We start from the raw sequence: 56049 nt of genomic DNA, 5'->3' as shown, positions 1-56049 counted from the left end.
CGGCGGGGTTGGCGTTGTCGTCTTTTTATTACCACACGGCCGCGCTCCGGGGGGGGGGGGCGCCCCCCCGCCCGCCCCCCCCCCCCGCCGCATTCGGGCACCGGTCATGCCCGATCCCACGTCCCGCACAGCAGCGCCCCAGGTCCCAGACGGGCACGCCCCGGCACGACCGGGCACATGCGGGCAGCATCGGGTTGGCAACAGGCCTGGTCAGCGACGTGCGCCGGAGGTACAACTTCCCCCATGGCCCGAACGGGCAGTTCCACAGGGAGGTGGGTGCCGGCATGAGCACCAGGACGGCGGAAGAGCGCCAGCGCGAGATCGTGCGGGCCGCCCGGACCACCGGTTCCGTGGACGTCACCGCGCTCGCCGCCGAACTGGGCGTGGCCAGGGAGACCATCCGGCGCGACCTGCGCGCCCTGGAGGACCACGGGCTGGTGCGGCGCACCCACGGCGGCGCCTACCCGGTGGAGAGCGCCGGTTTCGAGACCACGCTCGCGTTCCGGTCGACCAGCCACGTCCCGGAGAAGCGCCGGATCGCCTCCGCCGCCGCCGAACTGCTGGGCGACGCGGAGACCGTCTTCGTCGACGAGGGCTTCACCCCCCAGCTCATCGCCGAGGCGCTGCCCACGGACCGGCCGCTGACCGTGGTCACCGCGTCCCTGCCGGTGGCGGGCGCGCTCGCGGAGTCCGAGAACGCCTCCGTCCTGCTGCTCGGCGGCCGGGTCCGCTCCGGCACCCTCGCCACCGTCGACCACTGGACGACGAAGATGCTCGCCGGCTTCGTCATCGACCTGGCCTACATCGGCGCCAACGGCATCTCCCGCGACCACGGCCTGACCACGCCCGACCCGGCGGTCAGCGAGGTGAAGGCGCAGGCGATCCGGGCCGCGCGCCGCACCGTGTTCGCCGGCGTGCACACCAAGTTCGGAGCGGTCAGCTTCTGCCGGTTCGCGGAGATCGGCGAGCTGGAGACCATCGTCACCAGCACCCTGCTGCCCGCCTCCGAGGCCCACCGCTACTCGCTCCAGGGCCCGCAGGTCCTCCGCGTCTGACACCGGGCCGACCGAACCGTCCGTCCGACCGCAGCCCCCAACGGCACCCCGCCCGCCCAGGCGCGCCCCTTATGTACCCATAAGTTCTTCAGATCTCCCCATCAGTTCTCCAGGAGTACCCCATGCGAACCCAGAGCCGACGAACGCCCCGCGCCCTGTTTGCGGTGGCCGCCGCAGGAACGCTGACCACCTCGCTGCTCGCCGGCTGCTCGGGCGCCGGCGCCGGCGGCGGTTCCTCCGCCCACTCCATCAACGTCCTGATGGTGAACAACCCGCAGATGGTGGAGCTGCAGAAGCTCACCGAGGCCGGCTTCACCAAGGACACCGGGATCAAGGTGAACTTCACCGTGCTGCCCGAGAACGACGTCCGCGACAAGATCAGCCAGGACTTCGCCAACCAGGCCGGCCAGTACGACGTCGCGACCCTCTCCAACTACGAGATCCCGATCTACGCCAAGAACGGCTGGCTGGAGCCGATCGACTCGTACGTCGAGAAGGACACCGCCTTCGACCAGCAGGACATCCTCAAGCCGATGCAGCAGGCCCTCACCGCGGCGGACGGCAAGCTCTACGGCGAACCCTTCTACGGCGAGTCGTCCTTCCTGATGTACCGCAAGGACGTCTTCCAGAAGAAGGGGCTGACCATGCCGGCCCATCCCACCTGGCAGCAGGTCGCCGACCTGGCCGCCAAGGCGGACGGCGCGGAACCGGGGATGAAGGGCATCTGTCTGCGCGGGCTGCCCGGCTGGGGCGAGATGCTGGCGCCGCTGACCACGGTCGTCAACACCATGGGCGGCACCTGGTTCGACAAGGACTGGAAGGCCCGGCTGGACGCCCCGGAGTTCAAGAAGGCCACGCAGTTCTACGTCGACCTGGTCCGGCAGCACGGTGAGGCCGGCGCCGCGCAGTCCGGCTTCGCCGAGTGCCTGAACGACACGACCCAGGGCAAGACCGCGATGTGGTACGACGCCACCTCCGGCGCGGGTTCGCTGGAGGCCGCCGGCTCCCCGGTGAAGGGCAAGATGGGCTACGTCCCGGCGCCGGTCGACAAGACCGACAGCTCCGGCTGGCTCTACACCTGGGCGTGGGGCATCCAGAAGGCCTCCAAGAACCCCGACGACGCCTGGAAGTTCATCTCGTGGGCGTCGAGCAAGGACTACGAGAAGCTCGTCGGCGAGAAGGCGGGCTGGGCCAACGTGCCGGCCGGCAAGCGCACCTCGACGTACGACATCCCGCAGTACCGCAAGGAGGCGGCCGCCTTCGCGGACGTCACCCGGGACGCCATCGCCGGTGCCAAGCCCAACGACCCGGGTGTGCAGCCGCGGCCCGCGCCCGGCATCCAGTTCGTCGACATCCCCGAGTTCACCGACCTGGGCACCAAGGTCTCCCAGGAGATCAGCTCCGCCGTCGCCGGCCAGCAGTCCGTGGACGACGCGCTGAAGAAGGCCCAGAAGCTCGCCGAGGCCGTCGGCAAGAAGTACGAGGGATCATGACCGCCACCGCCTCCCCCCGGGTCGCCGCCGCCTCCGCGCGGCCGGCGCCCCGGCCCCCGTCCGACCGTCTGCGGGCCTGGGCCACCCGGGCACCGCTGCTGCCCGCGCTGGTCTTCATGATCGTGGTGACCCAGCTGCCGTTCGTGGCGACCGTGGTGATCTCGTTCTTCGACTGGAACGCGCTCTACCCGAAGGACCGCCACTTCACCGGTGTCGACAACTACCGCCAGGTCCTGACCGACCCGGACCTGCGCCATTCGGTGTGGACGACGGTCCTGCTGACGGTCACCGTGGTGCTGGTCAGCCTGGTCCTGGGCCTGGTGGTGGCGCTGCTGCTGAACCGCAGGTTCCGGGGCCGCGGCGTGGTCCGCACCCTGATGATCGCGCCGTTCCTGATCGTCCCGGTCGCGGCCGCGCTGCTGTGGAAGCACGTCCTCTACAACCCCGAGTACGGCCTGCTCAACGGCCTGCTGCACTACGTCGGCGGCCCCCAGCCGGACTGGATCTCGGACAACCCGCTGCTCGCGGTCGAAGCCGCACTGGTGTGGCAGTGGACGCCGTTCATGATGCTGATCCTGCTGGCCGGACTGCAGAGCCGCGACCAGCAGCAGCTGGAGGCGGCCCGGGTGGACGGCGCGAGCGACTGGCAGATCTTCCGCTACCTGACCCTCCCGCATCTGCGCCGGTACCTCGAACTCGGCGGCCTGCTGGGCTCGATCTACATCGTGCAGAACTTCGACGCGGTCTTCACGATCACCTCCGGCGGCCTGGGCACCGCCAACCTCCCCTACACCGTCTACCAGAGCTTCTACCAGGCCCACGAGAACGGCCTCGCCTCGGCCGCCGGCGTCGTGGTGGTCATCGGCTCGATCATCATCGCGACCTTCGCCCTGCGTGTGGTGTCGTCGCTGTTCCGCGAGGAGGTGGCGCGCGCATGAACACCGCCCTGAACGTCGTACGACGAGGCGGACTCGGGCTGCTCGCGTGGCTGACCGGGATCGTGTTCTTCCTGCCCATCGCCTGGATGGCGCTGACGTCCTTCCACTCCGAGTCGGACGCGGCGACCAACCCGCCGTCCTTCACCGCCGCCCTCACCCTGGACAGCTACCGCGAGTTCTTCGGCGTCGGCGGTGGCGCGAGCCCGTGGCCCGCACTGATCAACTCGGCGATGGCGTCGGTGGTCTCGACGCTCTTCGTCCTGCTGCTGGCCTTTCCGGCGGCGTACGCGCTGTCGATCCGGCGGGTCAGGAAGTGGACGGACGTCCTGTTCTTCTTCCTCTCCACGAAGATGCTGCCGGCCGTGGCGGGCCTGCTGCCGATCTACCTCTTCGCGAAGAACGCCGGGATGCTCGACAACATCTGGCTCCTGGTCATCCTCTACACCTCCATGAACCTCCCGATCGCGGTGTGGATGATGCAGTCCTTCCTCGCCGAGGTCCCGGTCGAGGTCATCGAGGCCTCGCGGGTGGACGGGGCCCGGCTGCCGACGATCCTCGCGCGCGTGGTCGCCCCCATCTCCCTCCCGGGCGTCGCCGCCACCGCGCTGATCTGCTTCATCTTCAGCTGGAACGAACTGCTCTTCGCACGCGTGCTGACGGGCGTGGTCGCCGAGACCGCCCCCGTCTTCCTGACCGGCTTCATCACCAGCCAGGGCCTGTTCCTGGCGAAGGTGTGCGCCGCGTCGCTCGTCGTCTCCCTGCCGGTGCTCGCCGCGGGGTTCACCGCCCAGGACAAACTGGTCCAGGGCCTGTCGTTGGGAGCCGTGAAATGAAGGCCGCCGTCATCGAGTCCGTGGGCCGTGCCGTCGTCACCGAGGTCCCGGACCCGACCCCCGGCCCCCGCGAGGTCGTGGTGGAAGTGGCCGCGTGCGGGCTGTGCGGCACCGACCTGCACATCCTCCAGGGCGAGTTCGCCCCCAAGCTGCCGATCGTGCCCGGCCACGAGTTCGCCGGCGAGGTGGTCGGCGTCGGCACCCAGGTGACCGAGGTGGCGGTCGGCGACCGGGTCGCGGTCGACCCGTCCCTGTACTGCCACGAGTGCCGGTACTGCCGGGACGGCCACAACAACCTCTGCGAACGCTGGGCCGCGATCGGCGTGACCGTGCCGGGGGGCGCCGCGCAGTACGCGCTCGCCCCGGTCGCCAACTGCGTGAAGCTCCCCGAGCACGTCCGCACCCAGGACGCGGCCCTGGTCGAGCCGCTGTCCTGCGCGGTACGCGGCTACGACGTGCTCAACTCCCGCCTGGGCGCGCACGTCCTGATCTACGGCTCCGGGACCATGGGCCTGATGATGCTGGAACTCGCCAAGCGGACCGGCGCGGCGAGCATCGACGTGGTCGACCTGAACCCGGCCCGGCTGGAGACCGCCCGCGCGCTGGGCGTCTCGGCGTCCGCCGCGAACGCCGACGAACTGGACCGGCCGCGGGGCTGGGACGTGGTGATCGACGCGACCGGCAACGCGGCGGCGATCCAGGACGGCCTGGAGCGGGTCGCGAAGGCCGGCACCTTCCTCCAGTTCGGCGTCGCCGACTACGCGACCCGGGTGACGATCGACCCGTACCGCATCTACAACCAGGAGATCACCATCACCGGCTCCATGGCCGTCCTGCACAGCTTCGAGCGCGCGGCGGAGCTGTTCGCGAACGGAGTCCTGGACCCGGAGGTCTTCATCAGCGACCGCCTGCCGCTGGACAGCTATCCGCAGGCGCTGGAGCAGTTCGCGGCGGGGGTGGGCCGGAAGATCGTCGTCGTCCCCTGAGCCCGATCGCGGGCTTGCCTGGGCCGATCGGGGGACACCGGGAGGACCGCCCGACGGTAAGGGAACGGTAAAGCGGTGTTGTTCGTTCACGCGGCATGACAGCTATGACCCCTGGCTCGAACATCCCTCTTCCCGTCTCCCGGGTGGCGGTGGACGTCGCCGCCCCGGTGCGGCTCGACGTGTCGGGCCTGCTGCTCACCGGCGACGGCAAGGTGCGCTCCGACGACGACTTCATCTTCTACAACCAGCCCGCCGGCCCGGGTGTGACGTACCGCTCCGGCGGCGGTACGTCCCCGGACGCGATCACCGTCGACACGTCGGCCGTGCCTCCCGGCATCGAGAAGATCGTCGTCACCGCGAGCCCCGACGCCGCAGGTCAGACCTTCCAGGGCATCGAGCCGACGGCGACCATCCGCAACGCGGCCGACGGCTCGGTGCTGGGCACGTTCACGCCTCCGCGGCTGGGCACCGAGACGGCCCTGGTGGTCGTCGAGATCTACCTGCGCAACGGCGCGTGGAAGGCCCGCGCGGTCGGCCAGGGGTACGCCAACGGCCTGGCCGGCATCGCGACGGACTTCGGCGTGACGGTGGAGGAACCGGCGGCGGCCCCGGCCCCGCAGCCCACCGCTCCCCCGGTCGTGGCCCCGCCCGTCCCCGCAGCACCGCCCGCACCGCCCGCGCCGGGCGCCGGGAAGATCAACCTCGACAAGGGCAGGGTCAGCCTCCAGAAGAACCAGACCGTGTCCCTGGTCAAGGGCGGCAGCCCGCTGCTCTCCCTGGTCCACATGGGCCTGGGCTGGGAGCCGGCGTACCGCGGCAAGGACATCGACCTGGACGCCTCGGTCATCGCCTACGGTCCGCAGCGCGACCACGTCGACAGCTGCTACTTCGGCAAGCTGTCCATCCTCAGCGGCGCCATCAAGCACTCCGGCGACAACCTCACCGGTGAGGGCGGCGGCGACGACGAGGTGATCGTGGTCGACCTCGGCCGGATCCCCCCGCAGGTCACCGGCCTCGTCTTCACCGTCAACTCCTTCTCCGGCCAGAAGTTCACGGAGGTCGCCAAGGCCTACTGCCGGCTCCTGGACGCCGCGACCGGCGAGGAACTGGTCCGCTTCGACCTCACCAACGCGGAGGCGCAGACCGGCGTGATGATGGCCAAGCTGGTCCGCCAGTTCTCCGGCGAGTGGGACATGACGGCACTGGGCGAGTTCGTGAAGGCCCGGACGGTACGGAACATGGTGAAGCCCGGCGCGCAGGCGCTGTAGCGGGCAGGGGTGTGGCCCGCATCCCCCGTGCGGGTACGGGCCACGCTCATGGGCCGACGACGGTCAGGCGGCCGTCGCCCACGGCCAGTCGGCGTCCCGGGCGGACTCCAGCAGCGGCACCATCCGGAAGGACGCGTCCGAAAGACCCCCGAAGGTGTGCCGGCCGGCGCTGCCCGACGGGCCGTGGCCGACCCGGTAGCCGGCCAGGTTCCAGGTGTAGACCGGGATGTGCGCCGGGACCTGCCGGGTGGGGTCGCCGTCCCGGTGGTGCGCGTACTGCTCGTCGGTGACGATCAGCACCCGGTCCTGCCCCCGGTAGTGGGAGCGGATCGCCGAGGTGGTGTCGGTACCGCCCAGCGAGCCGAACCGGCCGAGGACCCTCAGCACCGACTCGCCCCTGCCGAACGCCAGCCGCCTGCTCGTGGTACCGAACTCGACGAGGTCCGCGTCCGCCGCCCGCAGCGCGAGCGCCGTACCGAAGATCGCCGCCGCGTCGGCCCGGTTGAGCCGCGAGCGGTCGGACAGCGGGCCCCACATCGAGCCGGACCGGTCGACCAGCACCAGTGTCCGCCCCGGCAGCGCGGGCACGTTGGCCAGCGAGTGGCCGAGCGCCCGCTCCAGCGGACAGGACCAGCGCAGCGACGGGGCGTGCCGGTAGGCGGCGAGGTACCGGAACGGGAACTGCCGCGAGCGCGCCACCTCTGCCGGGTCACTGATCCGGGCCGCGACCTGGGCGGCCACCTCGTCGCAGACTCCCGCCGCGTCGAAGTTCCGCAGGTTGCGCACGAGCGCCATGGCCCCCATGGACGGGATGACCGCCTCCCAGGCCGCCCGGTCCATCGGTCCCTGGAGCCAGCCGGCCAGCGCCTCCCAGGTGATCCCGGCCGCCGCGAGCCGCTCGGCGCCACCGGGCTCGGTGACGACCGCGCGCCGCCGTGCGACGGGCAGCGCCATCAGTTCGCGGTGCGCGGCGAGCACCGGGCTCGACGCGGGCGGTACGGCCGTGTCCGGGTGGTGCCGCCGGTCCAGCGCGTACCGGAACAGCTCGCCCTGCCACGGCTTGTCCGGGTCCGGCGCCGCGTGCACCAGGTTCAGGATGTCGCCGAAGCGGTACCCCTTGGCCGCGGTGTCGTACTTGAGCAGCGACTGGCCGTGGTAGAGCCGCCGTACGGCGTCGGCGATCCCCCGCTTGACGGGCTTGGGGACGGCTCGGCCGTAGACCGCCGTCCAGTAGGCGAGGAACTCGCCGGGCTCGTCGGGCCGCCGCAGCACGCAGGCGACGACCTGCCGGTTCGCGGGGCCCTCGGTGGCGCCCGTGGTCAGGCGTGCGTGCACGTACTCGGCGGCGCCCACGAGGGAGGCGGTCCGCATGCCGCCCTCGCCGCGCAGCCAGCCGAGCAGGCCCGCGGTCCAGGCCGGATCGGTGACGGCGAGCTCACGGACGAGCTTCGCGTACCGGTCGTCGCGGTCGGCACCGTTCTCGTAGAAGGTCTGCTGCGAGACGAGGTTGGCGAGGGCGAGCAGGAAGAGCTCGGAACGCGCGTCCCGCTCCCGGCCGCGGCCGCCCTGGTAGGTACGGAGTACGTTTCCGGTCGAGGTGACCCGCGAAACGGGCTGTGCCCGGGCCGCCTTCGTGTTGAATCGCGCCATGGTGAATCCCCCGGATTCATGGGAGCCCGGGAAAAGGCGCGGCAAGTGGAGGGTGCCCGAGATCAGGATTCGGCGACGGGACGTCGACCTGGCGCGTCTTCCTTTCCGCCACATCGGCCCTGAGCCGACGACGGGATTCGAACCCGCACCCTCTTTCGAGGACCAGGGCCCTGAAGTATCCGCTGCCTGCGCACCGGGCACCCACCACTGGCTGCGCCTCCCGAGTCCAGTGACACACGCACCGGGAGGTGCATGAAGTTCTTGGTGTCCAGAGTTCAAGGCCGGCGGAACCGACGTAGGTGCTCTGGCCCCTGAGCTACACCGGCGCGTTGTACCGGTGGCGGGACTCGAACCCGCGGCCGCCCCATTATGAGTGGAAGTAGGTCCTGCCTTCGCACCTGGACGTTCATCACCTTAGGAGGCGTGCCGCGGGTCGGGCGAGCGAATTAGTCATCCGCGCTTCTGCCGCTTCCAGGGCCCCGTGATCGCGAGCATGATGCCCGGGGTCTGGATGTTCGCGTAGAGGGTCCTGCCGTCGGGCGAGAAGGTGACGCCGGTGAACTCGCTGTATTCCGGTTCCTCTTCGGTGCCGGCGTTCAGTTCGTTGCGGGCGATGGGGTAGGTGCGGCCGCTTTCGGTGGCGCCGAACAGGTGCTGGATGCCCTCGCCGTCCTCGGCGATGACCAGGCCGCCGTACGGGGAGACGGTGATGTTGTCCGGGCCGTCGAAGTCGCCGTCCGCGGACGGGTCGGGGTTGACGCCGATGAGGACCTTCAGGGTGAGGGTGCGGCGCTTGGGGTCGTAGAACCAGACGGCGCCGTCGTGCTGGACGGGGCTCTCCGCGCGGGCGTAGGAGGAGACGATGTACACGCCCCCGTCACCCCACCACATGCCCTCCAGCTTGCGGGCGCGGGTGACCTGGCCGGCGGTGAACTGCTTGCGGACCGAGGTGGTCTTCGCGTCGCGGTCCGGGACCTCGGTCCAGTCGACGCCGTACACGGTGCCGATCTTCGTGGCCCGGGAGAGGTCGTCGACGAACACCCCGCCGGAGTCGAAGCACTTGAAGGCCTGGAGCGTGCCCGCGTCGTCGGCGAGGGTGCGCAGCCGGCCGCGGCCGTGGTGGAAGTGCTCGGGCGGGGTCCAGCGGTAGAGCAGGCCGTTCGGGTTGGACGCGTCCTCCGTCAGGTAGAGGTGGCCGCGCTTGGGGTCGACGACGACGGCTTCGTGGGCGTACCGGCCCAGCGCCCTGATCGGCTTGGGGTCGCGGTTGGCCCGGCGGTCCTGGGGGTCGACCTCGAAGACGTAGCCGTGGTCCTTGGTCATGCCGTTGACGCCGGCCCTGTCCTCGGTCTCCTCGCAGGTGAGCCAGGTGCCCCAGGGAGTGTTGCCGCCCGCGCAGTTGGTGGCGGTGCCGGCGATGCCGACCCACTCGGCGACCTTGTCGTGGCGCACCTCCACCACGGTGCAGCCACCGGCGGCCGCCGGGTCGTAGACGAGCCCCTCGGTGAGCGGCACCGGGTGGGTCCAGTTGGCGCGGGGGCCGGCCAGTTCGTGGTTGTTGACGAGGAGGGTGGCGCCGCGCGGGCCGTCGAAGGTGGAGGTGCCGTCGTGGTTGGAGGGGGTGAACTCGCCCGTCTCCAGCCGGGTCCTGCCGCTGTACGTGATGACGCGGTACTTGAAGCCGGCGGGGAGGGCGAGGATGCCGTCGGGGTCGGGGAGCAGCGGTCCGTAGCCGACGCCGCCGTGTCCGTGGCCGTGCCCCGCCTCGGCCGCGCCGGGCGCCTCGGTCTCGGTGGAGGCGAGGGCGTTCGGGGCGGTGGCGAGGGCGCCGACGTTGCCGGCCAGCGCCACTCCGGCACCGGTGATCGCGGTTTTCCTGGCGAAGTCCCTGCGGGTGAGCGACATGGTGTCTCCTGTGACGGTCGTGGGGCCGTGGCGGGTGGCGGACCTCAAGTCGGCGCACACGCTCCCGTCCACACCTGAACTCCGCCTGAACGGAGGGCGACATCGGCTTCGCGTCTTCCACGAATCCGTATGCGCCGTCCTACGGAACCCAAAAGTCACACCCGGCAGCCCGCCGGGAACCCGCCGCGGACCGTGCCGGCCGTCGGCGACCGCACTCCCTCCTGGCCGCCCGGGGCCGCTACCCCCCTTGCTGCGACCGGGCCTTGAACGCCGCCTTACGGGCCTCCTTGGCGACCTTCTTGTCCGGGTGCAGGCGTCCCATGGCCTCCAGGACGTCAGCCGTGTCCGGGTGCTCGACCCGCCAGGCCTCGGCGAAGAACCCGGCGTGCTGCTGGGCCAATCCCTCGACCAGGGCCTGCAGTTCCTCGGAGTTGCCCTCGGCCGCCAGCTGCGCCGCGACCGTGTCGATGGTCAGCCAGAAGATCATGTCCGGCGAGGGCGCCGGCACGTCGGCGGCGCCGCGTTCGGCCAGCCAGACCCTGGCCAGCCCGCCCAGCTCGGGGTCGCCGAGGACCTCGCGGAGCGCCGGTTCGGCCTCGGCGCCGACCAGCGACAACGCCTGCTGGCAGCGGAGTCTGCGCAGCGGCGCGCCCGCGTCCTCGCCGCGCGCGGCGGCCAGCAGCTCCCGGGCGGCGGCGAGGGATTCACGCCGGTCCAGCCACTGCTCGATCTCGGCCTGCGCGGCCCCCTGCGGATACGCGGCCATCCCGTCGAGCAGGGCGTCCGCGCCCTTGTCGGCGAGCTCCCCGACCGCCGGCGCCTCGAACCCGGCTTCCAGCAGTCGCGTCCGCAGCCCGTACGCGCCGAGCGGGGTGAGCCGCACCATGCCGTACCGGGTGACGTCGCTCTCGTCGACCGGTCCGGCGGCCGGCTCCTCCTCGGCGTCGGCCATGAGCGCCTCGTCGACCGGCTGGTACGCGACGAGTCCGACCGGCTCCAGCATCCGGAACTGGTCGTCGAGCCGCATCATCGCGTCGGAGACCTGTTCGAGCACGTCGTTGGTCGGCTCCCCCATGTCGCTGGGCACGATCATCGACGCGGCGAGCGCGGGCAGCGGCACGGGCGCCTCGCCGGGACCGTCCTCGCTCACCGTCAGCAGGTACAGGTTGCCGAGGACGCCGTCGAGGAATTCCGCCTCCGCCTCGGGGTCCCAGTCGAGTGACGAGAAATCGACCTCGCCGCCCTCGTCGAGCGCGTCGACAATTCCGTCCAGGTCGGGCACGCTCGCGTCACCGATCACGGTCTCCAGCGCGGCCAGCCAGACCGCGAGGACGTCGTGCGGCGAGCCCGCGGTGAGCAGTGTCAGCTCCTCCCCGGCCGCCACCGTCCCGGCCTCCTCGTCGACGATCTCGACGAGCCCGGAGTCCAGGGCGATCCGCCAGGCCTCGGCGGCGTACGCGGCGGCGTCGTCCCCGGTGAGCCCGAGCAGCTCGGCCGCGGCCGGGAGCTGCTCCTCGGCCAGTCCGCCACCTGCGTCGACGCGGGTGTCGGGGCCGGCCCAGCGGGCGAGCCGGGCCGCCCGGGAGAGCAGCGGCGTGGCCAGCGCGGCGCGTGCCAGCTCCGCTTCGGGACGCAACCGCACCGGCGGCAGGGGGGAGCTGTCTGACATCGGGTGGTTCTCCTCGGACGCCTCTACGGTCGTACGACGACATGGACTCCGTACGACGGCCGTACGACCATCGGGACGCCGTACGCCTCAGCCGCTCAGCCTAGACGGATTTCGACCCATGCCGCCCGGTTCATCTCCCGGCCGGGTTGCCCGCATGGCCGAAACCTTGACAACTCCCCTGCGCAGGTACGAGATTGACGCGCGTAGAAATCAGGGGGACAAGTGTTCACTCGTGGTCTACGCGTGTCATGCCCATTCCATGACGCCCCTTCGTCCCGGCACCGTTCATGTCCCCGGAGGGATTTCCTTGCCGAGCAGGTCTTCCGCGCGTCTCGCCGCGCTCACCGTCGCCGCCGTCTGCAGCGCGGCGTCCACCGTCGCCCTCACCTCGCCGGCCCAGGCCGACGGGCTGCGCATCCATGACGTCCAGGGCGCCACGCGCGTATCGCCGTACGCCGGGCAGAAGGTGACGGACGTTCCCGGCATCGTCACCGCCACGCGCACCTACGGCTCCTCGCGGGGTTTCTGGCTCCAGGACCCGGCTCCGGACGCCGACCCGGCCACCAGCGAGGGCGTCTTCGTCTTCACCAGCTCCACCCCGAAGGTCGCGGTGGGCGACTCCGTCACCGTCACCGGCACGGTCTCCGAGTACGTCCCGGGCGGTGCCGCCACCGGCAACCAGTCGCTGACCGAGATCACCAAGCCGACGGTCACCACGGTCTCCACCGGCAACGCGGTCCCCGCACCGGTCGTGATCGACAAGAAGTCGGTGCCGGCCGAGTACACCCCGGCGGGCGACACGGCCGCGGCCGGCTCGGTCAACGGCCTCACCCTCCGGCCCACGAAGTACGCCCTGGACTACTACGAGTCCCTGGAGGGCATGAACGTCCAGGTCCGCGACACCCGCGTGATCACCGCGACCGACCCGTACGCCGAGCTGTGGGTCACGGTCAAGCCGCACGAGAACCGCACGGTCCGCGGCGGCTCGCTGTACCGCTCCTACGACGACCAGAACACCGGCCGCCTCCAGATCCAGTCCCTGGGCGCGACCGCCGACTTCCCGGTGGCGAACGTCGGCGACACGCTGGCCGGGCCCACGACCGGTCCGATGGACTACAACCAGTTCGGCGGCTACACCCTCGTCGCGAGCGAGCTGGGCGCCCTCAGGAGCGGCGGCCTGCAGCGCGAGACGACGAGGAAGCAGTCGAAGAACGAGCTGGCCGTCGCCACGTACAACGTCGAGAACCTCGACCCCTCCGACGGTACCTTCGCCGCCCACGCCGCCGCGATCGTGAACAACCTGCAGTCGCCCGACATCGTGTCCCTGGAGGAGATCCAGGACGACAACGGCGCCACGGACGACGGCACGGTCGCCGCCGACGTGACGGTGAACAAGCTGGTCGACGCCATCGTCGCGGCCGGCGGCCCGAGGTACGACTGGCGTTCCGTCAACCCGGTCAACGACCAGGACGGCGGCGAGCCCGGCGGCAACATCCGCCAGGTCTTCCTCTTCAACCCCGAGCGGGTGTCCTTCGTCGACCGCGCGGGCGGCGACTCCACCACCGCGGTCGGCGTCACCGAGGTGCACGGCCAGGCGCGGCTGACCGCCTCGCCGGGCCGCATCGCCCCGGCGGACTCCGCCTGGACGGCCAGCCGCAAGCCGCTGGCCGGCGAGTTCGCCTTCCGCGGCAGGACCGTCTTCGTGATCGCCAACCACCTGAACTCCAAGGGCGGCGACCAGGGCCTGACCTCGCAGTACCAGCCGGTGACCCGGAGCTCGGAGGTCCAGCGCCACGCGCAGGCGACGCTGGTCAACGCCTTCGTCAAGAGCATCCTGGACGTCCAGAAGGACGCGAACGTCATCGCGCTCGGTGACATGAACGACTTCGACTTCTCCGGCACCACCAAGATCCTGGAGAGCCACGGCGCGCTCTGGTCGGCGATCCGGTCGCTGCCGACGAAGGAGCGCTACACCTACGACTACCAGGGCAACGAGCAGGTCCTGGACCAGATCCTGATCAGCAAGGAGATCCGCCGCGGCGGCGACTTCGAGTACGACAGCGTGCACGTCAACTCGGAGTTCCACGACCAGATCAGCGACCACGACCCGCAGGTGCTGCGCTTCCGCCCCTGACGACCGCGGTTCAGGACTGGCTGAACACCCCGTTCAGCCAGTCCTGCCAGGCGCTCTCGTTCGCCTCGGCGTCGGCGTCCGGTGCGAAGTCGTGGATGCTGATGCCGACCGGGGCGCCCCAGTGGTTGCGCCCGAAGAACCGGACGAGGGCGTCGTCGGTGCGCAGCCCGATGAAGTACGGGTTGCGGTAGTCGACCACCGCCTCCAGAGTCCGCCCGCCGGGCCCCCGGACACTCGCCTTCGCGCCCTCGGCCAGGTCGTCCGGCAGGCCGAGCGCGCGGCCCACGGCCTCGAAGGCGTCCGGCGCCTGGGCCGCCCGCCCCCCGTCGAGCTGCGCGAAGGTGACCGGGCGGGGCGCGAAGTGGACCAGGTACTCGCGCAGGGTGTGCAGATAGAAGTCGGTGTGCCGGCTCGCACCGTCGTACTGGTTGTCCCAGTCGTCGGTGAAGATCCCGCTGTGGACGTAGCGCACCCAGGCCCGGCGGCCGCCGTCCCGCGGCTCGATCACGTGCTCCAGCTGGTTGGCGCTCTGCGTCGGGAACCCGACGTCCTCACTGCGGACGATCAGGTGGTGCGGCGGCTCGTAGGCGGTCACGGTCGAGCCGAAGGCCGCCGCGCCGCCCACCCGGGGCTCGGGCGGATCCATCGGCCACAGGTAGGCGCCGGAGCCGTTGGTGATCGCCTCCCACACCTCCTGGGGCGTGGCGTCGACCTCGAACTCGCGGGCGATCTCGAATTCCTTGGACATGTCTGGGCTCCTGCTGCCTACTGATCCGGTTCGGGGGTGGCCGTGGACCGGTCCACGGCCACGGGGTGCGGGTCGGCCTTGACCGTGGGGTGGAGGGCGACGACGATCCGGTGGTCCCGGCCGCCCTCCGTGCCGGGTGCGTCGTACTTGCGGATGAGCGCGCTCACGCCCGCCGTCAGCTCCTGCACGAACGCCGCGCGGTCTGCGGCGGAGGCGAAGCGCACCTCGCCGTCCAGCGCGTAGGTCGCCAGCCGCCTGCGGGCCTTGGCGGCACCACTGATCAGGGTGCCGACGTCGCGCACCAGACGGGCGCCGACCGCGAGCAGCCAGCGCGCGGAGAGCTGGTCGCGGAAGCGGTCCGGGTCCGGCTGTACGGCGGGCAGGGCGGCCGGCGAGATGACGTACGACGCGGCGGTCGCGCGCATCAGCCGCTCGGTGACATTGCCCTTGCGCCGCTCGCCCGCCAACTCGACCAGGCCGTGCCGCTCCAGCGTCTTGAGGTGGTAGTTCACCTTCTGCCTGGGCAGCCCGACCCGGCCGGCCAGCATCGCGGCCGACGCGGGCGCGCCTGCCAGTTCGGCGAGCAGCCTGGCCCGTACGGGGTCCAGCGACACCGCCGCGGCCTCGGGGTCCTCGATCACGGTCACGTCCAACATGACTCCACCCTCCCACCGAAAACTTTTCTTGTCCAGACGGATCTGGTTTTCGGTGAGAGGGCGGAGAGAGAGCCGCCGAGCCGCCCTCAGCGGCGTCGGGCCCGGCTCATCACGCCGGCCACGACGGCACCGGCGACGGCGAGGGCGGCGCCCGCGATCAGCATCGGACGGGAGGAGCTCCGGGTTGACCGCAGGGCGCCGCGCGCGGACCGCGGGAGGTGCTCCTCCGCTGCGCGGCCCGCCTCGACGGCCTTCTCGGAGGCCACGTGGCCAGCCCGCTCCGCCTGCTCCTGGACGACGTGTCCGGCCCGCAGCGCCCGCTCCAGCAGCACGTGCCGCGCCTTCGTCAACTGCTCCTGGGTACCGTGGCCGCCCTTCGCCGCCCGGTCCTGGGCGTGGTGGCCGGCCCGGGTGGCACCCGCGCGCAACTGGACGGTCAGCGCACCGGCCTTGTCCTTGAGGTCGGCCGCGCGGGCCTGGGTACGCCCCCTGAGGTCGGCCTTCGCCGCCAACGCACCCGCGGAGTCGGCGAGTCGGGCCCCCGTTCCGTGTGCGGTCCTCTTCGTCATGGCTACTGCCTCTCCTGGTCTCGTCGGCGTCCGCTCGTACCTGCGGACCTTCCGGGTACCCGGATCGCCGACGGTCAGGCGGGGCGGGCGGCACGGCCAGCCCGCGCACGCAACGACTTAGCGTTCCTAAGACGTACAGCACAGAAGAATTAAGTGGAGCTAAGCCATCGCGCTGCCGAGACTAACCCCCATGACACCCATGACACCCACGACACCCGTCACGAACCCACCCGGCACCGCCGGCCCGCGCCGTCCCTTCGGCCGCACCCTCTGTGCGATGGTCACGCCGTTCACCGGCACCGGCACGCTGGACCTCGACGGCGCCCGGCGGCTGGCCGCACGGCTGGCCGCGGACGGCTGTGACGGCCTGGTGCTCAACGGCACCACCGGTGAGTCGCCGACCACCACGGACGCCGAGAAGAGCGAGCTCATCTCGGCCGTCCGGGAGGCGGTCGGCGAGGGGGTGGTGCTGGTGGCGGGCGTGGGCACCGCGGACACCCGGCACACCGTGGAGCTCACGCGCGCGGCCGAGAAGGCGGGCGCGGACGGCGTGCTGGTGGTGTCGCCGTACTACAGCAGGCCGCCGCAGGACGCGCTGGAGGCGCACTTCCTGGAGGTGGCGGGGGCGAGCGGGCTGCCGGTGATGCTGTACGACATCCCCGGCCGCACCGGCACCCGCATCGAACCGGAGACGCTGGTCCGGCTCGCCGCGCACCCCGCGATCGTGGCGGTGAAGGACTGCTCGTACGACTTCCTCGGCACCCAGAAGGTGCTGGCGCGCACGGAACTGGCCTACTACGCGGGCTGCGACGAGCACGTCCTCGCCCTGTACGCGGTGGGCGGCGCGGGCTGTGTCAGCACGGTCGCGAACGTGGTGCCGGACCGGGTCGCCGCGATCCTCGACGCGTTCGACGCCGGTGACACCGCCCGCGCCGCCGAACTGCAGCGGCGGGCCGTGCCGTTGATCGAGGCGATGACGGCCGCGGGCCTGCCGGGCACGGTCACCTCGAAGGCGCTGCTCAACGCGCTCGGCCGGCCGGCGGGCCCGGTACGGGCACCGCTGCGGTCCGCCGGCCCGGAGGCGGCCGACGGGCTGCGGGCGGTGTACGAGGAGTTCGCGGCCGGCTGATCAGCGGCGGGCGAAGACGGGCTGCCACGCCTTCAGGTCGTCGTACATCTCCTTCTGGACACCGCTCAACGGCACGGTCCTGTCGCTGCCGATCGTCACCAGCACGAGCCGGGCGCGGTACGGCTCGTCCAGGCCACTGGCCCGCTCCCAGGCGATGAGCCGCCGGTCGTCGGCCCAGGCGAGCAGGTTGCCGCCGCGGACCTTGGTGATCTCCTTGCCGGTGCGGGGATCACGGATCGAGGAGTACGACTTCCCGGGGGCGACCTCCCTGGTCAGACCGAGCGCGGCGAGCCGCCCGTTCGGCGACAGCCGTGCCTCGACGTCCGTCCGCAGGTACCGCTCGTCCGCCGGCGCGGCGATCCTGCCGCCGTCGAGGCCGTAGAACTGCTGCTTCCCGTCCCGGTCCCCGATGACCTGGGCGTACACCTGGCCGCCGGTGCGGCTGTAGGAGAAGTCCGCGCGCGGGAGGGTGTCGCTGCCGGACGCGACACCCGTCCAGGTGCCCTCGCCGGAGGCCACGTCGATGTCGTAGAAGCCCGTCCGGCCGGACGTGGTGAACGCCGGCCCCCAGCCCCAGCCGCCCTTGAAGTTCCGGACCTTGGCGCGCGCGTCGGGGTTCGCGTCGTACGTCGTCGCCAGCAGCCTGGTCCCGTCCTGCGAGAAGGCCAGTCCGCCGACCCCGTGCCCGACCGGGATCCACCGCTCGACCTTCCTCGTCGCGAGGTCGAGCAGGCCGATCCGGCGCACGGGCAGGGTCTGCTCGAGCACGGCGGCCGTCCGCAGGCCCGGCGCGACCGCGACGAAGGCCCACCGGGGGTCCTTCACGTAGGTGCCGGTCGCCTGGTCGAGCAGCCGGTACGTGCGCACGCCTACACCCTTGTCGTCCGTCAGCGGCACGGTCCGCCAGGTGTAGTACGCGGCGAGCGCCGTCCGCCCCGCCGCGATGAACTCGCGCGGCGGCGACTGGTCCGGGTGCCCGGTGATCCCGTCCCGCTGCACGGCCCCGGACGGACGCACGTCGCTCTTCCCGGAGTCCAGCAGCGGCACCGCCACCGCGACCGCGACCACGGCGGCCGTCGCGGCGGCCACGGAGGCGAGCCTGCGGGCGCGGCGGCGCCGGCGGACGGCCAGCACCCGGTCGGCGAAGCCCGGTCCCGCGGGCGGCTGTGCAACGGCCAGCTCCCGCAGGGAGTCCCGCACGAGTTCCTCGACGTTCACGGCCGCACCTCCACGGGCGAGTAGTCACGGGACGGCGGCTGCGCGCGGCCGGGGTCCGGGTCGAGGGCGGCCAGTTCGGGTGCGAGGGTGCGCAGCCGGGCCAGGGAGCGGTGGGTGGTGGACCGTACGGTGCCGACGGAGCAGCCGAGCAGCCGGGCCACGTCGGCCTCCGGCAGGTCCTCGAAGTAGCGGAGCACCAGCACGGTGCGCTGACGGGCGGTGAGCCGGGCCAGGGCCGCGCGCAGTACGAGCCGCAGTTCGGCGGTGGACGCGGCGTCGGGGGCCGACGGGCTCTCCGGGGGTTCGGCGACGCTGAGTTCACGCCGCCGCCACTTCAGGCGCCAGCGGCTGATCTGCTGCCGGTAGAGGATCTGCCGTACATAGGCCTCGGGTTCGTCGATCCGCCGCCAGCGGCCGGCCGCCTTGATCAGCGCGTTCTGCAGCAGGTCCTCGGCCGCGTGCCGGTCGCCGCCGGTCAGCAGCACGGCGGTTCTCAGCAGCGCCGAGGACCGGCCGTCCACGAACTCCCGGAAGCTCTCGCCCAGTTCCGCATCCATCGTCACCTTCTCTTCCCCCGGGCCCACCTCGTGTCCGGGCCCCGCACCCGTGGTGACGCGTGCGGAGCGGCCGCGCTATGCCTGTCCGGCGCGGATTTTATTCACCGGTGTCACGGCCGCCCGCTGCCCTACGTTGTCCCCATGAGCCGCCCCCTGTTGTTCCTGGACGTCGACGGCCCCCTCAACCCGTACGCGGCACAGCCGGAGCGGCGCCCGGAGGGCTACACGACGGTCCGGGCGACCGTCCGCCCCGGGCGTCCGCTGCGGGTGTGGCTGAACCCGTCCCACGGCCCGGCACTCCTCGCCCTCGGCTACGACCTGTGCTGGGCGACCACCTGGATGGCCGAGGCGAACCACTGGATCGCCCCGGTCGTGGGCCTGCCCGAGCTGCCGTACGTCGACTTCGGCAAGGAACTGCTGGCGCATCGGCCCGACGGGGTGCACTGGAAGACGGCGGCGATCCTCGCGTACGCCGGGGGCCGGCCGTTCGCCTGGGTGGACGACGAGCAGACCCCGGCGGACACCCGCTACGTCCACGCCCACCACCCCGGGCCGGCCCTGCTCCACCACGTCGATCCCCGTGTCGGCCTGCGGGCGGGCGACTTCACCGCGCTGACGGAGTACCGGAATTCCCTCCCCCACGACGACTGAGCGCCCCTCCGGTCCCCCGGAAGGACGCTCGGCCCGGCGAGGGCTTCCGTCAGTTGTGGCTGTGCAGGATCTCGTTCAGGCCGTCCCAGACCGCGTTGTTCGGGCGGGCCTCGACGCTGCCGGTGACCGAGTTGCGGCGGAAGAGGATGTTGGAGGCACCGCTCAGTTCGCGGGCCTTGACGATCTGGCCGTCGGGCATGGTGACCCGGGTCCCGGCCGTGACGTACAGGCCGGCCTCGACCACGCACTCGTCGCCGAGGGCGATGCCGACGCCCGCCTCGGCGCCGACCAGGCAGCGCTCGCCGATGGCGATGATCACGTTGCCGCCGCCGGACAGGGTGCCCATGGTGGACGCGCCGCCGCCGATGTCGGAGCCGTTGCCGACCACGACACCGGCCGAGATGCGGCCCTCGACCATCGAGGTGCCGAGCGTGCCGGCGTTGAAGTTGACGAAGCCCTCGTGCATGACGGTCGTGCCCTCGGCGAGGTGCGCGCCGAGGCGGACCCGGTCGGCGTCGGCGATGCGCACGCCCTTGGGGACGACGTAGTCCGTCATCCGCGGGAACTTGTCGATCGAGGTCACCTGGAGGTGCAGGCCCTCGGCGCGGGCGTTCAGCCGGACCGTCTCGATCTCGTCGACGGCGACCGGGCCGAGGGAGGTCCAGGCGACGTTGGCGAGGAAGCCGAACTGGCCGTCCAGGCTCAGGCCGTGCGGCTTGACCAGACGGTGCGAGAGCAGGTGCAGACGCAGGTAGACGTCGTGCGCGTCGATCGGCTTCTCGTCGACCGAGGCGATGACCGTACGGACCGCGACGACCTCGACGTTGCGGCGGGGGTCCGGGCCGACCGCCTTGGCCGCGCCCTCGCCGAGGAGTTCCACGGCCTGCTCGGCGGAGAGCGTCTCGGTGCCGGCCGGGCCGGGCTCGGCGACCAGCGCGGGGGCGGGGAACCAGGTGTCGAGAACGGTGCCGTCGGCGGCGACGGTGGCGAGCCCGGCGGCCACGGCGCCGGTGGGACGAAGAGCAGTCGTGTCGGTCATGAGGGCAACCTAACCGGCCGGGGGCCGGGGAGGCGAACCAGCGTGCGGGGCGTCTCGGCAGCCGGGCCGTGAAGCCCGGCCGGGCGGCCCGCACCCCCCTGCGGTGCGGGCCGCCCGGGAGCGGGGGGTGGGGTCAGGAACACTCGCCGGCCTTGTCCACCACCGCCGTCGTGACCAGTTCGTCGGCGTCGGCGACCTTGCCGTCCACGAACCGGCGCCGTCCCACGACGTGGTAGGTCCGCGGGTCGATCAGCGTCTGTTTCACCAGACTGGGCCTGAGCTCGGCCTTGTTCCGGGGCAGTTCCGGGTCGTCCACGGCGAGGCAGTCGGTCAGGGCGACGGCTTGCGGCCGGTGACCGTGTCGACCAGGTGGTCGGTGACGTTCCCCTTGACCAGCAGCGCGAGGCGCGCGGTACAGCGAGGCCAGCGCCGCGGGCGGCATGGGTCTGTGACCGAGGAGGGCGCTGATCTCCCTGTAGTCGTCCCACGCCCGGCCCCCGGGCCCCTTCACTCCGTCGTCGCTGATGGCGTTCCAGTCACGGAGGGCTCTCCCTGATGCGTCGGTGCGTGCGGGTCGCCGGGAAGGGGGCGGGGGACGCGTTCCGTCCGGCTCAGGGAATCACGCGGCCCAGCACCTCTCGCGCGTACCGCTCGTCGTAGGGGGTCCCGGTCAGCAGCACCTGGAGGCAGATCCCGTCCATCAGCGCGACCAGTGCCCGCGCGGTGACCGGGTCGGTGCGCCGGGCCAGCCGTTCCGCCAGGTCGTCGGCCCACTCGGCGGCGACCGGTCGCAGCGCCGGGCGTCGCAGGGCGGCGAGGTAGAGCTCGTACTCCAGCTCCACGGCGGTACGGTCCCCGCTCAGCCAGTCGCCGAGGATCCGGGCGAGGGCGGTGACGAGATCCGCCGCGGGGTCGTCCAGGCCGCCGTACGCGGCGACCACCTTGGCGAAGCCCTCGTTGGCCTGCCGCAGCGCGGCGACCATCAGTTCGTCGAGGGTCGTGAAGTGGTACGTCGTGGAGCCGAGCGGCACGTCCGCGGCGGCTGCGACGGAGCGGTGGGAGAGCCCGGCGAGCCCTTTCTCCCCCACCACGCGGATCGCCGCCTCGATGATCCGCTGCCTGCGGTCGGGATCGTAACGGCGTGGCATCAGTGCGCGCCTCCCAGGTTGAGGACCACCACTCCGCAGACGATGAGCACGATCCCGGCGACCTTGACCAGGCTCAGCCCTTCCCCGAACAGCAGCAGGCCGAGCACGGCGATGGCCGCGGTGCCCACGCCGGACCAGATCGCGTACGCCGTGCCGATCGACACGGTCTTCAGCGTCGCTGCCAGCAGCAGGAACGACAGGAGGTATCCCAGTGCCGTCACGAGCGAGGGCCAGAGCCTGCTGAAGCCCTCGCTGTACTTCAACGCCGTCGTCGCGGCGACCTCGGCGGCTATGGCGCCGGCGAGCGTCAGGTATCCCATGTGTACGAGTGTACGCACCGTTGTGTACGGCCGTACACAACACCCGTGTCGCACTGCGGGCACGGGTGCGCATCGGGATCCGCGGCCGAACTCCCCCACGTCACGCAAAGATGTTCAACTCTCATGGAAACCGCTCACTGAAACGACTCCCCGTGGCCGTGCGACTCTACTAGTGTGTGCACCTCGGTGACCCACCATCACTTCACACTCCATCCACACCACCCTCACACCCCCGGCTGCCGCTGCCCTGGCGCCGCTGGAGGAAAAAGCGCATGCCACAAACCACCCCCCAACCCCCGCCGCACCCCTCCTGGGAGAACGGCTGGGTCCCCGACACCTCCCGGCCTCCCGGGACCCGGAGGCTCTGGCTGGCCGGCACGCTGGCGACAGCCACGGTCGTCGCCTGCGTCACCGCGACAGCCGTCAGCCACCACCCATCTGATCAGACGTCAGCCGCCCCGTCGGCCGGCGCGGCCCTCGACCACGGCCCCGGGCTGCTCTCCTTCGCCTCACCGACGGCGCCGGGACCGGCCGTACCCGGCAAGGACAAGTCGGGCATGCCGACGACCTCGCCGACCGTGTCCGCCTCCGCCACGGCGTCGGCCACGGCACCCGGCACCACCGCGAAGACCTCGCCGTCCAGCACGAAGCCGACCAAGTCCGCCCCTTCCAAGGGAAGTCCGGGCGGCACAGGCGGCTCGGGCGCGTCCGCACCGCAGTCCCCCACCCTCAGGTCGGTCCGCTCGGTCAACTACCCGGACCGCTACTGGCAGGTGAGCGACGGTTACGTGAAGCTCGACCCGGCCGGCGGCTCGGAGTCCCGCGGGGACTCCACGTTCACCGTCGTCAACGGCCTCGCGAACAGCTCCTGCTACTCGTTCCGGACGTCCGACGGGAAGTACCTGCGCCACCGCGACTTCGTGCTGCGCGCCGACCGCAGCGACGGCTCGTCCCTCTTCCACCAGGACGCCACCTTCTGCGCCCGGACCTCGGCCTACTCCGGCGCGGTCCTGCTGGAGTCGGTGAACTACCCGGGCCGTTTCCTGCGCCACCAGAACTTCCAGCTGAAACTGGTCTCCTACCAGAACAGCGAGCTCTACCGAGCGGACTCGGCGTTCCGCCTGGTGGATCCCCTGTCGTGAAGCACGCGAAAGCGGCGGCACCCGACCGGTGCCGCCGCTTTCGTGTGTGCGGGTCTCAGACGTTGAACCCGAGCGCCCTCAGCTGCTCGCGGCCGTCGTCGGTGATCTTGTCGGGGCCCCACGGGGGCATCCAGACCCAGTTGATGCGCAGTTCGTTGACGAGGCCGTCCGTGGCGGACTTGGCCTGGTCCTCGATCACGTCCGTCAGCGGGCAGGCCGCCGAGGTCAGGGTCATGTCGATCGTCGCGATGTTCGCGTCGTCGATGTGGATGCCGTAGATCAGGCCGAGGTTGACCACGTCGATGCCCAGCTCGGGGTCGACGACGTCGTACAGGGCCTCGCGGAGTTCCTCCTCGGAGGCCGGCTTCATCTCAACGGTCTCGCTCATGCCGTCTTCCTTTCGGCGTCGGCCGCGCCGCCCAGCGCCTGAGCCGTCGCGTCCTTCCACGCCATCCAGCTCAGGAGGGCGCACTTGACCCGGGCCGGGTACTTGGAGACACCGGCGAACGCGACCGCGTCCTCCAGCACCTCCTCCATCGAGTCATCGGGTTCGAGCTTGCCCTTGGACTGCATCAGCTCCAGGAAGGTCGCCTGGATCCGCTGCGCGTCGGCCAGCTCCTTGCCGACCAGCAGGTCGTTCAGTACGGAGGCGCTCGCCTGGCTGATCGAGCAGCCCTGGCCCTCGTACGAAACGTCCTCGATCGTCGTGCCGTCGTACTTCACGCGGAGGGTGATCTCGTCGCCGCACGTCGGGTTCACATGGTGCACCTCGGCGTCGCCATCCCTGAGACCACGCCCGTGCGGGTGCTTGTAGTGGTCCAGGATGACTTCCTGGTACATCGAGTCCAGCTTCACGGTCTCAGTTCACGCCCTTCAGCCGAAGAAGTTCCGTACGTGCTCCAGCCCCTCGACCAGTGCGTCGATCTCGGCCGGCGTGGAGTACAGATAGAACGACGCTCGCGTGGTCGCAGGAATTCCGTACCGCAGGCAGACCGGACGCGCGCAGTGATGGCCGACCCGGACCGCGATGCCCTGCTCGTCGAGGACCTGGCCCACGTCGTGCGGGTGGATGTCGCCGAGGGTGAAGGAGATCGCGGCGCCCCGGTCCTCGGCCGTGGTGGGGCCGATGATCCTCAGATCGGGGACCTCGGCGAGCCGCCGCACCGCGTAGTCGGTGAGTGCGTGCTCATGGGCGAGGACCTTGTCCATGCCGATGGCGTTCAGGTAGTCGATGGCCGCGCCGAGACCGACCGCCTGGGCGATCGGAGGGGTGCCCGCCTCGAACTTGTGCGGAGCGGGAGCGTAGGTCGACGAGTGCATCGACACGGTCTCGATCATCTCGCCGCCGCCGAGGAACGGAGGCAGGTCCTCCAGGAGTTCCTGGCGGCCCCACAGGACACCGATGCCGGTCGGGCCGCACATCTTGTGGCCGGTGAAGGCGACGAAGTCGGCCTGCAGGGCCTGGACGTCGAGAGGCATGTGAGGTGCGGCCTGGGACGCGTCGATGCAGACCAGCGCGCCGACCTCCTGGGCGCGGCGGACTATCGCCTCGACCGGGTTGACGGTGCCCAGGATGTTTGACACCAGCACGAAGGAGACGATCTTCGTCTTCTCGGTGATGATCTCGTTGATGCCGGACAGGTCGAGGCGGCCGTCGTCGGTGAGGCCGAACCACTTCAGCTTCGCGCCCGTGCGCTGCGCGAGCAGCTGCCACGGCACGATGTTGGAGTGGTGCTCCATCTCCGTGATGACGATCTCGGTCTCGTGGTCCACCCGGTAGGGCTCGTCGGCCCAGCCGAGCATGTTCGCCACGAGGTTCAGGGACTCGGAGGCGTTCTTCGTGAAGATCACCTCGTCGCGGCTGGGCGCGTTGATGAACTCCGCGACCTTGTCACGCGCACCCTCGTACAGCGCCGTGGCCTCCTCGGCGAGCACATGCACACCGCGGTGGACGTTGGCGTTGTGACGCTCGTAGTACTCGCTCAGGGCGTCCAGCACCTGGCGCGGCTTCTGCGAGGTCGCCGCGTTGTCCAGGTAGACGAGCTTCCGATCGTCGTGGACCAGTCGGTCCAGGACGGGGAAGTCCTTGCGGATCGCCTCGGTGTCGAGGAGGCCCGGCAGCTGTGTCACGCGGATGCGCCGCCCTTCGTGTATGCCTCGTAGCCCTCGTTCTCCAGCTTGTCGGCGAGTTCGGCGCCGCCGGACTCGACGATCCGGCCGCCGGAGAAGACATGGACGTAGTCGGGCTTGATGTAGCGCAGGATGCGCGTGTAGTGCGTGATCAGCAGGGTGCCGACCTCACCGGTCTCGCGGACGCGGTTGACACCCTCGGAGACGATGCGAAGGGCGTCGACGTCGAGGCCCGAGTCCGTCTCGTCGAGAATCGCGATCTTCGGCTTGAGCAGTTCGAGCTGAAGGATCTCGTGGCGCTTCTTCTCACCGCCGGAGAAGCCCTCGTTGACGTTGCGCTCGGCGAAGGACTGGTCCATGTGGAGGCGCTCCATGGCCTCCTTGACCTCCTTCACCCAGGTGCGCAGCTTGGGGGCCTCGCCGCGGATGGCGGTGGCGGAGGTGCGCAGGAAGTTGGAGACCGACACGCCGGGGACCTCGACCGGGTACTGCATCGCCAGGAACAGGCCCGCGCGGGCGCGCTCGTCGACGGACATCTCCAGGACGTCCTCGCCGTCGAGGGTGACGGTGCCGCTGGTGACCGTGTACTTCGGGTGACCCGCGAGCGAGTAGGCGAGGGTCGACTTGCCGGAGCCGTTGGGGCCCATGATGGCGTGCGTCTCGCCCTGCTTCACGGTCAGGTCGACGCCCTTGAGGATCTCCTTCGTGGCGTTGTCGGCCTCGACGGTGACGTGCAGGTCTCGGATTTCAAGCGTTGCCATGGATAGCCTCAGGACTCCTGGGTGAGGGAGACGAGCACGTCGTCCCCTTCGATCTTTACGGGGTATACGGGGACGGGGCGGGTGGCCGGGAGGCCGGACGGCTTGCCGGTGCGCAGGTCGAAGCTGGAGCCGTGCAGCCAGCACTCGATCTGGCAGTCCTCCACCTCGCCCTCGGAGAGCGAGACGTTGGCGTGGGAGCAGATGTCGTAGATCGCGAACACCTCTCCCTCGGTGCGGACGACCGAGACCGGCGTGCCGTCGATTTCCACCCGCTTCGGGGTGTCGTCCTCCAGCTCGCTCAGGCCGCAGGCGCGTACGAACGCTGTCGGGGCTGTCATGCGACCGCGGCCTCCAGCTCCTCCTCGATCTTGGCGAGCAGCCGCTCCTCGATGTCCGGGACACCGATCTGCTGGACCAGCTCTGCGAAGAAGCCGCGGACCACCAGGCGGCGGGCCTCGTGCTCCGGGATGCCGCGCGCCATCAGGTAGAAGAGCTGCTCGTCGTCGAAACGGCCGGTGGCGGAGGCGTGGCCGGCGCCGACGATCTCGCCGGTCTCGATCTCCAGGTTCGGCACCGAGTCGACGCGCGCGCCGTCCGTGAGGACCAGGTTGCGGTTCATCTCGTAGGTGTCGGTGCCCTCGGCCTTGGCCTCGATGAGGACGTCGCCGATCCAGACCGCGTGTGCCTGCTCGCCCTGGAGCGCACCCTTGTAGGCCACGTTCGACTTGCAGTGCGGGGTGTTGTGGTCGACGAGCAGCCGGTGCTCCTGGTGCTGGCCCGCGTCGGTGAAGTACAGACCGAACAGCTCGGCCTCACCGCCGGTGCCGGCGTAGGCGACGCGCGGGTGCAGGCGCACGACGTCGCCGCCGAAGGTGACCACGAACGACTTGAAGGTGGCGTCCCGGCCGATCAGCGCGTTGTGCTGGCCGACGTGCACGGCCTTGTCGTCCCAGTCCTGGACGGAGATGACGGTCAGCTTGGCGCCGTCGCCCAGCAGGTAGTCGACGTTGGCGGCGAGCACGGCGTCACCCGTGTGGTCGATGACGACGACGGCCTCGGCGAAGGCTCCCAGCTCGATCACCTGGTGGCCGTAGGCGACCCCGCCCTCACCGTGCACGGCGATGCGGATCGGGTCGGTGAGGACGGTCTCCTTGGGGACCGTGACCACACCGGCCTGCTCGAACGCGGAGTAGGCCTGGGCGGCGACGCGGTCCACGGGGGTACCGGCCCGGCCGAGCCGGGGGTCGTCGCGGCCGACCAGCTCGACGGTGACGCCCTCGGGGGCCTCGACGGCGACCTTGACGCCCTCGCCGGTCGCGACGGCGGTGCCGTCGTGCAGACCGCGCAGGCGCTCCAGCGGGGTGAACCGCCACTCCTCCTCGCGGCCGTGCGGGACCGGGAAGTCCGCCACGTCGAAGGAGGGCGGCGCGCTCGTGCGCGTGGCGACGGTCGACTCGGCGGCGACCGCGATCGAGCCGGCGGTGGTGGAGCCCACCGGTGTGTACTGAGCCTCAGCCATGGCTGTCGTAGTGCTCGCTTTCCGTTCCGTAAGTGGCTTGCGGGGAGGGGGCGGTGGGGTCAGCCGACCGCGCCTTCCATCTGCAGCTCGATCAGCCGGTTGAGCTCCAGCGCGTACTCCATCGGCAGTTCCTTCGCGATGGGCTCGACGAAGCCGCGCACGATCATGGCCATCGCCTCGAACTCGGAGAGACCGCGGCTCATCAGGTAGAAGAGCTGGTCCTCGGAGACCTTGGAGACGGTCGCCTCGTGGCCCATGGACACGTCGTCCTCGCGGACGTCGACGTACGGGTAGGTGTCCGAGCGGGAGATGGTGTCGACGAGCAGCGCGTCGCACAGCACGTTCGACTTGGACCCGGCCGCGCCCTCGCCGATCTCGACCAGGCCGCGGTAGGAGGTACGGCCGCCGCCGCGCGCGACCGACTTCGAGACGATGTTGGACGACGTGTTCGGCGCCATGTGGACCATCTTGGAGCCGGCGTCCTGGTGCTGCCCCTCGCCCGCGAAGGCGATGGAGAGGGTCTCGCCCTTGGCGTGCTCGCCCATCAGGTAGACGGCCGGGTACTTCATCGTCACCTTGGAGCCGATGTTGCCGTCGATCCACTCCATGGTCGCGCCCTCGTAGGCGACGGCGCGCTTGGTGACCAGGTTGTAGACGTTGTTCGACCAGTTCTGGATGGTCGTGTAGCGGCAGCGGGCGTTCTTCTTGACGATGATCTCGACGACCGCGGAGTGCAGCGAGTCCGACTTGTAGATCGGGGCGGTGCAGCCCTCGACGTAGTGCACGTAGGCACCCTCGTCGACGATGATCAGGGTCCGCTCGAACTGGCCCATGTTCTCGGTGTTGATCCGGAAGTAGGCCTGGAGCGGGATCTCGACGTGCACGCCCTTCGGCACGTAGATGAAGGAGCCGCCCGACCACACCGCGGTGTTCAGGGAGGCGAACTTGTTGTCACCGACCGGGATGACCGTGCCGAAGTACTCCTTGAAGAGCTCCGGGTGCTCCTTCAGCGCGGTGTCGGTGTCCAGGAAGATGACGCCCTGCTCCTCCAGGTCCTCGCGGATCTGGTGGTAGACGACCTCGGACTCGTACTGGGCGGCGACACCGGCGACCAGGCGCTGCTTCTCCGCCTCCGGGATACCCAGCTTGTCGTAGGTGTTCTTGATGTCCTCGGGCAGGTCCTCCCAGGACTCCGCCTGCTTCTCCGTGGAGCGCACGAAGTACTTGATGTTGTCGAAGTCGATCCCCGACAGGTCGGAACCCCAGTTCGGCATCGGCTTCTTCTCGAAGAGGCGCAGGCCCTTGAGGCGGAGCTTGGTCATCCACTCCGGCTCGGACTTCTTCGCGGAGATGTCCCGGACGACATCCTCGTTGATGCCGCGCTTGGCGGAGGCGCCGGCGGTGTCGGAGTCGGCCCAGCCGTATTCGTACTTGCCCAGGCCCTCGAGTTCGGGGTGGGCAGTCTCCGTGGGGAGAGTCATGCGGGGTTCCTCCCGGCCGTGCTAGCAGATGCGTCAGTGGAAATCTTGGGGATGAACGTCGTGCAGACGCCGTCGCCGTGCGCGATGGTCGCCAGCCGCTGGACGTGCGTTCCGAGCAGTTCGGCGAAGATCTCCGTCTCCGCCTCGCACAGCTGGGGGAACTGCTCCGCGACATGGGCGACCGGGCAGTGGTGCTGGCACAGCTGTTCGCCGACCGGTGCGGTGCGCGCCGTTGCAGCGTACCCGTCCCGGCTCAGGGCCTTGGCCAGCGCTTCCGTGCGGTCGTCGGGGCTCACGGCCTCGATCGCCTTGCGGTAGGCGCTCGCCTGCGCGGCGATCCTGGCCCGCGCGAAGGCGGCGACGGCGTCCTGACCGCCTCCCTGCTCGGCGATCCAGCGCAGCGCGTCGGCGGCGAGGGTGTCGTAGGACTGGTCGAAGGCGTCGCGGCCGCAGTCGGTGAGGACGAAGACCTTGGCGGGGCGGCCACGCGTCCGCGCTCCGTACACCCGCTGCTCGCGAGACTCCACGACATCGTCGGCGACCAGGGCGTCCAGGTGCCGGCGTACGGCCGCCGGGGTCAGGCCCAGGCGTCCGGCCAGCTCGGTGACGGTCGACGGCCCGTGGTCCAGGATCGACCGCGCGACCCGGTTGCGCGTCGAGCGCTCACCGGTCGCGAGTTCCTCCTGCGGGGTCCCCGTGGGGGTCTCCCGAGCTTCGCCGACGTTTTTCACAACGCCATTGTTGCGTAATTCCTCGGAGCCAGGCAAGCGGCGTCCGGACCGCCGGACGGTGCCCTGCGTCACTTAGGCATACCTAATCTGACCTGCGCAAACGATCTCTGAACGATCACCCCCCAGGCAATCCGGTGGCGTCCGGCGGCCCCGTCCGCAACACTCCACACTCATGCCCACACCCCCTCCGACCGGCCCTCTTGTCACCCGGGACACCCTCGCGAAGCAGCTTCGGCAGCTCGGTGTCGAGGCCGGCGAAACCCTCCTCGTGCACACCTCGCTCAGCTCCCTCGGATGGGTCAACGGCGGAGCCGTTGCGGTCGTCGAAAGTCTTCTCGACGCGCTCGGTCCGGACGGCACCCTGGTGGTCCCCACCCAGACCGGCGACCTCTCGGACCCGGCGGTCTGGCGCGACCCGCCCGTCCCCGAGGAGTGGTGGGCGGACATCCGGGCGACCATGCCGGCGTACGACCCCCGGATCACCCCGGCGCGCGGGGTCGGCGTGCTCCCGGAGACCGTGCGGACCTGGCCGGGCGCCCTGCGCAGCGCACATCCGCAGACCTCCTTCGCCGCCGTCGGCCCCCGGGCGGCCGAGATCGTCGGCGGCCACGCCGCCGACTGCCGGCTCGGCGAGCGGAGCCCGCTGGGGCGCCTGGAGGCACTGGACGCACGTGTGCTGATGCTCGGCACCGGCTATGCCACCTGCACCGCCTTCCACCTCGCCGAGTACCGGATACCGTCGCCCCGCGTCCGGGTCGGCCGGCCCGCCGCGGGCGGCGGCTGGGAGGTGGTGACCGAGGTGTCGATCACCTCCGACCGCTTCGACGAACTGGGTCACGACTTCGAACGCGACCGGCCCGCCGTCGTCCGCGCGACGGTCGGCGCGGCCGCGGCCCGGCTCTTCCCGGTGCGTGAGGCGGTGGCCTATGCCGAGCGATGGCTGGCCGTGCACCGACCCCGTGAGGAGGAGATCTAGTACCCGGCCGTCCGGGTGACGGCTGCCGTACCTAGACTCTGTCTCCATGCGAAGTGAGCCCGTGGTCCAGGTGCGGGACCTGGTGAAGCGGTACGGTACGAAATCCGCCGTGGACGGCCTCGACCTGGTGGCCCGCCCGGGGGTGACCGCCGTGCTCGGCCCCAACGGAGCGGGCAAGACGACGACGATCGAGACCTGCGAGGGGTACCGCCGGCCGGATTCCGGGTCGGTGCGCGTCCTGGGCCTCGATCCCGTGCGCCAGTCCGCCGAGCTGCGCCCCAGAGTGGGCGTGATGCTCCAGTCCGGCGGTGTCTACTCGGGCGCCCGCGCGGACGAGATGCTGCGGCACGTGGCCAGGCTGCACGCGCAGCCGCTGGACGTGGACGCGCTGATCGAGCGGCTGGGCCTCGGCGGCTGCGGCCGTACCTCCTACCGCCGGCTCTCCGGTGGCCAGCAGCAGCGCCTCGCGCTCGCCATGGCCGTGGTCGGCCGCCCGGAACTGGTCTTCCTCGACGAGCCGACCGCCGGCCTCGACCCGCAGGCCCGCCGGGCCACCTGGGACCTGGTGCGGGACCTGCGCACCGACGGCGTCTCGGTGATCCTCACCACCCACCACATGGACGAGGCCGAGCAGCTCGCCGACGACGTCGCCGTCATCGACGCCGGCCGGGTGATCGCCCAGGGCTCCCCCGAGGAGCTGTGCAAGGGCGGCGCCGAGAACACCCTGCGCTTCTCCGGCCGCCCCGGTCTCGACGTCGGCTCGCTGCTCAAGGCGCTGCCCGCCGACTCCTCGGCCGCCGAGCTGACCCCGGGCTCCTACCGGGTCATGGGCAAGGTCAATCCCCAGCTGCTGGCGACGGTGACCTCGTGGTGCGCCCAGCACGGGGTGATGCCCGACCGCATCTCGGTCGAACGGCACACGCTGGAGGACGTCTTCCTGGAGCTGACCGGCAAGGAGCTGCGCTCATGACCACCGCGACGGGCACCTACACCCCGAAGCCGGGTGCCGCCCCGCTGCCCCGCATGATCGCGACGCAGGCCGCCCTGGAGACCAGGATGCTGCTGCGCAACGGCGAGCAGCTGCTGCTGACGGTCGTGATCCCGACGCTGCTGCTCGTCCTGTTCAGCTCGGTGGACATCGTGGACACCGGCACCGGGAAGTCGGTCGACTTCCTGGCCCCGGGCATCCTCGCCCTCGCGGTGATGTCCACCGCCTTCACCGGCCAGGCGATCGCGACCGGCTTCGAGCGCCGCTACGGCGTCCTGAAGCGGCTCGCCTCCTCGCCACTGCCCCGCTGGGGCCTGATGGCGGCGAAGACGGCGTCGGTCCTGGTCACCGAGACCCTCCAGGTGATCCTGCTGACGGTGATCGCGCTGGCCCTCGGCTGGTCCCCGCACGGCAGCCCGCTGGCCGTCCTGCTCCTCCTGGTCCTCGGCACGGCCGCGTTCTCCGGCCTCGGGCTGCTGATGGCGGGCACCCTCAAGGCGGAGGCGACGCTCGCGGCCGCCAACCTGGTCTTCCTCCTGCTGCTCGTCGGCGGCGGGGTCATCGTCCCGCTGGACAAGTTCGGCGGCGCCCAGGACGTGCTCGGCCTGCTCCCCGTCTCCGCCCTCTCGGACGGCCTGCGCGACGTCCTGCGCCACGGCGCCGGAATCCCGTGGGGCGACCTGGGGATCCTCGCGGTGTGGGCGGTGCTGGGGCTGGGGGCGGCGGCACGGTTCTTCCGCTGGGAGTGACGAGGGGATGACGCGGTCCGGTCCTGCGCGGCGCGACGGGTGAGGCCCAGGTGTCACCCGTACGAATGAGAGACGCACGCGGCGGGAAGACCACCTCCCGTGTTCGGATCGAGGAGGTGCTCGGCAGCGCGCCGCCGCTCGCGTCACAGCCGGCGGTCGCGCCCGGCGGGGCACCCACGTGAATTCGTGCACAAGCGTCCCCCTACGATGGTCCCGTGCCAAAGCTGACCCTCGCCGATGCCGTAGCGGCCGTGCGCAACCCGCTCGCCTTCATCGCCGACCGCTGGACCCCGGATCCCCGGACCGTCCGGCGCGCGGCCCTCGCCGCACTAGTGATGTCGGTGGTCATCGTGGTCACCGGCGGCGCGGTCCGGCTCACCGGATCCGGCCTCGGGTGCCCGACCTGGCCCGAGTGCACCGACGGCTCACTGACCCCGACGACCGCGCTGAGCTACCACAGCGCCATCGAGTTCACGAACCGCATGCTGACCTATGTGCTGTGCGCGGCGGTCGGCTGGGCGATCATCGCCGCCCGCTCCGTGAAGCCGTACCGGCGCGGCCTGACCCGGCTGGGCTGGGCGCAGTTCTGGCTCGTGATGAGCAACGCGGTCCTCGGCGGCATCGTGGTGCTCGTCGGCCTGAACCCGTACACCGTCGCCGCGCACTTCCTGCTGGCGACCGCCCTCATCACGGTCGCCGCCCTGATGTGGCAGCGCACCCGCGAGGGCGACGGCGAGCCGCGTCTGCTGGTCGGCAAGGCCGTGCAGCAGCTGGTGTGGGCCCTGGTGGCCGTGTCGCTGCTGCTCATCGCGGTGGGCACGGTGGTGACCGGGGCCGGCCCGCATCCGGGCGACTCCGGCGAGGTGGAGCGCATCGACGTCAGCTGGGAGGGCGTCGCCGAGCTGCACGCGGTGCTGGCCTGGATCGTGGTGTCGCTGACGTTCGCCCTGTGGTTCTTCCTCAAGGGCGTCGGCGCGCCCCAGGGGCCGCGTGACCGCGTCCGTGACCTGTTCCTGATCCTGCTCGGCCAGGGCGTGATCGGATACGTCCAGTACTTCACGCACCTGCCCACCGTCCTGGTGGGCCTGCACATGTTCGGCTCCTGCCTGGTGTGGATCGGCGTGCTGCGGGTGCTGTTCTCCCTGCGGGAACGCGCCGGCGTGGCGGCCGAACCCGGCCTGCCCGCTCAGTCGTACGACACCGACGCCGTGAGCGCGTCGATCGCCGGCCCCAGGTAGTCCCGGGTCAGCCGGGCCCTGCGCGCCGTCCACTCCTCGGTGGGCGGCGCGGGGTCGCCGTAGCGGCGGCCACGGATGTCCTCGACGACCTCGACGGGCGCCCCGAGCCCCGGCAGCAGGTCCAGCGCCTCGCGTTTGGAGATCAGCCGGCCCTCGCACGCGGTGACCGTGGCTCGGGCGAACGTGGTCATCCCGACGTCGACCCAGACGTGCCGGGTCCACAGCGGGGCCCTGTCGACGGCGGGCCGCCAGTAGTCCCGCTGGTCGCGGACGACGAAGTCGGCCAGTTCCCGGTCCGAGACCGGTGGCAGCAGCGCCCCGGGCGGCCGCCCCTGCAACACCCGCCCGAAAGTGTGCAGCTCACGCCGGGCCACCGGGGTGACCGGCCGCCTGAACAACTGCTCGTGCGCCCAGGTCAGGTGGCGACGGGTGGCGTCGTCCGCGGTTCCCGGGGTCAGATAGGTGCAGTGCAGGCCGGCGGCGAGCGGCAGCGCACGCAGGCGGGCGTGTGCCAGGGCGACCCGCCATGCGACGGCCGGGGTCACCGGTCCCGGCAGCACCGCGATCAGGTCCAGGTCGCTGCGGCCCTCCTGGTAGTCACCTGCGGCGAGCGAGCCGTGTGCCCAGACGGCGACCGGGTCCAGCACCGACAGTTCGCCGACGAACCGGGTCAGTAACGTCTCCGTGTCCATGCGCTCAGTCTGTACAGGTCACCCCAGCCCGTACACCCGTCTCGCGTTGCCCGCCGCGATCAGCTTGGCCACGCGCTGCGCGTCGCCCAGTGACCAGGCGCCCTCGGCGACCCAGCCGCCGAGCACCCGGGCGAGGGAATCGCGGAAGAGGCGGGCGCCGACGACGTGCAGTTCGGGCAGGCCGTGGGCGCCGCTGGAGAAGAGGATCTTGCCGAAGGGGGCCAGTTCCAGGATCTCGGCGAGGATCGTCGCGGCCCGGGCGCCGGTGCGCACCAGGGCCGCGCCCGAGTCGGCGTACACGTGCGGGAAGACGCCGGCCAGGTGGGCGGCGTGCCGGTGGTAGGGGTAGCCGTGCAGCAGGACCAGGTCGGTGCCCAGGCCGGCGGTGGCCCGGACGAAGTCGGTCAGCAGGACGGGGTCGGTACGGTCGATCCGGGTGCCGGGCTCACCGAGACCCGCGTGCAGCTGGAGCGGGAGACCGGAGGCCACGGCGATCCACAGGAGGTGCCGCAGCACGACCGGGTCGGTCAGCTCGCCGCCGACCCGGCGGCCCGCCAGCCAGCGGCCCGCGGCGCCTCTCACCTCACCGGGTCCGGGCGGCTCGGGGGCCAGGGCGAGGCCGTGCCGCAGTCCGGCGACCGAGGTGAAGGCCACCGCGTTCGCCGCCGCGCCGTGCACCGACTCGGCGAGGTTGGCGAGGAACGACTCGACGGTGCCGGAGGTGTCGGCGACCTGTTCGGCCAGGAGCTCCAGGCGGACGATCTCCCGGGCCTCGGCGGCCCCGGTGGAGGCCATCTCGGCGGTGCCGGTGAGGTCGCCGGGAAGGCCGGTGTCGACGAGGTAGGTGGTGATGCCGGTGCCGCGCAGCAGCCGGCGGCCCGCCTCCAGCACGCCGAGTTCACGGCGCCGGGCCAGGTAGCGGGCGGGCGGGCAGTGCGGCTCCAGGCCGAGGAGCGGGGGGCACCAGCGTCGTACCGCGAAACCGGTCTGGGTGTCGAAGAGGGTGGTGCCGGGGGCCGGAGGGCCTTCGGTGCGGGCGAGCTGGGCCTCGAAGGTGCCCAGGCCCAGCTCGGTGCGGAGCACTCCGTGGCAGTACTGGTCCACCAAGGACGGCGTCTCGATCATCCGGGCTCCCCCGTGGACGGCTACTTGACCGTCTTAACGGGTGAACAGGGACTGAGGTCGCGGTCGGAAGTGGGTGGTACCGGTTGCACGGCGGCCGGGGACCACGTGCGGCTGGTCGCGCCCGCGCGGCGGAGCCGCATGTCGACAGCCCCGCGCCCCCGAAAACAGCCGGTCAGCCGCCGATCTGGATACCGGCCATGCGCTTCCACTCGTACGGACCCGTCGTCACCTTCGCCGCGAACTCGCCGTCGAAGGATTCGTGGACGGTGATGCCGGCCTTCTCGACCGCCTGCCGGGCGATCTCGGTGCTCGGGGCCACCAGGTCGCCCCAGCCGCCGTCCCCGCCGACGAGAACGATGCGGGCGCCGCGTTCGCCGATGTGGGCCACCTGGCCCTCGGCGCCGCCGTGGGCCTTGGCGAAGCCGCCGATCTGCCTGGCGAGGCGCGCGACCTTGCGCTCGGCCCTCTGGTCCGCCTTCTGGTCCGCCTCAACCTGCTGCGTGTCTGCCATGGACAGGATGCTACTCGCGAGTAGATCGACTGGCGAGGGCAGGGCCGTGTGACCTGTGTCAGCGCAGGAAGGGGTCGACCGCCACCGCCACGAACAGCAGCGACACGTAGGTGATGGACCAGTGGAACAGGCGCATCTCCTTGAGCTTGCCGCCCGTCACCTCGGACTTCGCGCGGTTCTGGAGCGCGTGCGCCTCCCAGAGCCACCAGCCGCCCGCGGCCAGTGCGACCGCCGTGTAGAACCAGCCCGTGTAGCCGAGCGGCGTCAGCAGCAGCGAGACCACGACCATCACCCAGCTGTAGATGACGATCTGCTTGGCGACCACCTTGTTGGAGGCGATGACCGGGAGCATGGGCACGCCCACGCGCGCGTAGTCGTCCTTCACCTTCATGGACAGCGGCCAGTAGTGCGGCGGCGTCCAGAAGAAGATGACCAGGAAGAGGATGAGCGGCGCCCAGGAGAGCGAGTCCGTCACCGCCGACCAGCCGATCAGTACCGGCATGCAGCCGGCGATGCCGCCCCACACGATGTTCTGCGAGGTACGGCGCTTGAGGATCATCGTATAGACGACGACGTAGAAGAGGAGCGCTCCGAGTGACAGCCAGGCGCTCAGCCAGTTGACGGTGAGACCGAACAACAGGGTGGAGACGACTGCCAGGGTGACACCGAAGGCGAGGCACTCGCGCGGGCTGACCATGCCGGTCACCAGGGGCCGCTGCGAGGTGCGGTCCATCAGCGCGTCGATGTCCCGGTCGATGTACATGTTGAGCGCGTTGGCGCCGCCCGCGGAGAGATAACCGCCGACGCAGGTGAGCAGGACCAGCATCATGTCCGGCACGCCGCGCTGCGCCAGGAACATCACCGGAACGGTGGTGATGAGCAGCAGCTCGATGATCCGTGGCTTGGTCAGCGCCACGAAAGCTTTGACACGGGCCCCGATCGGCCGGTGACTCGGGCTCTCGCTCGCACCGAGTACCCCCGCTGGACGGGATTCGACGGCCGTCACGCACACCCCTGACAGAGACATCCCAGCAAGCCTCCCCGTGTGAAGTCCCGGTAAAGGCTCGCGCGTACCACGCCACTTTAGACGTTGCCCATACCCCGGCCTTCGCGGGGGTGGGGTCGTGTTGGCGCACGACTCGGGAGAGCCGTGGGGCAGCTCGGTTGAGCAGTCAGATGAGCGGTTCCGTATTCATGTGCCGAACGCCTTCCCGGCCAGTCGGGAGGCGGATCCCCGCAAGGCCCGGCAGTCTGGAAACACTCGAAAAAACGCACGTCCTTACGGGGGTAGGCTCGACAGCGGCCGGTGGGCACCCAGTGCACCGGCAGCCGGTGCGGGCACGTGCCCGTGGACCGGTAACCGAACATGTGGAGAGGAGCCCTGACCCAGGGTGAGCACCAAGCCGACCACCACAGACCTCGACTGGACCGAGTTGGACCAGCGGGCCGTCGACACCGCCCGCGTCCTGGCCGCCGACGCCGTACAGAAGGTCGGCAACGGCCATCCGGGTACGGCGATGAGCCTGGCGCCGGCCGCGTACACCCTCTTCCAGAAGGTGATGCGGCACGACCCGTCCGATCCCGACTGGGTGGGCCGCGACCGTTTCGTGCTGTCCGCCGGTCACTCGTCGCTGACCCTCTACACACAGCTCTACCTGGCCGGCTTCGGCCTGGAGCTGGAGGACCTCGAGTCCTTCCGCACCTGGGGCTCGAAGACCCCGGGCCACCCGGAGTACGGCCACACCAAGGGCGTGGAGACCACCACCGGCCCGCTCGGCCAGGGTGTCGCCAACGCGGTGGGCATGGCCATGGCCGCCCGCTACGAGCGCGGCCTGTTCGACCCGGACGCGCCGCAGGGCGAGTCCCCCTTCGACCACTTCATCTACTGCATCGCCGGTGACGGCTGCCTCCAGGAGGGCATCTCCGCCGAGGCGTCCTCGATGGCCGGCCACCAGAAGCTCGGCAACCTGGTCCTGCTGTGGGACGACAACCACATCTCGATCGAGGGCGACACCGAGACGGCCGTCTCCGAGGACACCGTCAAGCGCTTCGAGGCCTACGGCTGGCACGTCCAGCGCGTCGCCCCGCAGCCAAACGGTGACCTGGACCCGCACGCCCTCTACAACGCGATCGAAGCCGCGAAGAAGGTGACGGACAAGCCGTCCTTCATCGCGATGCGCTCGATCATCGCCTGGCCGGCCCCGCACGCCCAGAACACCGAGGCCGCCCACGGCTCGGCGCTCGGCGAGGACGAGGTCGCGGCCACCAAGCGTGTCCTCGGCTTCGACCCGGAGAAGCACTTCGACGTCGCCGAGGAGGTCATCGCCCACACCCGGCAGGCCGGCGAGCGCGGTGCCGCGGCGAAGGCCGAGTGGGAGAAGGCGTTCCAGGTGTGGCGCGACGGCAACGCCGAGCGGGCCGCCGACTTCGACCGCATCGCCGCGGGCGAGCTGCCCAAGGGCTGGGAGGAGAAGATCCCGGTCTTCGAGCCCGGCAAGGGCGTCGCCACCCGCGCCGCCTCCGGCAAGGTGCTCCAGGCGCTGGGCGCGGTCATCCCCGAGCTGTGGGGCGGCTCCGCCGACCTCGCCGGGTCGAACAACACGACCATCGACAAGGACAGCTCGTTCCTGCCGGCGGACAACCCGCTGCCGGGCGCGAACCCCTATGGCCGCACCATCCACTTCGGTATCCGCGAGCACTCCATGGCCGCGGAGATGAACGGCATCACCCTGCACGGCAACACCCGTGTCTACGGCGGTACGTTCCTCGTCTTCTCCGACTACATGCGCAACTCCGTGCGGCTGTCGGCGCTGATGCACCTGCCGGTGACGTACGTGTGGACCCACGACTCCATCGGTCTCGGCGAGGACGGCCCCACCCACCAGCCGGTCGAGCACCTCGCCTCGCTGCGCGCCATCCCCGGCCTGAACGTGGTCCGCCCGGCGGACGCCAACGAGACCGCGATCGCCTGGCGCGAGATCCTCAGGCGCTACACCAAGGTCTTCGGCAAGGGCGCTCCGCACGGTCTGGCGCTGACCCGCCAGGGCGTGCCGGTGTACGAGTCCAACGAGGACACGGTCAAGGGCGGTTACGTCCTCTTCGAGGCGTCGAACGGCGCCCCCGAGGTCATCCTGATCGCCACCGGCTCCGAGGTGCACGTCGCCGTCGAGGCGCGCGAGCAGCTGGAGGCCGACGGCGTACCCACCCGGGTCGTCTCCATGCCCTGCGTGGAGTGGTTCGAGGAGCAGGACCAGGGGTACCGGGACAGCGTCCTGCCGCCGTCCGTCCGGGCGCGGGTGTCGGTCGAGGCGGGCATCGGCCTCACCTGGCACAAGTACGTCGGGGACGCCGGCCGCATCGTTTCCCTGGAGCACTTCGGTGCTTCCGCGGACGGCAAGGTGCTCTTCCGCGAGTTCGGCTTCACCGCCGAGAACGTGGCCGCCAAGGCCCGGGAATCCATCGCCGCCGCCCAGCGCTGACGCTCATATACGACACGTAGGAGATGTAATTCCATGACAGACGCACTCAAGCGCCTCTCCGAAGAAGGCGTCGCGATCTGGCTGGACGACCTGTCGCGCAAGCGGATCACGTCCGGCAATCTCGCCGAGCTGATCGACCAGCAGCACGTCGTGGGCGTCACCACCAACCCGACGATCTTCCAGAAGGCGATCTCTTCCGGTGACGGCTACGAGCAGCAGGTCTCGGACCTCGCCGCCCGCAAGGTCACCGTCGAAGAGGCGATCCGCATGATCACCACGGCGGACGTCCGCGACGCCGCCGACATCCTGCGCCCGGTCTTCGACGCGACCGACGGCCAGGACGGCCGGGTGTCCATCGAGGTGGACCCCCGCCTGGCGCACAACACCAAGGCGACGGTCGCCGAGGCCAGGCAGCTGGCCTGGCTGGTGGACCGCCCCAACACGCTCATCAAGATCCCGGCCACCAGGGCGGGCCTGCCGGCGATCACCGAGGTCATCGGCCTCGGCATCAGCGTCAACGTCACGCTGATCTTCTCGCTGGAGCGCTACCGCGAGGTCATGGACGCCTACCTCTCCGGCCTGGAGAAGGCCAAGGAGCGCGGCCTGGACCTCTCGCTCATCCGTTCGGTGGCGTCCTTCTTCGTGTCCCGGGTGGACACCGAGATCGACAAGCGCCTGAACGACCTGGGCACCGACGAGGCCAAGGCGCTGCGCGGCAAGTCCGCCGTCGCCAACGCGCGGCTCGCGTACCAGGCGTACGAGGAGGTCTTCTCGACCTCCCGCTGGGCCGAGCTGGAGAGCGCGGGCGCCCGCAAGCAGCGCCCGCTGTGGGCCTCCACCGGCGTCAAGGACCCGGCGTACAAGGACACCCTGTACGTCGACGACCTGGTCGCGCCGAACACGGTCAACACCATGCCGGAGGCCACCCTCCTCGCGGTCGAGGACCACGGCGGCATCACCGGCGACACGATCACCGGCACCTACGAGCAGGCCCGCGCCGACCTCGACGCCGTCGAGCGGCTGGGCATCTCGTACGACGACGTGGTCCAGGTTCTGGAGGACGAGGGCGTCGAGAAGTTCGAGGCCTCCTGGAACGACCTGCTCAAGTCGACCCAGGCGGAGCTGGAGCGCCTGGCCCCCTCGGAGGGCTAAATTGTCGAGCAGCAACCCGCTGCGTGACCCCGCAGACCGACGGCTCCCGCGTATCGCGGGACCGTCGGGTCTGGTGATCTTCGGCGTCACGGGCGACCTCTCCCGCAAGAAGCTCATGCCCGCGGTCTACGACCTCGCCAACCGTGGTCTGCTGCCGCCGGGCTTCTCCCTGGTCGGCTTCGCCCGCCGCGAGTGGGCCCACGAGGACTTCGCCGCCGAGGTCCACGACGCCGTCAAGGAACACGCCCGCACCCCGTTCCGCGAGGAGGTCTGGCAGCAGCTCATCCAGGGGATGCGCTTCGTCCAGGGCACCTTCGACGACGACGACGCCTTCGAGCGGCTCCGCTCCACCATCGAGGAGCTGGACAAGGCGCAGGGCACCGGCGGCAACTTCGCCTTCTACCTGTCCGTCCCGCCGCGCTCCTTCCCGGTGGTCATCCAGCAGCTGAAGAAACACGGGCTCGCGGACCAGGGCGGCGGTTCCTGGCGGCGCGCGGTCATCGAGAAGCCCTTCGGCCACGACCTGAAGTCGGCCGAGGAGCTCAACAAGGTCGTGCACGAGGTGTTCGAACCGGACCAGGTGTTCCGGATCGACCACTACCTCGGCAAGGAGACCGTCCAGAACATCCTGGCACTGCGCTTCGCCAACACCATGTTCGAGCCGATCTGGAACCGGTCCTTCGTGGACCACGTCCAGATCACCATGGCCGAGGACATCGGCATCGGCGGCCGCGCCGGCTACTACGACGGCATCGGCGCCGCCCGTGACGTCATCCAGAACCACCTGCTCCAGCTGATGGCCCTGACCGCGATGGAGGAGCCCGCCTCCTTCGACGCGGACGCGCTGGCCGCCGAGAAGGAGAAGGTGCTCGGCGCGGTCCGGCTCCCCGACGACCTGGGCAAGCACACCGTGCGCGGCCAGTACGCGGCCGGCTGGCAGGGCGGCGAGAAGGTCATCGGGTACCTCGAAGAGGACGGCATCGACGGCAAGTCGAAGACCGACACCTACGCCGCCGTCAAGGTCGGGATCGACAACCGCCGCTGGGCGGGCGTCCCCTTCTACCTGCGCACCGGCAAGCGGCTCGGCCGCCGGGTCACCGAGATCGCCGTCGTCTTCCAGCGCGCCCCGCACTCCCCCTTCGACCACACGGCGACGGAGGAGCTGGGCCAGAACGCGATCGTCATCCGCGTCCAGCCCGACGAGGGCATCACGGTCCGCTTCGGCTCCAAGGTGCCGGGCACCTCGATGGAGATCCGGGACGTGTCGATGGACTTCGCCTACGGCGAGTCGTTCACCGAGTCGTCCCCGGAGGCCTACGAGCGGCTGATCCTGGACGTCCTGCTCGGCGACGCCAACCTCTTCCCGCGCACGGAGGAGGTCGAGCTGTCCTGGAAGATCCTGGACCCGATCGAGCAGTACTGGGACCAGCACGGCAGGCCCGCGCAGTACAAGTCGGGCACCTGGGGTCCCGTCGAGGCCGACGAGATGCTCGCACGAGACGGACGGAGCTGGCGCCGGCCATGAAGATAGACCTCACGGACACCACGGCCGGCAAGGTCAACAAGGCGCTGGTGCAGGGCCGCCGGGCCATCGGCACACCCGCCGTCGGCATGGTGCTCACCCTCGTCATCGTCACCGACGAGGAGAACGCGTACGACGCCCTCAAGGCCGCCGAGGAGGCCTCGCACGAGCACCCCTCGCGCACCCTGGTCGTCATCAAGCGCGTCTCCCGCTCCCCCCGCGACCGCACGGCGTCCCGCCTGGACGCCGAGGTGCGGGTGGGCGCGGACGCCGGCTCCGGCGAGACGGTGCTGCTGCGGCTGCACGGCGAGGTCGCCGACCACGCCGACTCGGTCGTGCTGCCGCTGATGCTGCCGGACGCGCCGGTCGTCGTGTGGTGGCCGGTCAACGCCCCGCTCGACCCGGCGAAGGACCCGCTGGGCGCCCTCGCCCAGCGCCGGGTCACCGACACCTACTCCTCCGAGCAGCCGGTACGGGAGCTGTCCGCCCGCGCGGACAGCTACACCCCCGGCGACACGGACCTGTCCTGGACCCGGATCACGCCCTGGCGTTCGATGCTGGCGGCGGCCCTGGACCAGGTGGTCTGCGAGGTCAAGGCCGTCGAGGTGGAGGGCGAGGAGTTCAACCCGAGCTGTGAGCTGCTGGCGATGTGGCTCGCGGACCGGCTGGACGTCCCCGTCAAGCGCTCCCTCTCCTCGGGCCCGGGCCTGACCGCGGTCCGGATGGAGACCAGCGCGGGAGCGATCGCGCTGGACCGCGCGGACGGTGCCCTCGCCACCCTGTCCATCGACGGTCAGCCGGACCGGGCGGTGGCGCTGAAGCGGCGGGAGACGGCCGAGCTCATCGCGGAGGAACTGCGGCGGCTCGACCCGGACGACACGTACGCGTCGGCGCTGCGCTTCGGTGTGGAGCGGTTGAACGCGTCGGCGGCGGCCACGGAAGCGGCCCCCGAGGCGCCGGCGGCGTCGGCCGCGCAGGCGGCTCCGGCTCCGGAGCCGTCGGCCAAAGGAGAACCGGTCCCCGGCACGGCAGCAGCCCCCGAAGCCGCTGCCGAGGCTCCCACGACAGAAGCGGCGCCGCAGGAACGGCCGCCGCTGACGAAGAGGGCGAAGGCGACATGAGCACTCCCCAGCTGGTCGTGCATCACGACAAGGAGCTGATGGCGCAGGCCGCCGCGGCCCGCCTGATCACGAAGATCGTGGATGCCCAGGCCTCCCGGGGCGAGGCGTCCGTGGTCCTCACCGGCGGCCGCAACGGCAACGGCCTGCTCGCGGCTCTCGCGGCGGCTCCGGCCCGGGACGCCATCGACTGGAGCCGGCTCGACCTGTGGTGGGGCGACGAGCGGTTCCTGCCCGAGGGCGACCCCGAGCGCAATGACACCCAGGCCCGCGAGGCCCTGCTCGACCAGGTCCCGGTGGACCCGAAGCGCGTGCACGCCATGCCCGCGTCGGACGGCCCCTGGGGCACGGACGTGGAGGCGGCGGCCGAGGCCTACGCGGCGGAGCTGGCCCGCGCGGCCGGCCCCGAGAACCATGGCGCGGTACCCACCTTCGACGTCCTGATGCTGGGCGTCGGTCCGGACACGCACGTGGCCTCGCTCTTCCCGGAGCTGCCCGGCGTCCGGGAGACGGAACGCACGGTGGTGGGAGTCCACGGCTCCCCGAAGCCCCCGCCGACCCGCGTCTCCCTCACCCTCCCCGCCATCCGCTCGGCCCGCGAGGTCTGGCTGCTGGCGGCGGGCGAGGACAAGGCCGAGGCCGTCGCCATCGCCCTGTCGGGCGCGGGCGAGATCCAGGCCCCGGCAGCGGGCGCCCGGGGGCGCCAGCGCACCCTCTGGCTCCTGGACGCGGCAGCCGCCTCCCAGCTGCCACGGTCGCTGTATCCGCCGGCTTCGCCCTGAGAGCTCCTCGCGAAGAGCCCGTACGGTCCGTCGCGACCGTACGGGCTCTTGCGTTTCCGGGCTGTTCCGGACTACGGCTAACGCCCGCGCAGCTCCCGGTACTTGGCCACCAGAGCCGTCGTCGACGGGTCGAGGCCGGGTACCTCGGCGCCCTCCGTCAGCGCCGGTTCCACGCGCTTGGCGAGGACCTTGCCGAGCTCCACTCCCCACTGGTCGAAGGAGTCGATGTTCCAGACGGCGCCCTGGACGAACACCTTGTGCTCGTAGAGGGCGACGAGCTGGCCGAGGACCGACGGGGTCAGTTCACGGGCGAGGACGGTGGTCGTCGGGCGGTTGCCCTTGAAGGTCTTGTGCGGGACCAGTTCCTCGGGCACCCCCTCCGCGCGGACCTCCTCGGCGGTCTTGCCGAAGGCGAGCGCCTGCGTCTGGGCGAAGAAGTTCGCCATCAGCAGGTCGTGCTGCGCCTTGAGTTCACCGCTGAGCTCGGCGACCGGCTCGGCGAAGCCGATGAAGTCCGCCGGGATCAGCTTGGTGCCCTGGTGGATCAACTGGTAGTAGGCGTGCTGCCCATTGGTGCCGGGCGTGCCCCAGACGACCGGGCCGGTGGTCCACTCGACCTCCTTGCCGTCCCTCGCCACGTGCTTGCCGTTGGACTCCATGTCCAGCTGCTGGAGGTACGCGGTGAACTTCGACAGGTAGTGGCTGTACGGGAGCACCGCGTGCGTCTGGGCGTCGTGGAAGTTGTCGTACCAGATACCCAGAAGCCCCAGCAGAAGCGGGACGTTGGACTCGGCGGGGGCGGTGCGGAAGTGCTCGTCGACCAGGTGGAAGCCGTCGAGCATCTCGCGGAAGCGGTCCGGGCCGATGGCGATCATCAGCGAGAGCCCGATCGCGGAGTCGTACGAGTAACGGCCGCCGACCCAGTCCCAGAACCCGAACATGTTCTCCGTGTCGATGCCGAAGTCGGCGACCTTCTCGGCGTTGGTCGACAGGGCCACGAAGTGCTTGGCCACGGCGTCCTGGCCGGCCTTCAGCTCGCCGAGCAGCCAGTTGCGGGCCGAGGTCGCGTTGGTGATCGTCTCGATCGTCGTGAACGTCTTGGAGGCGATGATGAACAGCGTCTCCGCCGCGTCCAGGTCGCGGGTCGCCTCGTGCAGGTCGGCGCCGTCGACGTTGGACACGAAGCGGACCGTCAGGCCGCGGTCGGTGAAGCTGCGCAGCACCTCGTAGGCCATCGCGGGACCGAGGTCGGAACCGCCGATGCCGATGTTGACCACGTTCTTGATGCGTTTGCCGGTGTGGCCGGTCCAGGCACCGGAGCGGACCCGGTCGGCGAAACCGCTCATCTTGTCCAGGACCGCGTGCACCTGCGGTACGACGTTCTCGCCGTCGACCTCGATCACCGCGTCACGCGGGGCGCGCAGCGCCGTGTGCAGCACCGCGCGGTTCTCGGTCACGTTGATCTTCTCGCCGCGGAACATGGCGTCCCGCAGGCCGAAGACGTCGGTGGCGGCGGCCAGCTCGCGCAGCAGCCGCAGCGTCTCGTCGTTGACCAGGTGCTTCGAGTAGTCGATGTGGAGATCACCGACCTGGAGGGTGTAGCCCGTGCCGCGCGCCGGGTCGGCCGCGAACAGGTCTCGCAGATGGGTGTCGGCGAGCTCCTCCCGGTGCTTGGCGAGCGCGGTCCACTCGGGCGTCTGGTTGAGCCTGGTACGGCCGTCTGCGTTCATGTGCGACTTCAGCCTTCTTCCTTGCACCTGTCCTGTTGCGTCCCTGCCCCGCTGCCGTTCCAACCTAATTGATCAGCGTGGGACGCGGCCTGTCGTCGCGCCGTCCCGTGGCGCAACAACAGGTACGTCCGGCTTGCGCACGGGTATCAGCGAGGTGACGGCCAGAGCGAACAGGACAGCGGCGAGCAGCGCGGGCCCGTTCAGGCCGTACGCCCCGGCGACCACTCCGCCGAGGAGCGCGCCGAGCGGCGCGCCGGACGTGGAACAGGTACGGAAGGCGGCGGCGATCCGGCCGGTCATCGACTCGGGGGCGCGTTGCTGCATCAGCGTGACCTGGTTGACGTTCCACACCATGTTCATCGCGCCGAGCAGCAGCATGCCGGCCACCAGCGCACCGAGGTGCCGGACCGTGCCCATGAGCAGCAGCGACGACGCCTGGACGGTCCCGGCGGCCAGCAGGGCCCGCACCCGGCCGGTGCGGCGGGCGATGCGCTGGGCGAGGAAGCCGCCGGTGATACTGCCCGCCGAGTAGGCGGTCATGGCCGCGGCGTATCCCGCCGTACCGGCGTGCAGCCAGCGCGTGACGTGCAGCACCAGGGTGGCGATCAGGGCGCCCATGCCGATGTTGCAGAGCAGGGTGGCGACGCAGGTGGCGCGCAGGGCGCGGTCCTGCCACAGGGCGCGCAGGCCCTCGCCGATCTCGGTGCGCAGGGTGCTGCCGGCCGGGCGTGGCGCCCGCTCCGGCGGCGGTGTCCGCAGGGAGGCGACCAGGAGGGCGGCCGCCAGGTAGGTGGTCGAGTCGGCGGCGAAGGGCAGGAACGCACCGCCGGCCAGGAGCAGTGGAACCAGCGGGGCGCCGAGCAGACCGCCGGCGATCTGCTGTCCGGTCATCAGCCGGGCGTTGGCCCCGCCCAGGGTCCGCCGGTCGACCAGGGAGGGCAGCAGGGCCGTGGAGGCGTTGTCGAAGAGCGTCTGGAGCGTGGTCAGTGCGAAGGCGAGCAGGAGCAGCAACGGGATCGAGGCGTGGCCAAGTCCCACGGCGAGCGCGAAGGCGGCGACCAGCAGCCCTCGTACGGTGTCGACGGCCCACATCGCGCGCCGCTGGTCGACCCGGTCCGCGAAGGCGCCGCCGAGCAACCCGAACAGCAGCCACGGCACATAGCCACAGGCGGTCACCGAGGCGACGGCGAGGGGGGCGTCGGTCAGGCGCGCGGCCAGCAGGGGCAGCGCGGACGTCCGTAACGCGTCCCCGAACCGGGAGACCACGGCGGCCGTCCACAGCCGTCCGAATCCCCCGCGCCACGCGGGCGCCCACTCCTCCGCCGTCATCACCGCCCCCCTTCACGATTCGCCGATGCGCAAACCGTAGAGGACACCACTGACAACGGCCCGGTGCCCGGCCGCGAAGGCCACTCCGGCCAGGCACCCTCGGGCACCCGGCCGGTCTCAACTCCTAGATCTCGCCCCGCAGTTTGGCGAGCGCCTCGGCGAGGATCGCCTCGCCGTCCGCGTCGCTGCGCCGCTCCCGCACATACGCGAGGTGCGTCTTGTACGGCTCGGTGCGCGGCGGGTCCGGCGGGTTGTCCCGGTCCTGACCGGCCGGGAAGCCACAGCGCGGGCAGTCCCAGGTCTCGGGCACCTGCGCGTCGCTGGCGAAGCTCGGCTGCGTCTCGTGCCCGTTGGAGCACCAGAAGGAGATGCGCAGACGCGGCGCGGACTCGCCGCGCTCGGCCTCGCCCATCGGCCCCGCCCCGACCCGGCTACCTCGGATCGCGTTGCCACTTGCCACGGTCGTAACTCCCTGCGTGATGGTGCCGCGAAGCGAGTCGGCGTGTCGCTTCGTTGCGAGCGCCTCAGTCTACGTAAGGCCCAACGCGCGTCCAGTGTTGGGAGTTACCGCCCCCGCACCTAGACGCAAGCCCCATGATAGGCCGCGCTCAGGTGCGCGTACCGAACATGGGGCCTTACGTGCGGATTGTGCGTGTGTGCGAGTCGCGGATCAGCTGTTCGTCTTCATCAGCATGCCGAGGACGATGATGCACGCGAACCACAGCAGACCGACCACCACGGTGATCCGGTCCAGGTTCCGCTCGGCGACCGAGGAGCCGCCGACGGAGGACTGCATGCCGCCACCGAACATGTCGGAAAGACCGCCGCCCTTGCCCTTGTGCATCAGCACCAGCAGCATCATCAGCAGGCTGAAGACGATCAGGGCGATCGAGAACCCCAAAACCACGGCTGGACCAACTTCCTCGGATACGGATGGACTGCGGGGCACAGCTACAGAGCTGTGCCCCGCAAGGGTACGACGGATCCCGCTTACCGCATACTCACTGGTCGCGGAAGCGCACGATCTTGACGAACTCGTCGGCGTCCAGCGAGGCCCCGCCCACCAGTGCACCGTCGATGTCGGCCTGCGCCATGATCTCGGCCACGTTGCCGGCCTTGACGGAGCCGCCGTACTGGATGCGGACCTGGTCGGCCAGCTCCTGGCCGTACAGCTCGGCGAGCTTGCCGCGGATCGCGGAGCACACCTCCTGGGCGTCCCCTGCGCCGCAGACCTTGCCGGTGCCGATGGCCCAGACGGGCTCGTAGGCGATCACGACGGACTCGGCCTGCTCGGCCGGGACGTCCTTCAGACCGCCCTCGACCTGGGCGAGGGTGTGGGAGACGTGGTTGCCCGCCTCGCGGACCTCCAGTTCCTCGCCGACGCACAGGATCGGGGTCAGACCGTGCTTGTAGGCGGTCTTGACCTTGGCGTTCACGACCTCGTCGGTCTCGGCGTGGTACTGCCGGCGCTCGGAGTGGCCGATGGCCACGTACGTGCACTTCAGCTTGGCCAGCATCGGTCCGGAGATCTCGCCGGTGTACGCGCCGGAGTCGTGCGCCGACAGGTCCTGGGCACCGTACTTGATCTTGAGCTTGTCGCCGTCGACCAGGGTCTGCACGGACCGCAGGTCGGTGAAGGGCGGCAGGACGGCGACCTCGACGGCCTCGTAGTCCTTGTCGGCCAGGGCGAAGGCGAGCTTCTGGACGTGCGCGATGGCCTCGAGGTGGTTGAGGTTCATCTTCCAGTTGCCCGCCATGATCGGCGTGCGCCCAGAAGAAATAGATTCAGCCATGTAGGTCAGTCCTCCAGTGCGGCGAGGCCGGGGAGCGTCTTGCCCTCGAGGTATTCGAGGGAGGCGCCGCCACCGGTCGAGATGTGTCCGAACGCGTTCTCGTCGAAGCCGAGGATGCGCACGGCGGCTGCGGAGTCACCGCCGCCGACGACGGTGAAGCCCTTGGACTCGACGAGAGCCTGGGCGACCGCCCGGGTGCCCGCGGCGTAGTCGGGGTGCTCGAAGACGCCCATGGGGCCGTTCCAGAAGACGGTGGCGGCGTCGGCGAGCTTCGAGGCGTACAGCCTGCCGGTCTCCGGGCCGATGTCCAGGCCCATCTGGCCGGCCGGCATGGCGTCCGCGGCGACCGTCTCGGGGTGGGACGGAGCCTTGCCCGACAGGTCCGGGAACTCGGGAGCCACCAGGGTGTCGACGGGCAGGACGATCTCCACGCCGGTCTTCTCGGCGCGCTCCAGGTACTCGGTGACGGTGGCGAGCTGGTCCTCCTGGAGGAGGGAGCTGCCGACCTCGTACCCCTTGGCCTTCAGGAAGGTGTAGACCATGCCGCCGCCGACCAGGATGCGGTCGGCCTTGCCGAGCAGTTCGTCGATGACGGCGAGCTTGTCGGAGACCTTGGCGCCGCCGAGCACCACCACGTACGGGCGCTGGACGTCCTCGGTGAGCTTCTTCAGGACGCCGACCTCGGTGGCGATCAGGTAGCCGGCGTAGTGCGGCAGCCGGGCCGGGAGGTCGTAGACGGAGGCGTGCTTGCGGTGCACGGCGCCGAAGCCGTCGCCGACGTAGACGTCCGCGAGGGCGGCCAGCTGGTCGGCGAACTCGCCGCGCTCGGTGTCGTCCTTCGAGGTCTCACCCGCGTTGAAGCGCAGGTTCTCGATGACGGCGACCTGGCCGGGCTGCAGGCCGTTCACCGCGTCGTGGGCGGCGGGGCCGACGGTGTCCTGGGCGAAGGCGACCGGGGCGCCGAGGAGTTCGGCGAGCCGCTCGGCGGCCTGGAGCAGGGAGAACTTGGGGTCCGGGGCACCCTTGGGGCGGCCCAGGTGGGAGGCGACGACCACCTTGGCGCCCGCGTCGGCCAGCGCCTTGACGGTGGGCAGGACGGCACGGATACGGCCGTCGTCGGTGATGAGGCCGTCGGACATCGGCACGTTGAGGTCGGCGCGGACGAAGACCCGCTTGCCGTCGACCCCTTCGGCGAGGAGTTCGTCGATCGTCTTCATGGGTTGGGGACTCCTACAGGAGGGCTCTTGGTCGTACGAGGGCTGATCGAACCGTAGACGCCGGGTCGATCCTTACGTGCGTCAGGGCCCGGGCGGCGCGACGGTGCGCTGCCCGAGCCCTGCTACCGCATCGCGGTGCCTGCTGTGCCGATCAGAGCTGGTTGCCGACGAAGACCGTGAGGTCGACGAGGCGGTTGGAGTAGCCCCACTCGTTGTCGTACCAGCCGAGGATCTTCACCGTGTTGCCCTCCTGGACCATGGTCAGGGAGGAGTCGAAGGTGCAGGAGGCCGGGTCGCCGACGATGTCCGAGGAGACGATCTCGTCCTCGGTGTACGCCAGGTAGCCGCTCAGGTCGCCGTCCTCGGAGGCCTTCTTGAACGCGGCGTTGACCTCGTCCTTGGTGACCTCGCGCTGCAGCGTCACGACCAGGTCGGTGGCCGAGCCGGTCGGGACCGGGACGCGCATCGCGATGCCGTCGAGCTTGCCCTTGAGCTGCGGCAGGACCAGGGCGGTGGCCTTCGCGGCACCGGTGGTGGTCGGGATGATGTTCTCGGCGGCGGCACGCGCGCGACGCAGGTCCTTGTGCGGGAAGTCCAGGATCCGCTGGTCGTTCGTGTAGGCGTGCACCGTCGTCATCAGACCCTTGACGATGCCGAAGTTCTCGTCGAGGACCTTCGCCATCGGCGCCACGCAGTTGGTGGTGCAGGAGGCGTTGGAGATGACGTGGTGGTTCGCCGGGTCGTACTTGTCCTGGTTGACGCCCATCACGATGGTGATGTCCTCGTCCTTGGCCGGAGCCGAGATGAGGACCTTCTTCGCCCCGCCCGCGATGTGCTTGGCGGCGTCTTCCTTCTTGGTGAAGATGCCGGTCGACTCGATGACGATGTCGACGCCCAGCTCGCCCCACGGGATGTCCGAGGGGTTGCGCTCGGACAGGACCTTGATGGTGTGGCCGTCGACCGTGATGGTGTCGGCGGTGTGCGAGACCTCGGCCTTGAGACGCCCAAGGATCGTGTCGTACTTGAGCAGGTGGGCGGTGGTCGCGGTGTCACCCAGGTCGTTGACAGCCACGATCTCGATGTCAGCACCCTGCTCCAGCAGAGCGCGGAAGTAGTTGCGACCAATACGGCCGAAGCCGTTGATGCCTACGCGGATCGTCACGAACCGATCTCCTCGTTGGTACGCCGGCCATGCGGTGCCGGCGAGCTGTATTTGGGATGTCCCCGACCAACCACGACCCTACCTCCCTGAGGCTCCCGAGGTGACATCCAGACGCCCCATACACGGCGAGGCGGTCCGTACCCGCCAGTAGGGGTACGGACCGCCTCGGAACGAGGGTCGGATCACACCGTTTTGTCAGGGAATGCCGACCGCGTTTCAGCCCGTTGTCACTCGTTCGTGAGCGGGTCGGCTCACATGTCGAATGCCGTCGGGGTCAGTTGTCGAGTGCCGTCAACGCCTTCTTCACCAAGGCGGCACGATCGGCGGCCGAGGTGACCTGTTCCAGGCCGAAACCGAGCAGCACGGTGCGGTCGGTGGTGACGGCTCCATAGGTCTTGAACAGGGCCCCGGTGCGCTCCCAGTCCTTCAGGACGGCCGGGCTGCCGGCGGGCGGTCCGCTGACGGTCCAGGGGCCGAGGGAGGTTTCGAAGCCCTCGGTCCCGGTGGCCGTGGAGCCGGTCAGGAGCGCGGCGTCGTCGACGAGGACGCCGTGTCCGCCGCTGCTCGGGTCGGTGATGTAGCCGATGGAGACCTGCACGGTCCGCCCGGCGTAGGCGCTCAGGTCGAACTTCACGGACTGCCAGCCGGCGGAGCTGCCGGTGAGGCTGTGCCAGGAGCCGGTGCTGCCGCTCGCGGTGCACTGGCCGTCCGCGATGGTCAGGTAGTGCTTGAGCCAGGGGTGCTCGGCGATCAGGAACCCGGCCCCGCACTCGCTCGGCACGGTGTCCTTGGTGGCACCGCCCGCCTCGGGCAGGGTCGTCCAGTCGTCGGCGCCCACGGTGTGCGCCTCGACCACCGCGTGATCGTAGCCGGGCTCGGTGTCCCAGAGCAGCCGGGCGCTCAGGGCCGGCTGGTCGGCCGCGGTGACACCGGTGAGGTCGACGGTGCGGGTGAGGCGCTTGTAGGCGTCGTCGGTGTGGACCGCGGCGGCCATGTACGACCCCGAGTACGGCCCGTACGGGTTGACGGTCCCGGCGAACTGGCCCGCGCCCGCACTGGCGAACTGCGGGTAGGTGTCGGCGGAGAGCTCGTCGGAGGTGACCGCGTAGGTACCGGCCCTGTCCAGCGGGTTGGCGGAGGTGCCGCTGAGGGCGCCGCCGGAGCCGTTCAGCGCGCCGGAGCCGGTGAAGCCGGTGGCGCCGGGGGTCGAGGTGCGGGAGTAGGCGCCCAGGTAGTACTGGCTGAAGTCGTTGGACGGGGTGCCGTCGCCGAGGTTCACGCTGCCGCCGGCCAGCTCGCCCGCCTCGATCAGCTTGCCGCCCTCGTTGAGGTAGGCGCGCAGCTGGAGCTGGGTGTCGTTGCCGGGGCCGCTCGTCCCCGAGTAGTGGACGACCGTCCTGAAGTGCTTCAGCACGCCGAGCGCGTCGGGCGCGCCCTGGGTGGCGACGTCCCAGACGACCGCCTTGTGTCCGGCCGCCTTCAGCGCGTCGACGTAGGTCTGCGCCTGGGTGGCCTTGGCGCCCTCCTCGGCGACCACCAGGGTGTCGGCCTTTTGCCGCTCGGCGACGGTGTAGGTGAAGTGCGCGCTGGAGACCCTCTTGCCGCTCTTCGTCTCCCCGGTGAACCACACCTCGACCTTGTCGCCCGGGTCGCCGTCCTTCACCTTGGCCCGGTACTCGTCGAAGTAGAGGTTGTCGTCACCGCCGTAGGTGTCGCCGCCCTTCCATGCCTTCAGCGTCCTGTCCACCGTGCGGCCGCCGTTGACGCGGTACCTGACCTCCTTGTCGCGGATCGCCTTGCGGACGACGACGGAGACCTCCTGGTCGGCGCCGCGCGAGTACGAGGTGGAGAACGCGGCCGGGGTGAAGTCCGCGGCGCTCAGACCGACCGAGGAGACCGGCTGGTCGGGGTGGGCGGCGGTCTCGGCGACGGAGAGCGCGAACGGGATGTTCTTCGCGAACTCGTCCTGGATCAGCGTCTCGTCGTCCGGGAAGTTGAACACCGACTGGCAGTCGGCGGCGTTCCAGGCGTCGTTCGGGTCGATGTCCGAGGCCGTCTGGCAGGTCGACATCTCGGGGGTGAACATCGCCATCCCGTTGACGTTCGACGCGTGGCCGTCCGCCTCTCCGTTGGTGGTGTACAGCTCCGAGGAGACCTGCGAGTGGTAGCCGGGGATCGCCGGGTTGGCCGGGGTGCCGGCCAGCGCCTTGTAGAGGACGTCGTCCGGGGTCGGGGTGGCCACCTGCCAGCCGACCCCGTAGAGGAGGAGTTCGGCGGCCGAGTGGTAGTTGATGCCGTACGTGAACCCGACCCGCTTCTCGAAGTTGTCCAGCGCCTTGGTCTCGGGCTCGGACTCGGGGCTCGCGCCGCGGTAGGTCTCACTGGTGGGGTTGGGCGACGAGCCCTCGTCGTCGTAGCCCCACTTGTAGCCGAAGTTGCGGTTGAGGTCGACGCCGTCACCCGTGCTGATGACACCGTCGCCGTTGACGTCCCGCAGGTTCTTGCGCCACAGGCGGGTGTCGGAGTTCTGGAAGGTGTAGTCGTAACCGTCGGGGTTGGCGGACGGCACGAACCACAGCTCGGTCGAGTCGACGATCTTCTTGATGCGCTTGTCGGTGCCGTAGTTGTCCAGGTAGTAGTGCATCAGCCGGCGGGTCATCTCCGGCGTGATCCACTCGCGGGCGTGCTGGTTGGACACGTACAGCACGGCGGGCCTGGAACCGTCCTTGGAGCTCTTCGCGCCCTTGGTCAGTTTGAGCGCGAGGACGTCCTGGCCGGAGACCGTCTTGCCGATGGACTCCACCTTGGTGAGGCCGGGGTTGGCCTGCGCGGTCCGCAGGATCTCCTCCTTGAGCCCGCCGCTGCCGCTGTACGGGCGGAACACGCCCTGGGAGGCGTCCGCGACCCGCGTCTCCGCCTTGGCCGACAGCGTGTGCTCGGTGAGCTCGACGCCCTGCTTCTCCAGGGTCCGGGCCTGCCCGCCGGTGAGATAGAGCTCGACTTCGGTCTTGCCGGATCCGGTGACCTGGTCGCCGAGTTCATGGCCGTCCTGGCCGGCCTTGAGCAGCAGGGGAATCTGCTTCTTGGTGACGTCGGCGCGGAAGACCTTGACCTCGTCGGGGTCGGGCTTCGCCGAACCCCCGGTCTGCGCCTGCGCCATGGGTGCGAGTGCGGCTCCGCCGATCAGGAGCGCGCCGACAGCGAGGATCGATCTCGCTCTGTGTCTCATGAACCCCCCTAGCAGTGGTCCGCCACGGCGGCGAACCTCTGCCAGGCTCATGACACTCCATGATCGAGTCAAGGGCACCTCACGGATAGTTCACGGTGGCCTAAAAGAGACGCAAATCCCGGTGCCGGCGACCGCTTGGGCCGCCGGCACCGGGGTGCTGACGGTGACTCAGCCTGCGAGGTTGTCGGCCATCTCCTCGCTGAGGTTGGCCTCGGTGCCCGGGATGCCCAGATCGGACGCACGCTTGTCGGCCATCGCCAGCAGCCGGCGGATCCGGCCCGCGACGGCGTCCTTGGTGAGCGGCGGGTCGGCGAGCGCGCCCAGTTCCTCCAGGGAGGCCTGCTTGTGCTCCATCCGCAGCCGGCCGGCCGCCGCGAGGTGCTCGGGCACCTCGTCGGCGAGGATCTCCAGGGCCCGCTGGACCCGGGCACCGGCCGCGACGGCCGCGCGCGCGGAGCGGCGCAGGTTGGCGTCGTCGAAGTTGGCGAGGCGGTTCGCGGTGGCCCGCACCTCGCGGCGCATCCGGCGCTCCTCCCAGGCCAGCACGGACTCGTGCGCGCCGAGGCGGGTCAGCAGGGCGCCGATCGCGTCACCGTCCCGGACCACCACCCGGTCCACCCCGCGCACCTCACGGGCCTTCGCGGCGATGGACAGTCTGCGGGCCGCGCCGACCAGCGCGAGCGCGGCCTCCGGACCGGGGCAGGTCACCTCCAGGGAGGACGACCGGCCGGGCTCGGTCAGCGAGCCGTGCGCCAGGAAGGCTCCGCGCCAGGCCGCCTCCGCGTCGCAGGTCGCCCCGGAGACCACCTGCGGGGGCAGGCCCCGGATCGGGCGGCCCCGTCCGTCCACGAGCCCGGTCTGCCGGGCCAGCTGATCACCGCCCGCGACCACACGCACCACATAGCGCGAGCCGCGGCGCAGCCCGCCGGGTGCCATCACGATCAGCTCGGAGCTGTGACCGAAGATCTCCAGGATGTCCCGCTTGAGGCGCCGGGCCGCCATCGCGGTGTCCAGCTCCGCCTCGATCACGATGCGCCCGCTCACCAGGTGGAGGCCGCCCGCGAACCGCAGAATGGCGGAGACCTCCGCCTTCCGGCAGCAGGTCCGGGTGACGGGTAGCCGGGAGATCTCGTCCTTCACCGCTGCCGTCATCGCCATGGGCCGATCCTTCCATGCATCCGAAAAATACGGTCGTACGCGGCGGCCAACAGCTCCGGATCATGCCGGGGTGATCCGTCGGTCCGGGCCACGGGGCCCAGCTCGACCGCGGCTCCCAGCCGCTTGGCGGCTTCGGTGAGCGAGTCACGGTCGGGCACGGCGGCCTCGTCGGCCAGCACCACGTCCAGGGCGAGTTTAGGGGCGTGTCGCCCCAAAACCTCCAAATGACGCTGCGGTGAGAAGCCTTCGGTTTCACCCGGCTGCGGCGCGAGGTTCAGCGAGAGGACCTTACGGGCCTTCGTCTCGGTGAGCGCGTCGAGGAGATCGGGGACCAGCAGGTGCGGGATCACCGAGGAGAACCAGGACCCC

At 70.6% G+C, this 56049-nt stretch carries 53 protein-coding genes (1 of these 53 cut by a window edge); 19 read left to right on the top strand and 34 right to left on the bottom strand.

The features are described from left to right. Positions 1-284: 284 nt before the first annotated feature. The 6 genes from ACFXI4_RS04630 (at position 285) to ACFXI4_RS04605 (ending at position 6573) form a co-directional block, all read left to right on the top strand. A complete protein-coding gene (locus tag ACFXI4_RS04630) occupies positions 285-1055 on the top strand; it encodes a DeoR/GlpR family DNA-binding transcription regulator (protein ID WP_384988142.1) in 771 nt (256 codons plus the stop codon). 122 nt (positions 1056-1177) lie between these two features. Then, entirely contained in the window at positions 1178-2548 is a 1371-nt protein-coding gene (locus tag ACFXI4_RS04625) for an ABC transporter substrate-binding protein (protein ID WP_384988140.1), read from the top strand. After that, the gene (locus ACFXI4_RS04620; RefSeq protein ID WP_384988138.1) at positions 2545-3486 is read left to right on the top strand and encodes a carbohydrate ABC transporter permease; all 942 of its coding nucleotides are present in this window, start codon (positions 2545-2547) and stop codon (positions 3484-3486) included. Before ACFXI4_RS04625 ends, ACFXI4_RS04620 begins: the two co-directional genes overlap by 4 nt. Beyond that, positions 3483-4319, top strand: a complete 837-nt coding sequence (locus ACFXI4_RS04615; RefSeq protein WP_384988136.1) for a carbohydrate ABC transporter permease — start codon at positions 3483-3485, stop codon at positions 4317-4319. The genes ACFXI4_RS04620 and ACFXI4_RS04615 overlap by 4 nt, the downstream gene beginning before the upstream one ends. Further along, positions 4316-5305 carry a zinc-dependent alcohol dehydrogenase family protein gene (locus tag ACFXI4_RS04610; protein WP_362725147.1) on the top strand — a complete coding sequence of 330 codons (990 nt, stop codon included), beginning with the start codon at positions 4316-4318 and terminating at the stop codon, positions 5303-5305. The genes ACFXI4_RS04615 and ACFXI4_RS04610 overlap by 4 nt, the downstream gene beginning before the upstream one ends. 104 nt (positions 5306-5409) lie before the next feature. Beyond that, positions 5410-6573 (top strand): TerD family protein, encoded by a 1164-nt coding sequence (locus ACFXI4_RS04605; protein ID WP_384988134.1) that lies wholly within the window; start codon positions 5410-5412, stop codon positions 6571-6573. Positions 6574-6636: 63 nt separating this feature from the next. On the opposite strand, the gene ACFXI4_RS04600 is transcribed toward ACFXI4_RS04605, so the two are convergent. The 3 genes from ACFXI4_RS04600 to ACFXI4_RS04590 form a co-directional block, all read right to left on the bottom strand. Then, positions 6637-8223, bottom strand: a complete 1587-nt coding sequence (locus ACFXI4_RS04600) for a TROVE domain-containing protein (protein WP_384988132.1) — start codon at positions 8221-8223, stop codon at positions 6637-6639. 450 nt (positions 8224-8673) lie between these two features. Then, positions 8674-10128 carry an alkaline phosphatase PhoX gene (locus ACFXI4_RS04595; RefSeq protein WP_384988130.1) on the bottom strand — a complete coding sequence of 485 codons (1455 nt, stop codon included), beginning with the start codon at positions 10126-10128 and terminating at the stop codon, positions 8674-8676. Between the two features lie 238 nt (positions 10129-10366). Further along, positions 10367-11797, bottom strand: coding sequence for a hypothetical protein (locus tag ACFXI4_RS04590; RefSeq protein ID WP_384988128.1), 1431 nt, complete (start codon positions 11795-11797; stop codon positions 10367-10369). A 307-nt stretch (positions 11798-12104) separates the two neighbouring features. On the opposite strand from ACFXI4_RS04590, the gene ACFXI4_RS04585 reads away from it, so the two are divergent. Further along, positions 12105-13931 (top strand): endonuclease/exonuclease/phosphatase family protein, encoded by a 1827-nt coding sequence (locus ACFXI4_RS04585; protein WP_384988126.1) that lies wholly within the window; start codon positions 12105-12107, stop codon positions 13929-13931. A 10-nt stretch (positions 13932-13941) separates the two neighbouring features. On the opposite strand, the gene ACFXI4_RS04580 is transcribed toward ACFXI4_RS04585, so the two are convergent. The 3 genes from ACFXI4_RS04580 to ACFXI4_RS04570 all read right to left on the bottom strand — a co-directional run bounded on the left by ACFXI4_RS04580 (position 13942) and on the right by ACFXI4_RS04570 (position 15904). After that, on the bottom strand, positions 13942-14679 hold the full coding sequence (locus ACFXI4_RS04580; protein ID WP_384988124.1) for an SRPBCC domain-containing protein: 738 nt from the start codon (positions 14677-14679) through the stop codon (positions 13942-13944). 17 nt (positions 14680-14696) lie between these two features. Then, positions 14697-15335 carry an ArsR/SmtB family transcription factor gene (locus ACFXI4_RS04575; protein ID WP_384988122.1) on the bottom strand — a complete coding sequence of 213 codons (639 nt, stop codon included), beginning with the start codon at positions 15333-15335 and terminating at the stop codon, positions 14697-14699. Positions 15336-15421: 86 nt separating this feature from the next. After that, positions 15422-15904 (bottom strand): hypothetical protein, encoded by a 483-nt coding sequence (locus ACFXI4_RS04570; RefSeq protein ID WP_384988120.1) that lies wholly within the window; start codon positions 15902-15904, stop codon positions 15422-15424. Positions 15905-16103: 199 nt separating this feature from the next. On the opposite strand from ACFXI4_RS04570, the gene dapA reads away from it, so the two are divergent. Next, a complete protein-coding gene (dapA, locus tag ACFXI4_RS04565) occupies positions 16104-17033 on the top strand; it encodes a 4-hydroxy-tetrahydrodipicolinate synthase (protein WP_384988319.1) in 930 nt (309 codons plus the stop codon). Here the strand turns inward: dapA and ACFXI4_RS04560 are convergent, their stop codons facing one another. After that, positions 17034-18251 (bottom strand): WD40 repeat domain-containing protein, encoded by a 1218-nt coding sequence (locus ACFXI4_RS04560; protein WP_384988118.1) that lies wholly within the window; start codon positions 18249-18251, stop codon positions 17034-17036. Continuing rightward, positions 18248-18808, bottom strand: a complete 561-nt coding sequence (locus tag ACFXI4_RS04555) for a SigE family RNA polymerase sigma factor (protein ID WP_384988318.1) — start codon at positions 18806-18808, stop codon at positions 18248-18250. Before ACFXI4_RS04555 ends, ACFXI4_RS04560 begins: the two co-directional genes overlap by 4 nt. A 141-nt stretch (positions 18809-18949) precedes the next feature. On the opposite strand from ACFXI4_RS04555, the gene ACFXI4_RS04550 reads away from it, so the two are divergent. Then, a complete protein-coding gene (locus ACFXI4_RS04550; protein WP_384988116.1) occupies positions 18950-19459 on the top strand; it encodes a hypothetical protein in 510 nt (169 codons plus the stop codon). Between the two features lie 49 nt (positions 19460-19508). Here ACFXI4_RS04550 and dapD read toward each other — a convergent pair whose 3' ends face one another. The 4 genes from dapD to ACFXI4_RS04530 form a co-directional block, all read right to left on the bottom strand. After that, positions 19509-20498: a 2,3,4,5-tetrahydropyridine-2,6-dicarboxylate N-succinyltransferase gene (gene dapD, locus ACFXI4_RS04545; protein ID WP_384988114.1), complete on the bottom strand. Its 990-nt coding sequence runs from the start codon at positions 20496-20498 to the stop codon at positions 19509-19511. A 133-nt stretch (positions 20499-20631) separates the two neighbouring features. Beyond that, a complete protein-coding gene (locus ACFXI4_RS04540; protein WP_384988112.1) occupies positions 20632-20814 on the bottom strand; it encodes a hypothetical protein in 183 nt (60 codons plus the stop codon). Positions 20815-21109: 295 nt separating this feature from the next. Further along, on the bottom strand, positions 21110-21646 hold the full coding sequence (locus ACFXI4_RS04535) for a TetR/AcrR family transcriptional regulator (protein WP_384988110.1): 537 nt from the start codon (positions 21644-21646) through the stop codon (positions 21110-21112). Further along, positions 21646-21966, bottom strand: a complete 321-nt coding sequence (locus ACFXI4_RS04530; RefSeq protein ID WP_362721396.1) for an SMR family transporter — start codon at positions 21964-21966, stop codon at positions 21646-21648. The genes ACFXI4_RS04535 and ACFXI4_RS04530 overlap by 1 nt, the downstream gene beginning before the upstream one ends. Positions 21967-22238: 272 nt before the next feature. On the opposite strand from ACFXI4_RS04530, the gene ACFXI4_RS04525 reads away from it, so the two are divergent. Next, entirely contained in the window at positions 22239-23108 is an 870-nt protein-coding gene (locus tag ACFXI4_RS04525) for an AbfB domain-containing protein (protein ID WP_384988108.1), read from the top strand. A gap of 55 nt (positions 23109-23163) precedes the next feature. Here ACFXI4_RS04525 and ACFXI4_RS04520 read toward each other — a convergent pair whose 3' ends face one another. Genes ACFXI4_RS04520 through ACFXI4_RS04485 form a run of 8 tightly spaced genes read right to left on the bottom strand, consistent with a single transcriptional unit; the run spans position 23164 to position 29730 of the window. Continuing rightward, the gene (locus ACFXI4_RS04520; RefSeq protein WP_037743875.1) at positions 23164-23496 is read right to left on the bottom strand and encodes a metal-sulfur cluster assembly factor; all 333 of its coding nucleotides are present in this window, start codon (positions 23494-23496) and stop codon (positions 23164-23166) included. After that, positions 23493-23963, bottom strand: a complete 471-nt coding sequence (gene sufU / locus ACFXI4_RS04515; protein WP_362721405.1) for a Fe-S cluster assembly sulfur transfer protein SufU — start codon at positions 23961-23963, stop codon at positions 23493-23495. Before sufU ends, ACFXI4_RS04520 begins: the two co-directional genes overlap by 4 nt. 18 nt (positions 23964-23981) lie before the next feature. Then, positions 23982-25238: a cysteine desulfurase gene (locus ACFXI4_RS04510; RefSeq protein WP_362721408.1), complete on the bottom strand. Its 1257-nt coding sequence runs from the start codon at positions 25236-25238 to the stop codon at positions 23982-23984. Continuing rightward, a complete protein-coding gene (gene sufC / locus ACFXI4_RS04505) occupies positions 25235-25999 on the bottom strand; it encodes a Fe-S cluster assembly ATPase SufC (RefSeq protein ID WP_384988105.1) in 765 nt (254 codons plus the stop codon). Before sufC ends, ACFXI4_RS04510 begins: the two co-directional genes overlap by 4 nt. Positions 26000-26007: 8 nt before the next feature. Continuing rightward, entirely contained in the window at positions 26008-26337 is a 330-nt protein-coding gene (locus ACFXI4_RS04500; protein ID WP_384988103.1) for a non-heme iron oxygenase ferredoxin subunit, read from the bottom strand. Further along, entirely contained in the window at positions 26334-27518 is a 1185-nt protein-coding gene (sufD, locus tag ACFXI4_RS04495) for a Fe-S cluster assembly protein SufD (protein ID WP_362721414.1), read from the bottom strand. The genes ACFXI4_RS04500 and sufD overlap by 4 nt, the downstream gene beginning before the upstream one ends. A 59-nt stretch (positions 27519-27577) precedes the next feature. Further along, complete coding sequence (sufB, locus tag ACFXI4_RS04490; RefSeq protein ID WP_351326265.1) at positions 27578-28999, bottom strand: Fe-S cluster assembly protein SufB; 1422 nt, start codon at positions 28997-28999, stop codon at positions 27578-27580. Continuing rightward, positions 28996-29730 (bottom strand): helix-turn-helix transcriptional regulator, encoded by a 735-nt coding sequence (locus ACFXI4_RS04485; protein WP_384988101.1) that lies wholly within the window; start codon positions 29728-29730, stop codon positions 28996-28998. Before ACFXI4_RS04485 ends, sufB begins: the two co-directional genes overlap by 4 nt. Positions 29731-29902: 172 nt before the next feature. Between ACFXI4_RS04485 and ACFXI4_RS04480 the strand changes: the two genes are divergently transcribed. The 4 genes from ACFXI4_RS04480 (at position 29903) to ACFXI4_RS04465 (ending at position 33681) form a co-directional block, all read left to right on the top strand. Continuing rightward, the gene (locus ACFXI4_RS04480) at positions 29903-30706 is read left to right on the top strand and encodes an aminoglycoside N(3)-acetyltransferase (RefSeq protein WP_384988099.1); all 804 of its coding nucleotides are present in this window, start codon (positions 29903-29905) and stop codon (positions 30704-30706) included. 46 nt (positions 30707-30752) lie between these two features. After that, positions 30753-31676, top strand: a complete 924-nt coding sequence (locus tag ACFXI4_RS04475; RefSeq protein ID WP_384988097.1) for an ABC transporter ATP-binding protein — start codon at positions 30753-30755, stop codon at positions 31674-31676. Further along, positions 31673-32443: an ABC transporter permease gene (locus ACFXI4_RS04470; protein WP_384988095.1), complete on the top strand. Its 771-nt coding sequence runs from the start codon at positions 31673-31675 to the stop codon at positions 32441-32443. The genes ACFXI4_RS04475 and ACFXI4_RS04470 overlap by 4 nt, the downstream gene beginning before the upstream one ends. Positions 32444-32658: 215 nt before the next feature. Continuing rightward, complete coding sequence (locus ACFXI4_RS04465; protein ID WP_384988093.1) at positions 32659-33681, top strand: heme A synthase; 1023 nt, start codon at positions 32659-32661, stop codon at positions 33679-33681. Here ACFXI4_RS04465 and ACFXI4_RS04460 read toward each other — a convergent pair. From ACFXI4_RS04460 to ACFXI4_RS04445, 4 genes are all read right to left on the bottom strand, one after another. Further along, positions 33630-34373 carry a nucleotidyltransferase domain-containing protein gene (locus ACFXI4_RS04460; protein WP_384988091.1) on the bottom strand — a complete coding sequence of 248 codons (744 nt, stop codon included), beginning with the start codon at positions 34371-34373 and terminating at the stop codon, positions 33630-33632. The two genes, ACFXI4_RS04465 and ACFXI4_RS04460, sit on opposite strands and share 52 nt — an antisense overlap. A gap of 18 nt (positions 34374-34391) precedes the next feature. Beyond that, on the bottom strand, positions 34392-35498 hold the full coding sequence (locus ACFXI4_RS04455) for an amidohydrolase family protein (protein ID WP_384988089.1): 1107 nt from the start codon (positions 35496-35498) through the stop codon (positions 34392-34394). Positions 35499-35670: 172 nt separating this feature from the next. Continuing rightward, complete coding sequence (locus ACFXI4_RS04450; RefSeq protein ID WP_384988087.1) at positions 35671-36009, bottom strand: hypothetical protein; 339 nt, start codon at positions 36007-36009, stop codon at positions 35671-35673. Positions 36010-36067: 58 nt separating this feature from the next. Next, positions 36068-37021: a heme o synthase gene (locus ACFXI4_RS04445; protein ID WP_384988317.1), complete on the bottom strand. Its 954-nt coding sequence runs from the start codon at positions 37019-37021 to the stop codon at positions 36068-36070. 379 nt (positions 37022-37400) lie between these two features. On the opposite strand from ACFXI4_RS04445, the gene tkt reads away from it, so the two are divergent. From tkt to pgl, 5 genes are read left to right on the top strand one after another with little or no spacing between them, the layout of a single operon-like run. Continuing rightward, positions 37401-39488, top strand: coding sequence for a transketolase (gene tkt, locus ACFXI4_RS04440; protein WP_384988085.1), 2088 nt, complete (start codon positions 37401-37403; stop codon positions 39486-39488). A 33-nt stretch (positions 39489-39521) separates the two neighbouring features. Next, complete coding sequence (gene tal / locus ACFXI4_RS04435; RefSeq protein WP_384988083.1) at positions 39522-40640, top strand: transaldolase; 1119 nt, start codon at positions 39522-39524, stop codon at positions 40638-40640. A 1-nt stretch (position 40641) separates the two neighbouring features. Beyond that, positions 40642-42165: a glucose-6-phosphate dehydrogenase gene (zwf, locus tag ACFXI4_RS04430; RefSeq protein WP_384988081.1), complete on the top strand. Its 1524-nt coding sequence runs from the start codon at positions 40642-40644 to the stop codon at positions 42163-42165. Continuing rightward, positions 42162-43283, top strand: a complete 1122-nt coding sequence (opcA, locus tag ACFXI4_RS04425; protein WP_384988079.1) for a glucose-6-phosphate dehydrogenase assembly protein OpcA — start codon at positions 42162-42164, stop codon at positions 43281-43283. The genes zwf and opcA overlap by 4 nt, the downstream gene beginning before the upstream one ends. Beyond that, positions 43280-44062 (top strand): 6-phosphogluconolactonase, encoded by a 783-nt coding sequence (gene pgl / locus ACFXI4_RS04420; RefSeq protein WP_384988077.1) that lies wholly within the window; start codon positions 43280-43282, stop codon positions 44060-44062. Before opcA ends, pgl begins: the two co-directional genes overlap by 4 nt. Before the next feature lie 77 nt (positions 44063-44139). Here the strand turns inward: pgl and pgi are convergent, their stop codons facing one another. From pgi to yvcK, 10 genes are all read right to left on the bottom strand, one after another. After that, positions 44140-45792, bottom strand: coding sequence for a glucose-6-phosphate isomerase (pgi, locus tag ACFXI4_RS04415; RefSeq protein ID WP_384988075.1), 1653 nt, complete (start codon positions 45790-45792; stop codon positions 44140-44142). A 72-nt stretch (positions 45793-45864) separates the two neighbouring features. Next, entirely contained in the window at positions 45865-47121 is a 1257-nt protein-coding gene (locus ACFXI4_RS04410) for an MFS transporter (protein ID WP_384988073.1), read from the bottom strand. 124 nt (positions 47122-47245) lie between these two features. Then, complete coding sequence (locus ACFXI4_RS04405) at positions 47246-47581, bottom strand: RNA polymerase-binding protein RbpA (RefSeq protein WP_003976875.1); 336 nt, start codon at positions 47579-47581, stop codon at positions 47246-47248. 210 nt (positions 47582-47791) lie between these two features. Next, a complete protein-coding gene (gene secG, locus ACFXI4_RS04400) occupies positions 47792-48028 on the bottom strand; it encodes a preprotein translocase subunit SecG (RefSeq protein ID WP_351694907.1) in 237 nt (78 codons plus the stop codon). A 94-nt stretch (positions 48029-48122) separates the two neighbouring features. Further along, the gene (gene tpiA, locus ACFXI4_RS04395; RefSeq protein WP_362722272.1) at positions 48123-48878 is read right to left on the bottom strand and encodes a triose-phosphate isomerase; all 756 of its coding nucleotides are present in this window, start codon (positions 48876-48878) and stop codon (positions 48123-48125) included. A 41-nt stretch (positions 48879-48919) separates the two neighbouring features. Further along, positions 48920-50131: a phosphoglycerate kinase gene (locus ACFXI4_RS04390; RefSeq protein ID WP_362722266.1), complete on the bottom strand. Its 1212-nt coding sequence runs from the start codon at positions 50129-50131 to the stop codon at positions 48920-48922. Between the two features lie 151 nt (positions 50132-50282). Continuing rightward, positions 50283-51293: a type I glyceraldehyde-3-phosphate dehydrogenase gene (gap, locus tag ACFXI4_RS04385; protein WP_351694911.1), complete on the bottom strand. Its 1011-nt coding sequence runs from the start codon at positions 51291-51293 to the stop codon at positions 50283-50285. Between the two features lie 274 nt (positions 51294-51567). Beyond that, complete coding sequence (locus ACFXI4_RS04380) at positions 51568-54522, bottom strand: M14 family zinc carboxypeptidase (RefSeq protein ID WP_384988070.1); 2955 nt, start codon at positions 54520-54522, stop codon at positions 51568-51570. 168 nt (positions 54523-54690) lie between these two features. Continuing rightward, positions 54691-55680, bottom strand: coding sequence for a DNA-binding protein WhiA (whiA, locus tag ACFXI4_RS04375; RefSeq protein ID WP_360481844.1), 990 nt, complete (start codon positions 55678-55680; stop codon positions 54691-54693). Then, a protein-coding gene (yvcK, locus tag ACFXI4_RS04370) for a uridine diphosphate-N-acetylglucosamine-binding protein YvcK (protein WP_384988068.1) crosses the window boundary here: on the bottom strand, positions 55671-56049 show its end. 689 nt of this gene lie beyond the right edge of the window; 379 of the gene's 1068 nt are visible here — the last part of the coding sequence; the start codon falls outside the window, past its right edge; its stop codon occupies positions 55671-55673. Before yvcK ends, whiA begins: the two co-directional genes overlap by 10 nt.

It is taken from the genome of Streptomyces sp. NPDC059224, from assembly GCF_042754285.1.
In the GTDB taxonomy this organism is placed as follows: domain Bacteria; phylum Actinomycetota; class Actinomycetes; order Streptomycetales; family Streptomycetaceae; genus Streptomyces.
This window is presented reverse-complemented; position numbering and strand designations above follow the sequence as displayed.

Coding starts and splice junctions, on each gene's coding strand:
- ACFXI4_RS04630 (WP_384988142.1), top strand. CDS start 285: ATGAGCACCAGGACGGCGGAAGAGCGCCAGCGCGAGATCGTGCGGGCC.
- ACFXI4_RS04625 (WP_384988140.1), top strand. CDS start 1,178: ATGCGAACCCAGAGCCGACGAACGCCCCGCGCCCTGTTTGCGGTGGCC.
- ACFXI4_RS04620 (WP_384988138.1), top strand. CDS start 2,545: ATGACCGCCACCGCCTCCCCCCGGGTCGCCGCCGCCTCCGCGCGGCCG.
- ACFXI4_RS04615 (WP_384988136.1), top strand. CDS start 3,483: ATGAACACCGCCCTGAACGTCGTACGACGAGGCGGACTCGGGCTGCTC.
- ACFXI4_RS04610 (WP_362725147.1), top strand. CDS start 4,316: ATGAAGGCCGCCGTCATCGAGTCCGTGGGCCGTGCCGTCGTCACCGAG.
- ACFXI4_RS04605 (WP_384988134.1), top strand. CDS start 5,410: ATGACCCCTGGCTCGAACATCCCTCTTCCCGTCTCCCGGGTGGCGGTG.
- ACFXI4_RS04600 (WP_384988132.1), bottom strand. CDS start 8,223: ATGGCGCGATTCAACACGAAGGCGGCCCGGGCACAGCCCGTTTCGCGG.
- ACFXI4_RS04595 (WP_384988130.1), bottom strand. CDS start 10,128: ATGTCGCTCACCCGCAGGGACTTCGCCAGGAAAACCGCGATCACCGGT.
- ACFXI4_RS04590 (WP_384988128.1), bottom strand. CDS start 11,797: ATGTCAGACAGCTCCCCCCTGCCGCCGGTGCGGTTGCGTCCCGAAGCG.
- ACFXI4_RS04580 (WP_384988124.1), bottom strand. CDS start 14,679: ATGTCCAAGGAATTCGAGATCGCCCGCGAGTTCGAGGTCGACGCCACG.
- ACFXI4_RS04575 (WP_384988122.1), bottom strand. CDS start 15,335: ATGTTGGACGTGACCGTGATCGAGGACCCCGAGGCCGCGGCGGTGTCG.
- ACFXI4_RS04570 (WP_384988120.1), bottom strand. CDS start 15,904: ATGACGAAGAGGACCGCACACGGAACGGGGGCCCGACTCGCCGACTCC.
- dapA (WP_384988319.1), top strand. CDS start 16,104: ATGACACCCACGACACCCGTCACGAACCCACCCGGCACCGCCGGCCCG.
- ACFXI4_RS04555 (WP_384988318.1), bottom strand. CDS start 18,808: ATGGATGCGGAACTGGGCGAGAGCTTCCGGGAGTTCGTGGACGGCCGG.
- ACFXI4_RS04550 (WP_384988116.1), top strand. CDS start 18,950: ATGAGCCGCCCCCTGTTGTTCCTGGACGTCGACGGCCCCCTCAACCCG.
- dapD (WP_384988114.1), bottom strand. CDS start 20,498: ATGACCGACACGACTGCTCTTCGTCCCACCGGCGCCGTGGCCGCCGGG.
- ACFXI4_RS04535 (WP_384988110.1), bottom strand. CDS start 21,646: ATGCCACGCCGTTACGATCCCGACCGCAGGCAGCGGATCATCGAGGCG.
- ACFXI4_RS04530 (WP_362721396.1), bottom strand. CDS start 21,966: ATGGGATACCTGACGCTCGCCGGCGCCATAGCCGCCGAGGTCGCCGCG.
- ACFXI4_RS04525 (WP_384988108.1), top strand. CDS start 22,239: ATGCCACAAACCACCCCCCAACCCCCGCCGCACCCCTCCTGGGAGAAC.
- ACFXI4_RS04520 (WP_037743875.1), bottom strand. CDS start 23,496: ATGAGCGAGACCGTTGAGATGAAGCCGGCCTCCGAGGAGGAACTCCGC.
- sufC (WP_384988105.1), bottom strand. CDS start 25,999: ATGGCAACGCTTGAAATCCGAGACCTGCACGTCACCGTCGAGGCCGAC.
- ACFXI4_RS04500 (WP_384988103.1), bottom strand. CDS start 26,337: ATGACAGCCCCGACAGCGTTCGTACGCGCCTGCGGCCTGAGCGAGCTG.
- sufD (WP_362721414.1), bottom strand. CDS start 27,518: ATGGCTGAGGCTCAGTACACACCGGTGGGCTCCACCACCGCCGGCTCG.
- sufB (WP_351326265.1), bottom strand. CDS start 28,999: ATGACTCTCCCCACGGAGACTGCCCACCCCGAACTCGAGGGCCTGGGC.
- ACFXI4_RS04480 (WP_384988099.1), top strand. CDS start 29,903: ATGCCCACACCCCCTCCGACCGGCCCTCTTGTCACCCGGGACACCCTC.
- ACFXI4_RS04475 (WP_384988097.1), top strand. CDS start 30,753: ATGCGAAGTGAGCCCGTGGTCCAGGTGCGGGACCTGGTGAAGCGGTAC.
- ACFXI4_RS04470 (WP_384988095.1), top strand. CDS start 31,673: ATGACCACCGCGACGGGCACCTACACCCCGAAGCCGGGTGCCGCCCCG.
- ACFXI4_RS04460 (WP_384988091.1), bottom strand. CDS start 34,373: ATGGACACGGAGACGTTACTGACCCGGTTCGTCGGCGAACTGTCGGTG.
- ACFXI4_RS04455 (WP_384988089.1), bottom strand. CDS start 35,498: ATGATCGAGACGCCGTCCTTGGTGGACCAGTACTGCCACGGAGTGCTC.
- ACFXI4_RS04450 (WP_384988087.1), bottom strand. CDS start 36,009: ATGGCAGACACGCAGCAGGTTGAGGCGGACCAGAAGGCGGACCAGAGG.
- tal (WP_384988083.1), top strand. CDS start 39,522: ATGACAGACGCACTCAAGCGCCTCTCCGAAGAAGGCGTCGCGATCTGG.
- opcA (WP_384988079.1), top strand. CDS start 42,162: ATGAAGATAGACCTCACGGACACCACGGCCGGCAAGGTCAACAAGGCG.
- pgl (WP_384988077.1), top strand. CDS start 43,280: ATGAGCACTCCCCAGCTGGTCGTGCATCACGACAAGGAGCTGATGGCG.
- pgi (WP_384988075.1), bottom strand. CDS start 45,792: ATGAACGCAGACGGCCGTACCAGGCTCAACCAGACGCCCGAGTGGACC.
- ACFXI4_RS04410 (WP_384988073.1), bottom strand. CDS start 47,121: ATGACGGCGGAGGAGTGGGCGCCCGCGTGGCGCGGGGGATTCGGACGG.
- tpiA (WP_362722272.1), bottom strand. CDS start 48,878: ATGGCGGGCAACTGGAAGATGAACCTCAACCACCTCGAGGCCATCGCG.
- ACFXI4_RS04390 (WP_362722266.1), bottom strand. CDS start 50,131: ATGAAGACGATCGACGAACTCCTCGCCGAAGGGGTCGACGGCAAGCGG.
- ACFXI4_RS04380 (WP_384988070.1), bottom strand. CDS start 54,522: ATGAGACACAGAGCGAGATCGATCCTCGCTGTCGGCGCGCTCCTGATC.
- whiA (WP_360481844.1), bottom strand. CDS start 55,680: ATGGCGATGACGGCAGCGGTGAAGGACGAGATCTCCCGGCTACCCGTC.